A 51,625-nucleotide genomic window follows, 5' to 3' on the forward strand; every position below is an offset into this window, starting at 1 on the left:
GTAAAGCACTCGATTCGGTACGCTAGCCGCACCCATCGGCCGCTGTCCATAGAACGGCCGAGATCCTCTCCGAAGGGGTGCGTTTCGCGTGATCCGGTGTGGTGTGTATCTGCGGCAGTCCGACGATCCCAACGACGACACGCTGGCCATCAGCCGCCAGTGGAAAGAGATCGTCAGGGACATCTGCACCCCTCGCGGGTGGGAGCCCGTGCGCTACTGCGACAACGACCTCACCGCCGTCGGCCCGAAGCGCAACCTCCCGGACCGGGACCGCATGCTCGCCGACATCGAGGCCGGCGAGCTTCAGGCGATCGCATCCTGGGACCTTGACCGCCTGTATCGGGAGCCGGTCGACCTCGAGCGCATCATCGACGTCGCGGACCGGCACAGCACCCTGCTCGCCACCCTGACCGGGGACGTGGACCTGGGCACCGACAACGGCCGGCTGTTCGCCAGGATCAAGGGTGCGGTCGCCAAGGCGGAGACCGAGCGCCGGTCTGCCCGGCAGAAGTCGAAGTACCGGGAGCTGGCCGAGGCCGGCAAGAACCTGAACCACCGGCGCAGCTTCGGGCGCAACCACGACGGGTCGCTACACCCGCTGGAATCTGCGGCGCTTGCCGACGCCTACGAGAAGGTCCTCCAGGGCCACTCGCTGAACGGCATCTGCCAGGAATGGAACGCGCTCGGGATCACCACCACCCTCGGCAACAAGTGGAACTCACCCACCCAGCTCGCGCATGTGCTGAAGAACCCGCGCAACGCGGGCTGGAAAAGCTACTACCGCGTGGTCCTCGATGAGGCCGAGGTCGGCTGGGACCGGATCGTCTCGCCGGATGTGTGGCGGGCGGTCAACGACATCCTGGCCGAGCCGTCGCGCCGACCGGTCGACGTGGCGCGCAAGTACCAGCTGTCCGGGATCGCGCTGTGCGGAGATCGGTGCGCCGAGGAGGGGCAGGAGGTCACTGTGAAGGCGGCGATGACCACGAGCCGGCGCGAGCCGATATACCGGTGCCGGCGATGTCACCGTGTCGTGCAGCGGATCGAGCTGGTCGACGACCACATCAACGATCTGATCGTCGGGCGCCTGTCGAAGTCGGACGCGGCCGACCTCCTGGTCGACCAGAAACACCCGGACTTGGAGGAGAAGCGGGTCGAGGCAGCCGCTCTGCGGAGCCGATTGAAAACTCTCGCAATGAGTTTCGCTGACGGCGATATCGACAAGGATCAATTGCGGGCGGGTACCGAACGGGCGAAATCGAAACTGAAGGCGATCGAGCAGAGTATCGAGGATGCGAACCGCAGCCGCATATTCAAAGGCGTTGTCGGTAAAGAGAACGCGCCCAAATTCCGGGGTCTGCATCTGGATCGGCGGCGCGCGATTACCGCGAGCCTGATGTCTGTAACTCTGCTTCGCAGAAGCTTGCGTGATCCGTTTGATCCGGGCTTGGCGATGGTGGTCGACTGGAAGTCGCCGGCCGAAACTCAAACCTGAGCCCTTGTAACGTTTCTTATTTCAAGGAACGATTTCCGAGCAAATGTCCTGTGCGCCCGTTTTGTCGCGGCTAGGCTCTGCTCTGCCGGACGGGGGTCAGGTGATGCGTTCTCAGGTAATCGTGGGCTTGTTGTGTTTCGAAGGGTTTGGCTATGGCTGGAGTTCCTTTGGGCGGTATCGCGGAGCTATTCCGCAGTTGTGACGCAAGAGAATTGGGTCGTGCGTTGCTCGTCGACGGCGAGGAGGTCGGTGAGTTCCTCGCCGGTCGCCGCCCGATGGGGTCAGGGCAGATCGTCGCTGCTGCCTGTGCGGCGGGGGTGAATGCCTCCGGCCTCTTTCAGTTCACGTTGGACGTGGTCGAGGAACTCGCCGGCGTTCACGCCTAACGCTTGACATAGGGCGAGTAGGACGACGGCGGGGGCATCTCGCTTGCCGTCCTCGATGCGGCGGATGGTGATGGCCGGTATCCCGGTCAGTTCGTGCATGGCGGCGCGGCTGAGCTTTCGCTTCGCGCGTAAGGCTCGCAGGTTTGCGCCGATGATCGCATTGGCTGCGTCGGCGTCGATGAGGCGGTCGGCGTCCATGCGAGAAGTATCCGGGCCGCTCCAATGTCAATCAACCATACGGATCAAAAAGTGATCCGAGCGATGGTTGCTGCACGGTTGCGATTTGATCCAAATGGATCCTATAGTGATCCACATGGATCAAACGAGTGTCGCGGTGGGGGAGTCTGTCGGTCGAGCCCTTGACGCGGCCGATCTGAGCTTGCGTAAGGCTGCCGCACAGACCGGCATCCCGTACACGACGTTGCACCGCAAGATCAAAGGCCACGGCAAAACCGGCTTCACCATCAACGAACTTCTCAACATCGCCGAAGCGCTCGATATGAGCCTTTCGCAGCTCCTGCCGGAAGAGATTCGGCAGTGAGCGGCCCTGGTGACACGGCGTACGAACAGGCCAAAGCCGCCTGGGTCGCGAAGCAGCTCGAGGCGGCGCCTCCTCTGACCGAATGGCAGAAGCAGGTCATCCGGACTGCCTTCCGTACCCAGCCTCGGCCCGCCAAGCGGAAGCGGGGTGCTGCCGCATGAGCCGATGCCGGACCGCGCCCCTCGTGCTGCTCGCGACCGCCTGGTGTGCGTACGCCACCGGCCGGATCGGTCTAGACATTTTTCTGGCCGGTCTCGTCGCCGGGTTGTCGATGCTGGCGGTGTGCTGGCTGCCCGCCCTCCTTTACGCCGTCAACGCGCGGCGCCGCACACGGAGGGGAGGTGATTGATGTGCACGCCATCGAGGCATGGGTGCGCGGGCTGCTGACCCCCGCCCCGCTCCCCACCACGACCTACCAGATTCCGGCCCTGACCTGGCCGCTGTAGACCCCCTCGCCGCAGGTGCGGGGATGCCCTGCGGCGAGGTGCGCCGCGGCACCCGGACATCACACCGGTCCGCTGCAGACGGACCCGGGTCCGGGGCCGCGGCTTCCAAACCCCGCCCACAAAGAGTCCGGCCGCCGATGACAGCGGCGGCCGGACGGGAACGAGACGAAGGAGATCCTACCGTGATCGGAAGCAAGGAACTTCACGATTTGGCCGCCAGGAAACGCGCGGACGATCCGGAGTTCGCCGACCTGGTGCAAACGCTGGCCGACCGCCGCGAGCGCGAGTTCGACGCGAACATCTTGGCGCCGCTCATCTTCCGCCGGCATCCCGATATCCCCGACGGCGAGAGCTGGGACGAGCAGGACCAGCAGGTCCGCGACCGCGTCACCGAACTCGCCACCATCATCCGCGTCCGCCTGGAGGAACTCGGCTGGGCGCGGCCCGCTCGCCCCGGCCGCACATGGGACGACGCCAACGAGATCCCCGAGGGCGTGCCGTTCGAGGACACCGAGTACGACGGCGTCTGGATCCGCAGGGGCGATGAGGTCACCGACTACAGCGTCCCGGATGGCCCGGTGTACCGGGTCGCCAGCATCGGCAAGGGCCCGTACCGGGAGGTGCTGCCCGCATGAGCAACTCCCTCGCACAGCTGATCTGGTCCGGCCTGCACTGCGACCCCGAGGACCCGGGCACCGGCGAGGTGTGGGAGCAGCTGCCCGCCTCCGCCCGTGAACGCTTCGAGATCGTCGCCACCGAGGTGACCGCCTACCTGGCGCAGCAGCCGCCGCAGTGGACCCCGCGGGGGTGGAGCTGCGCCGCCGATATCCCGGCCGGCGCCCGGTTCCGGCCCGTCGGCAGCACCCAGGAGTTCACCCGTGGCGGCCGTCCCGAGGAGGCCGACGCCTTCGACCGCCGCTTCGCCCGCGGATACGTGGAGGTCCGCTGATGCTGCTGGCCCTCGGCCTCATCGTCCAGATCACTTTCTCCGCCGCCCTGCTGTTCATCGTCGGCGGCCTCATCGTCCAGCGCTTCACCCGACCCACGGAGTACGTCATGACCGACACCCACGACACCATCACTCTCCCGCAGATTCCCACCGCCCGGGCGGTAGTGATCACCGGCGACGCCGGCGGTGATGTCGAGGTCGACTACCACCCGCCGAACCCGCGGCGCGACTATGCCGGCGCCGCGGCCGTTGTCATCGGGGAGCACACCAAGCTGGTCCTCGAATCGGTCGACGATTTGCGTGCCCTGATGGCCGACCTCGCCCGGGTCGAGGACCAGTGGACCCGCGACCTCGGCCTCGACGGCGAGGGTGCCGGGCGGCACGCCCGCGGGGCGAGCAACGGCTACCCCGACGCCGACGCCCTGCACATTGAAGCAGTCGCCGCGGGCGCGGGCGCGTGACCGCACCGACCCCGCGGCCGCGGCCCGAGTGGGAGCAGGACGCCGCGTGCGGTGGCCACGCCCACCCGGAGTGGTGGTTTCCCGCGAGCCCGAACGATCCGGCCATCGACGCCACCATCGTGTGCATCGGCTGCAAGGTGCGCCGGGACTGCGGCCTGGACGCGGTACTCAGCGACAAGCGGTTCGGTGTGCGCGCCGGCTACCGCACCGACAAGACCAGGAGTCGGCGCGAACTGCGGCGGTACCTCAACCTGCCCGAGCCGGAGGGGAAGTCGTGACCGCCCCGACCGAGCCCGGCATCTACCGAGGCGTACCCGACGAGGTGTACCACGCGGACCGGGCAAGCCTGTCCAGCAGCGGCGCCCGCCGCCTGTCGGAGATCTCGCCCTGGCACTGGAAATACGAGCAGGACCATCCGACCACCAAATCGAAGGACCACTTCGATCTGGGCAAGGCGGTCCACACCCTGGTCCTCGGCACCGGTGCGCCGCTCGTCGACCTCGGCGTGGACGAGATCCGCACCAAGGAGGCGAAAACCCAGCGGCAGGCGGAATGGGATGCGGGCCGGGTGCCGCTGCGGAGCAAGGACTACCAGCGGGCCCGGGACATGGCCGACGCCGTGATGGCCAACCGTCACGCGCAGCAGCTGCTCGCCTCCGGCGAGCCGGAGCTGTCGGCCTGGTACCGGGATCCGGTGTCTCGCGTGATGTTGCGGGCTCGGCCGGACTGGACGCACTGGGTCGACCGGAACACCGCGATCCTCGTCGACGTCAAGAAATCCACGGCGCCAACGCCGGAGGTGTTCCGGTCCTCGGTGCTCGACTTCGGCTACTTCCGGCAGCAGCCCTGGTATCAGGCGGCCTGGGACTGGTTCGGGATCGACACCGAGTTCGTGTTCATCGTCGTCTGCGACGCCCCGCCGCACCCGGTCTACGCGGTCCGGCTCAAACAGTCCGCGGTCGAACTCGGCGCCCGCCTGAACCGGCGCGACATCTCGCTCTACGCCGAATGCCGGCGGTCCGGGATCTGGCCGCATGACGGCGATCCCCTCCACGAAATCGATTTGCCCTCACGGGCCTACTACACCCAGGAGAAAACCACCGATGACCGATACGGCCAGCTCGCTGCAGTTGCAGCGTGACCCGACCAAGTTCCTCGCCCGGCACCGGGAAGCCTTGAGCATTGCGATCGACTACGCCGACCAGGTGTGTAGGAGTTCCGGGGTGCCCGACCGGTTCCGCGGGCGGCCCACCGATTCCGCGGTCGCGATCCTGTACGGCGCGGACCTCGGGCTGTCGCCGCTGCAGTCGCTGCAGCAGATCTACAACAAGTTCGGGCAGCCCGCGGTCTACGCCCGCACGATGCAGGCGATCCTCGAGGCGAACGGCTACCGGTTCGAAACGGTCCTCGACACCGACGAGGCAGTCACGGTCCGGCTCACGACGCCCGACGGTCGCACGGAGGAGAACACCTGGGACTGGGAGCGCGCCGAGAAGGCCGGCTACACCCCGCGCCCGGACCCCGACACGGGCGACTGGGCGCGCACCGAGGACGGCGAAATCCTCGGCAACGAAAAATATGTGACCGACCCGCGAGCCATGTACTGGGCCAAGGCCGTATCTGTCCTCGCCCGGCACCTCGCCCCGCACCTGCTGCTCGGTCTGCCCTACACCTGGGAGGACCTCGAGTCCGAAACACGGTCCGTCGCCACCGAGCAGCGCCGCGCCGCGCAGCCGGTGACCTCGGAAGCCGCGCAGGCCGGGGCAGCGGTCGTGCAGGACTGGACGCCCACCCCCGATCCCTTTGCCGACGAGGAAGAGGCCGCGCCCGCCCCGACGCCCGCGACGCCCGCACAGCAGGAGCGGCTGGACGCGCTCCTGGTCGACAACGGGCACCGGACCGCGGCCCGCAAACGCAACTACCTGTCCAAGGCATTCGGCCGTGAGGTCGCCTCGGTGGCGGACCTCACCGCCGCCGAGGCCGACACCCTCCTCGCCCCGCTGGAAGGGCCGGACGAACCCGCTGTCGAGGACACCGGCCCCCCTGCGGACGAGACCGAGGGCAGCGGTCCCGACGCCGGAGAGGACGGCGCACAGTGACCGCACCGCATCGGCACAGGTTCGACGTCCTCGAGTTCGATATCGATCCGGAGCGCCGCCATATCGACCACACCGTCATCGCCGAGTGCCTCGGCGCCGGCCTCGACGGCTGCCCGGTCTGCGGCCAGCAGGCGCTCGAGGCACTGATCACCAACGCCGCGGCGACCGCTCGCCTGGTTGAAATCGCCTGCGTTGCCATCGGCGAAATGTTCGGCGGGATACCGGCGTACTTGTACGACGACAACGTGGGCGGCCCGGCCAGTGCCACATTTCGGCGGCTGGCCCGGCTCGGTGTCGACGGCAAAATCGACCAGATGTTCTCCACGGTCGAGGACATGACGCTCGACGAGCGCCGCCAGGCCGCGGACACAGCGATGGACATCACGATTGGTCGCCTCGTCCTGGCCGGTCTGGGGATGCGGTGAGCGCCGGCGGTGCACCGCGGTGAGCGGTGTGAGGCGTAGAGGCAGGGCGGTAGCCGGGCAGGTGCCCGGCTACCGGCCCGGCCGGGCGCGCCGGCGTATGCCGTCCTCGGATGCGGTGGTGCCGCGCCGGGTGTGGGTCGACCGGTTCGGGCCGCGGGTGCTCATGTACTGCGCGGACTGCAAAACGCCGTGGGCGCCCGGTGTGGAGATCCCGCGCGACCGGCTCTGCGAGGAGTGCCGGGAGGTGCGGGAGATCGATACGCCGGGGTTGTGGCGCCTCGACGAGCTGCCGGGTGGTGGCGATGGCTGAGCAGCTCGACGGGCAGCTGGAGGACGGGACACCGACGCGTACGGCGGTGCCGTGCAAGCGGTGTGGTGGCTGGCTGGTGTCCGAGGTGTCGCGGGCGCGGCGGATGGGTCCGGCGTGCGCGCGGCACGAACGCGCGGAAGCGCGCCGGGTGGACGAGCCGACGCTGTTCGAGCTGGAGGCCAGGGGCGAGTGATGGGGGTGTGGGTGTGGAGAGGCGGTGGCCATGGAGCGCGCACGCGCGCCGATCGATCGCAACGATTGGGAGCGAATCATTTTCAGGTTGCCGAAATCCATACTTCCACCGGGCGTGAAGCATTGCGCTCACGCGCTGGCCAGGTTCGGGAACCCGGACGGTACCCGGATATTTCCGGGTGTGGTGAAGATGGCGCTGGTGATGGGCGTGACGGAGCGCACTGTAATCCGGTCGCTGAAAACGTTGCGGGAATTGGGATTGATAACTCGTGTGCGGCGCGGAAATACGAAAGACGAGTCCGACACATATCGACTAACGGTCCCCGGAAACATTCTCGAATTGCTCGATCATCCCGAGGCGCTGACACCGGAACTGGAACCCCGCGAGCCGGACCTCTATGTGACACCAGAGTCACTTAGCGGCCCTGTGGATAACTCCCCGCTAGGTGACTCTGGTGTCACATAGCCCGGGGCCCGCCGGTGGGGAGCTAAGTGACATTTGAAGCAGGGCTAAGTGACATCTGCGACATCGCTAAGTGACACCAGTGTCACCCCACCAAACTACTTACCCCCCCACGACCAAACACGTACCCCCGTACGTACGTAACTCACGACCGCGCGCGAGCCAACGCGCCGGCCAATCCGATCGAGGTCTGAAAAATGCTCGACCGATTTGGAGAACCCATCGAAGAACCACCCGAACCGGGGCCGCCGAAGAAATGCAGCAACCCGAATTGCGACGGCCGGTGGATCGGCTACGACGACGAACTCCGCCCCATACCATGCCCCGTCTGCAAAGAGGACATCTATCTCCACGGCACCGCGAAAGTAAACGACCACTCGAAACGCACTCCCAGCGAACTTGCACAGCAGGCAATTCGGAAACAGGAAGAGAGAGAACGATATGGATACAACTAGCCAGCCCGCCGCCGAGGCAGACGCGGTACGCGACGGATTCATTGCGCTGTCCCGGCCCAAGGGCGGGAAGACTTTGGTCAGCGCGGACCAGATCACCATCGTCGAGCCGTGCGACCCGGGCCGCGGCCAGGCTCGCGCCAGGGTCGCGGTTACCGGCGGCCATCAGCGCTACTGCCTCGAAACCGTCGACGAAGTCATGTCGCTCATCGCCCGCGCCTACCAGTTCTGAGGTACCCAATGTCCGCACCGATCGTTTTCATCGACACCGAGACGACCCACCTGCACCCGGACTTGCGCCGGCCGTGGGAGATCGCCATGATCCGCCGGCCCGCCCTGCGCGCCGAGGACCGCATCACGATCCTCATCGACGACGTCGACCTCTCCGACGCCGATCCCGAAAGCCTGGCCATCGGCAGGTTCGACGAACGCCACATCAGCTCGAGCCAGCTCGGCGCCGGCGCACGGCCGCCCCGCGAGACCATAGTCATGCCCGAGAACGTGGCCGCCGAGTACGTCTACGAATGGACCCGCGGCGCGCACCTTGTCGGCATCGTGCCCGACTTCGACGCGCTCACCCTCGACCGGATGCTGCGCCGCCACGGGCTCCTGCCGCGCTGGTACTACCACCTCATCGACGCTGAAACGCTGGCTGCCGGTTGGCTGCTCGGTCGTGGCCACCTTCCCCAGGAACTGCCCTGGCAGTCGGAAGCGGTGTCCCGGGCCTGCGGTGTGGAGCCGCCCAGCGAGGACGAGCGGCACACCGCCATGGGCGACGCTCTGTGGGCCCAGCGCCTCTACGACCGCATCGCCCACGGCGGTGACCAGTGACCACACAGGACTGGCAACCGGGCCGGGTAGCGGCCGAGAAGGCGCTACAGGAAGCCTCGATCTACTCGAGCGAAATCGGCGGCGACGACGGTGACCTCACACACGCCGACTTCGGCGTCTTCCACAAGACGATCACCACCATGCTGAGCGGCGCTCAGACGCACGCACTGCTCGCCATCGAGACCCGGCTCGGTGAGCTGGTCGAGCAGCAGCGCATCAGCAACGCCATCGCCGGCGTGCAGCTCCTCCGGGGCTACAACCACGCCGAACTCAACGAGGGCCGCGAGAAGGTACGCGAGATCGTCCGCGACCTCCTCGACCTCGCCCCGAAAACCGAGACCACACCCGCTACGGAGGCACCGTGATATCCGACGTCACGCGCGCGGAAATCACGCGCATCACCGGCAACCCCCTCGCCATCGAGCATTGGACCGCCGACCACCTGCCTGACGGCGCCCAGCTCGAGGACTACACCCGGAAAGTGGCCGATACCTACACCGTATGGGACAGCCCTCACCAGTTGTTCGCGCTCAGCTGGGACGGCGAGAAGGTCGAGGCCCCCGCGCTGTTCGGCCTCGACACCGCCATCGACCCGGCTCGATATCCTGCCGTGCTGCCCGGGTTGATCGCTCGGTACCTGCTGGAGCACGCCCTCGCGCCGGTGGCGCGGCCGCCGATCGTCGCACTCTGCCTGCAGATCGAAGCCCACACGGTCGAGCGGGACAGCCTCACCTACCAGCAGCGGCGGGCGGTTGCGAACCGGCAGATGCACACCCTGCCGCAGGCGCAGGAGAAGTGCCTGTGCCTCACCGCCGATATCGCCGGCCGCGTCTGGTGGGCGAGCAAAACACGCGGCACCGAAGAGAGCGACCACGGCGACTTGGCAACCGGAAAGCCGTATGTCGGCGGCTTCGCCGACCTGCTCGTCAAGCTCGCCGAAGGTTTGCCGGTGTTTTTCACGATCAACGAGCACGGCGGCCGCGCCCCCGATGCGTTCGGCGGGAGCGGATCGTGATCGACGTCTTGCTGCTACCCGGCACCGGCTATCCACGCGGCGGCGACGGCGTGTGCGAAGGGTTCGCCGCGGCGCTCGACCGCCGCCGGTTCCGGCCCCAGATCGTCTCCTACCCGGCGGAGTTCGGGTGGGACGGCGCCCCATACGCCGACAGCCGCGAAGCGGGCCGCGCCGCGCTCGACGGCGCGGTAGCGCGCAGCGAGCGGTGCGTGCTGGCCGGCTACAGCCAAGGCGCGGTGATCGCGGGCGACTACGCCCGCGACTACGAACTGCACCTACAGCGAGGGATCGCCGGCGGCCGGATCGCCGGCGTCGCGCTCATCGCCGACGGCCGCCGCCCCCGCGGCGCCGGGACACCGGGCATGCCCGTCGCCACCGGATACGGGATCGTCGACCAACGCCCGATCGAAGGCCACAGCTTCCCAGTGTTCTGGGCCGCGGCCGAAGGCGACGGCATCACCTCCCTGCCCGCCGGCAACCCACTGCGCACCGTGGCGGATCTCGCCGAATGGTTCTCCATCCGGTCCCTGGCCGACAGCGCGAAATGGGTGGCCAAGGGTTTCGACCGGATCCGCCGCGGCCAGATGCAGCCCTGGTGGAAGTTGGAGCACCACCGCGATTGGGACGGCGCCGCCGCCTACCTCCGCGGCTACCTCTGGGACGGCCGCCACACCACCGACTACACGCGGCACGGCCACGTCCAGGCCCTCGCCAACGCCATCAACCGGGAGGTCCGATGACCCAACCCCTGCACGAGGCCGGCCTCAAAAAACTCGAGGCCGCGGAACTGATCCCACTACTGAGCCACGACCTCGGCATCGTGGTCCGCCGCCAACTCGACCACCACCCGGCCAACGCCGACCTCATCGTGTGGCTACTCAACAATGCCCGCGAACTCCTCAACACGTACGCAGCTGTCGCCGAGTGCATCGGCGAACTCTCACAGTGGTCCAAGGCGCGCGATGTCATCGACCCCGTCAACCTGCCGCTGCCCCACGCCTACGCCCACGGTCACGTCGAGGCCCGTGAGATCCTCGCCTGCAGGCTCGGCTGGCTGCGGCCGACAGCGCCCGGACCGGAGGCGCCCAATGCCTGACCACACATTCGACCAGCGCACCATCGCGGGGATGCGGTCCGCCGTCAACGTCCTCGAGGCCATCCACCGCAACGAAGCCGCCCGCGCCACGGACCTGATCAACGCGTGCGACGGACCACCCGAGATCTACGCACTCGCCACAGCGTGGCTGTCCATCGTCGCAATGCAGGGCCTCGACGCCGTCGAACTCATGGGGCAGATGCGATCGACCATCGACCGGCTGCAGGCCGAGCGGCTCGGGGAGGTGCCGAATGTCTGAGCAACTTCCCGACGAGCTACTCCACCGGTGGATCGCACACGAGCGCTACCCCGATCTCGCCGACGCCCGCGCGATGGCGAACGAACTACTGATCTTGCGGGATCGCATCGCCGAACTGCAGAGCACGCGGACTCCCGTGCCTGAGCTGTCGCCCCGCGACCAGCTCGACGCCCTGATCGAATCGCGCATCAACTGGGGGTGCCAAGAGCAGGACGCGACTGACGCGGTGATCGCCGCAGGCTGGCGTCCACCCGCTCGTGTCATCACTGACCCCGCCGAACTGGACGCACTGCCCGGCCGGTCCATCGTCATCGGCCTCAACGTCCCGTTCCCTGAGGCGTGGCAACTCACCTCCCATCACGGTAGCGGGATGCGCACTGCGAACTGGGGCAGCCCGTATCTGCTCAACGAGCGTCGGACCTCCCAACAACTTCTCGACCGTGTTGACCGCGTGGCCGTCCTGCACACCCCCGAGAACGGAGACGCCCGTGCCTGAACCAAAGTCGCACCTGTGGTGGCTGTCGTTCGTCGACCCCGCCAAGGCGCCCCCGCTGGAAGAGCAGGTACCCGGCGGCGCGAGTTTCCTCGGTGTCTGCATCGTCCCCGGCGAAAACCTGACACAGGCAGTGAGCACCTCATGGTTCCTGGGCTGCAATCCAGGCGGCGAGCTGCTGGGAATTCCCATTCGCCCTGAGGTGGCGATCGACCCGTCGTGGATAGGGCGGCTGCTTTCCCGGGACGAGCTCGAGCAGCTCGAGCGAGAGGCCCAATCATGATCTCCCTGTGGTGGTCCTTCGCTCTCACCACGATCGGGGTCATCGGTCTCGTGCTGGTGTACCGATCCCAATCACTCATCGGGCCCAGCATCGGCTTGGCCGTACAGGCCTTGTGGATCGCGTACGCCATCGCGACCAGGCAGTGGTGGTTCCTGCTCTCGGCCATCACCTACGGCGCGGCCAACGTCTACGGCATCACCAAACGAATGGAGCAGCAATGAAGTTGCACGGAATTCTCTTGGACGACGACGAGCAGGTCGACGGCGCAACGGTCACCTTGACGAGGGCCGAACTGCAGATCATCGCTGTGCTGATCGGGAGGCGTAGCGACACCAAGATCGAGGAGGTGTTGCCCGGCCACGGCCACGCTGCCGACGAGCTGTACAACGGCCTGATCGGTGGCATATTCAACCGGTTCTGGGAGGACGGCCTGGACGACGCACTCCGGGACACGAACCGGTGAGCAGCGGTCAGGTGCGCCGGAATCCGTTCTTTTTCCCGCGCATGAAATACCGGGCCGGGAAGCGGCACGTTCGCACACTGCACGCACCGGGCCACGTGCACACCCAGGGCCCCGTCGACCCGCTGACTCTCGCCGTCGACGAGTGCGTGATCGCGCGCCGGCGCGACGGCTGGCGTTGCGTGCGCACCGATCCCGAGCACACCGCGTGCGAACGGCACAGCATGTACCGCCACCCGAACTACTGGACCGACCCGACAGTTGTCGCAGCCCTCCTCTCTCGGGTGGCCGAGATCATGGCCGGCCTGGAGGCGATCTTCGGCGGCGTTCAAACCGCCGCCCAGCGCTTCGCCGCGAGCGTGAACGGACAGCCCTACGCCCGCACCACACCGAACCGAACGGAAGGGGATACCGACCCATCATGAGCAGCCACGCAATCCGGATCCGGATCGGCGGTGCCTTGTGCATCGCAGCGCTCGCCGGACTCAGCCTCACCGCGTGCGTCGACCGCGAGTGGTGCGAGCACGACGCCACCGACACCCAGGTCGACGACACATATTGCGAGCAGGCCGTTCCCGGCTACGAATGGGAAACCGCCGGCGACGACGACCACCACCACACGCGGCCGCAGCCCGTCGTGGTCAAGGCGACACCGAAACAGCCGGCGCCCACCCAGGCCGCGCAGCGTAAACCCTCGTCGCGGGTTCCGTCCAGGTCGGGCCGATGAGCCAGACGCCCGGCGTGAACTACGCCGAATCGGAAATCATCAGCACCGGCAATCCCTGGGTCGACCTCATCGGCCTGCTCGCGTTCCTCGCCGTCGTGGCGTTCATCGCGTGGCTGTGGTTCCGGGACTGAACACCCAACGCCCCCAAATCAATCGCACTGATAGAAAGGCACTACCCATGAAATTGTTCGGTCGTACATCCGGTACCGCGACACAGCAGCAGCCGACCCGCTCCGTCACTCTGACCAAGAGCGCCGGCCCCGCAGTGAGCCGCGATATCGTCGCCGGCGCGGGCGTCGACCTGGCCAAGAAGTTCGACAAGGCCGGGGTCTCTCTGTCGAAGGCGGGCATGGACGGGATCCGCGCGGAAGCGGTACTGGTGTTGGATCATTCGGGGTCGATGTTCTCGGACTACCGGACCGGGTCCGTGCAGGTAGTCGTCGATCGGGCCTTGGCGTTCGCCCTGCAGATCGACGTGGACGGCAAGATCCCCGTCATCCCGTTCGATTCGCAGGTGTGGCCGACCATCGAGGTCTCTCTTACCAACTACAGCGGGGTCGTCGACCGCGACATCTTCCGGCCGAGCCGGATGGGCGCCACCTATCTCGGGCGTGCGCTGGAGCAGGTGCTGGAGATGGCGAAAACGACGCGCTCACCGCTGTACGTGGTGATCGTCACCGACGACGACCCCACCGACGCGGACAGGGTGGTGCGGATCCTCAACGAACTCCGCGGCTACCCCGTGTTCGTCAAGGTCCTCACCCTGGTCCGGGCACCGTTCTGGGACCAGCAGGACAACCTCCGCGCTCCCGGCCTCATCGACAACATCGACGCCAAACGCATCACCAAGATCACCGGCATGTCCGATCTGGCGTTCGCCGACGTGATGGTCGACGAATGGCCGTCGTGGGTCCAGGCCGCCACCGCCGCGGGGATCCTCGTATGAGCGACCGCTACCGCCGGATCCCAATCGAGGTCGAGGCAATGCAGCTCACCCGAGACAACATCGCGGCAATATCGGAATGGTTGCCGTGCCGCATCACCCCGGCCCGGCTTTCCGGACCAGGCCGCGGGACGCATGATGGCGCGGTGATCCGGACGCTGGACATGGAGGAGCGCGCCGAATGGGGCGACTACGTCATCCTCATCGACCACTCCAAGTTCAAGCTCAGCCCTCGCGCCGAGTTCGAAACTGAGTTCCAGGCGATCGGCGCAACGATCACCGAGTACGGGGTGGCTGCCCGCGGCATGCTGCACATCGTTGTCGGTGCACGGACAGCACACCAGCAGGCCCGCTACCTCGAGGGCGTGGCTGTCACCCGCACGTACGCGCTCGACCGGGACGGTGCACCGGCCGCCCCGTCCGTGCCGTGGACCCTGCTCACCGAGGGCGACAAGGGGGCCGGCGATGGCGAGTAACCGCCCGCGCGACGATATCGACCGGTTGGTGGACTGGCAGCTGAAACAGGGGCGCCAGCGGGGCGACGGGCCGCGCAGCGCGTCGGCCGGCGGCGCAGTGCCGCCGCCGGTCCGGGGTGGTGATTCGGTCCCGGTCCGGCTGGCTCCGGGGTATGTCAGCGCTGACGGTGGCCGGACCTGGCGTGAGGTACCGGACGAGCCGCGGGAGCATCGGCCCGGTCTCGTACGCCTGTACGGGGAACTGCTCGCCGTCGCCGGCCGGGCGATCGTGCAGGGGATCCGGGCAGTCTGGAGAATGAAACGATGAGTGGTGATCGGGAGATCGTGATCAAGGTGCGCATTCCGGAGGACGCGGTCGCGGAGATCGCTCCCGTCCTGGACCAGTACATCGCCGCCGGCCAGCCGCTACTACACGCCGCGGCGGACCGCGGCTGCGACATATCGGTGGTCGTCGACGGGCAGCTCGTCGAAAGCACCAGCACGGTGGAGCTACCCGAGCAGGAGGACGATTCCGACGCCCTGAGCTGGTTCTCGCAGCCGAAACGCCGGACGTATCAGCCGCTGCCCGATGGCCGGATCCCGTTCTATGTGATGCTCGGTGTCGGGGACCAGGCGCACGCGGTCACCCCGTGGCATACCCCCAAGGATCCGATGATCCTTTCCACGGCCGCGATCGCCGCGGACTGCAATATGCCGGCCAACGAGGTCGTCGGCCGCGAGTACACCGCGACCGGTGACGAGCACGGCCTCCGTGATTTCGCGCTCGTCAACGACCCTCGGGTGTAGAACTCCGCCGGCGGTACGCCCGCCGGCCTTTCACGGCAGCATCGACCGTGCGCCGGCGCCAGCGTTTGGCGCCGGCGCTGTCGTCTGGTTCGCCGAGCTGCAGCCGGCGCCTCGAGATGTCGGCGCGGACGGTGGCGGGGGCGACGCCGAGGTGTTCGGCGATCTGGGCGATGGTGAGCAGGTCGTCGGGGTCGCCGGGCTCGTCCGCCTGGTCGCGCAGGAAGTGAGCGCGCACGGCCTGGTCTACCTCTGCTGCGTCGTACTCGTTCCAGCGGCCCCGCTTCCCGGCCGGGGCGGGCCATTCCGGGCGCGGCATCCAGAGCTTCTGGACGGTGGTCAGGGCACGGTCGTAGCGGGCGGCGATCTCGGGGGCGATCAGTTTCTCGCCCGGGGTCTGGGTCATTCGTTCCTCCTGGGTGTGCGGCCCGGTCGTGGGCCAGGACGAGGCCGGGGCCCGGCGGTTGCCGGGCCCCGGTTTCTGCTCGTTACTCCTTGTCCTCGTCGTCGTCGAGGATCTCGATGGCTACTTTGCCGTCGAGGATCCCCTTCGCGATCCGGAGCTCCTCGTCGGCCCGGCCGAACTGGAGCCCGGCCGAGGCCAGCGCCCAGGTCCGGTTGTCCTCGTCCTCGCCGGAGATCGCGATCATCGCCATGGCCGAGAGCCAGTCGGTGATCGCGGTGGTCAGGAGACCGGAGGCAACCTCGTGCATGGGCAGGTCGCGCAGGGCCGTGCGGGCCCGGATGGCGCTTTCAACCATGTCGCCGGGGGCGGTGTCCCCGTCGATCGAGGCCAAGGTGATCGGCAGCTCCAGGCCGCCGAGGATCTTGGCCATCAGGTTGTACACCGCGATGGCGCGGACCTTGAGGTTGAGCAGCTGCATCATGTAGTCGTCCATGTGGACTCCCTTCGTGTTGTAGGCGATTTGCCTGTCGGTCCGGGTCCGACCCCGTTCCGACAAGTAATACTTTACAACACTCGGGTAGTGATTTGCAACCCTTGGGCGGGTTGATTTTCCGACCGATTTCGACCGGCCGCCTCTCGCTCCCGATGGCCTCGGACGATATCCTGGTGGGCGCATCCCTTCACGGGGTGATTTGCCCGGCCGATGGGTTCCGACTTTGAGGGCTCGCCCTCGCTCGTCGGCCGACCATGCAGAGAGGGCGAGGCCCCGGCGTTGCGCCGGGGCCTCGTCTGTTTCTGCTACTCCTCGTTCCGGTGGAGCAGGATCACCGCCTGGTCCAGTTCCTCGCCTGCTCGGTCGAACGCGAGCATCGCGGCGGGGTACGCCCAGCGGGCATCTTCCTCGTCCCGGGTGCCGGTGGCCATCAGGACCGTTCCGGTCAGCCAGTCCGTGACCCCCGTCTTGAGGGCTGCCCGCGCCTCCCGGTGCATCAGCATTCCGCTCAGGGTGTCACGCGCCCGGGCGGCGCTCTCGATCATCTCCGAGGGGGTCAGCTCGTCGTGCGGCGAGGCCAGCAGGACCGGCGTCGGCAGGCTGCCGAGCACCTTGTGCATCTGGGTGTAGCGGGCCAGCATTCGGATGGTGAGCCGGGTCCACATTGCGTTGTTCATAGTGGAGATTCACTCCCTTTCGTGTTGGTGATTTGCCTGTCGGTCCGGGTCCGACCCCGGTCCGACAAGTAATACTTTACAACACTAGGGTAGTGAATTGCAACATCAGTTGCCGAACAAACGAGAACGCATCGCCCGCGTCCCGGACCGGGCCGCGTTGACGATGTGCACCGCCTCACGCCCGGTCAACCCATACTCTTCCGCCAGCTCGAGCGGCACCGGCTCGGCATCCCCCACGGCCTCGACGAACCGGCGATTACGTTCCTGCTCAGCGGCGCGGGCCTCGGCCCTGGCCTGCTCCACGCGGGCCGCCGCTTCAGCACCTGGCTGCCTCGACTTCACACCAACACCATATCCCGGCGCGCCAGCTCCCCATCCAGAGCGCGGACCGCGGTCGAACCGGCCCATGGCGACAACGCGCGCCGGCCATCGAGGATCGCCGACGCGAGACGAGGCGACCGGTTCTGGTCGGTGATCTGTACCGCATCGGCCACCACCGCGGCGGCCTCGTCGACATCACCGACCCCGATCAGTGCGCGTTCCAGCTCGAGCATCACCATCGCCCGGTCCCGGGTGCGGGTGGGATCGATCGCCTCCACCGCGGCCCGGGACGCCTCCACCGCCTCAGCGTGCCGCCCCAGCATCGACAGGCACCCGCCGCGGAACGAGATCATCAGGGCCCGGTCGGCGAAGTACGCACGCGAATCGGCCGGCCCCATCGCGGCCGGTACCTTCTCGAGGTCGCGTTCGGCCGCATCGAGCGCGGCCATCGCCGCCGCCTCCTGCTCGGACGCGGCGTACGCGTCGGCGGCGCGCATGGAGATGTAGGCGCGCAACGCGATATCGGCCGACCGGGCAACCCATGATTGGGCGGCGACCGCATGGTCCACCGCGACCCGCGGACGTTTCTGCCACAGCGCCAGCTGCGACAGGTGCGCGAGCATATAGGCGGCGCCGTCGCTGTCCTCCGCATCGTGGGCTAGATCGCGGCCCCGATGGTAGAGCCGGGCCGCGGTCGAATGGTCGCCCTGATCCCACGCCAGACACCCGGCGAACCCGAGCCACTCGCCGTGCAACGCAACGAGGTCGGTGCGCAACGGTTCCGGGCACGACTCCAGCAGGGCCTCGGTCAGCTGCTGTTGTGCGATCACCATCCCCTGCGCGGCCGGAGATCCCAGCGCGTCGTCGATGAGCATCGACTCATACAGAGTGCTGCGCACCCGCTCCACCGCCCAGGTGTCGGGGCGGCCGGCGCCGGACATCAGCCACTCGACGCGCGCCGGGTTGTCGGCGACACCGAGTGTCGATAGTCCGCCGGCGCCGAGCGCGGCTGAGATCAGAAACTTCCGGCGGTCCACATCGTCCTCCTGGGTGTCGGTCCGCAACCGCTGGAACGCATGCCGCACCTCGGCGGATGCCCTGTGCAGCATGGTGTCCAACGCGGCTTGGTGGTCGGGCCTGATGTTGCCGCCGGATTCCCATCGGCGCACCGTGCGTTCACCGATGCCGAGGGAGGCGGCGAATTGTGGCTGGCTCATTCGGTAAGCGGCGCGCAGTGCGCGTGCGCTGTCACCAGTCCATGCAGTGAAGCTAGCCATCCGGACCCCTCAGGAGTAGTGGTCGCGCCGACTGCAGTTGTCCGTGGCCGGTTTTGGCCGGGTAGAGGCCGGTGTTGACCGCATCAGGCACGACATCCTCGACACGTCACCCGGTACCTGTGTTCCTTTCAGCAACTACAACCAGCTGTAAAGCCACTGTCGCATACACCGGGTGACTCCAAAACCTGAAACCAAAACGCGAGGTAACCCCGATGCGCCAGGAGCTACCCACACTGCCCGTGAGACCGGCCCGCGACCCGTCGATAGCCGCGTCCTTACGGGTGTGGCACAGCCGCAACCGGATCCGTCTCGCCCGCGTCGCCTCCGCACTCCGCGCGTTCGATCACCCCACCGCCTGCAGATCCACCGAACCGGTCCGCGGATACGTCCACGCACTGAACGTGCGCTCCGACCACGCCAAACACCGGTGCCCGCGGTACCGGGTGGCCGCGCAATATTGCGAGGACCACCAGTGACCACGGCCGTACTGCCCAGCATCAACGCCGACGCAGACTGGGCGGACGTCGACCTCCCCATGCTGCAGCACATCGCCGCAGCACTGCGGGCCCCCGACCTACCCGGCCACTCCCTGCTGCAGCAGATCGCCACGGCGCTGCGCGCCCCGGAGCTGCCCCGTGAACGGGCGCCGGAGCTGCCCGGTGAATGCCTGTACCGAGATCCGATCCGCAGCTACCCGCACGCGCAGCACGTCATGCACCTGCACCGCGGCCACCAGTGCCCACGCCACCGGCTGGCCGCCCGATACGAGGAGGCGAAGCATTGAGCGAAGCCGTCCGAACCCCCGCCACACGCCGGCCAGCCGTCGCCGTGGACGTGACGCGGCCCAGCATCCCCCGCGTCTACAACTACAGCCTCCGCGGGAAAGACAACTACAGCGTCGACATTCTGGCGTGGAGAGCGATCACCGATATCGCACCGAATTTCGGTTACGTCCACCTCCGTAACCAGGCATGGCTCGCGAGAGCGACCCGGTTCCTCGCCCAGAACGCCGAGATCCACCAGTTCATACACCTCGGCGCCGGGCTCCCGGCATTCCGGAACACCCACCAGTACGCGCAGGAGTGGGACCGCACCGACGTCCACGTCCTCTACATCGACAGCGACCCCGTATGCGTGGCCCACGGCCAAGTCCTTTTGGCGGCCGAAAATGTCCGCTACCTGCCCGGAGATCTCACCAACCCGGAGGAGATCCTGAAATCCAGCTGCCGCGGCTACTTCGACCTCGACCGGCCGATCGCGCTGCTGCTCACCGGGATACTGCCCCACATCGGTGACGACCAGCAGCCCGCCGAGATCATGACCCGGTACGCCAACCTGCTGCCCGCCGGCTCCTATATCGCGATCACCCACTACCTCGATCCCGGGCCCGCGGATCCCGAACGGCACTCGCTCGCACGCGAACTGGAGAAGGCGTTCCTCGGCGGCCTGGGGTCCGGCTGGTTCCGCACCCGCGAACAGATCCTCGACCTGTTCGCCGGCCTCAAGCTGGTCCACCCGGGCCTGGTCGAACTCGACGACTGGTGGCCCGAAGGACCGTCGGGCCATGAGCGGACCGCGCCCGAAACACTGATGGTCGGCGGCATCGCCTACAAGCGGCGCGGCGGCACCGCCCTGCGGAGCGTCGGATGAACCGCAGAGATATAGAGCAGCCGATGGCGATCGGCCTGATCGACACGCGCCGCGTCCCCGATGTCGACCAGTGCGAGCGCGACATCCGCTCACTCGCAGCCCGGTACGGGTTCGCAATGGTCCCGACGATGATCCACATCGTCGAGTCCGTCGACTTCCTCACCGTGTCCTACGACATCCGGGAAGCCGGCGCCACCGCGGTGATCATGCCGAACCCCGACCACGTCGGCGGCCCGCCCGGTGTCCTGCGGATCATGCTCGCCGTCCTGGACACCGAAACCGACAAGGTCCTCAACCGTGGCGTGTTCTTCACAGAGGACGGCGGCCAATAGATGTGGGCGCTCCTCGGCGACGCGGTCGCGGCTCTGGCCGCGGCCGCGCCGGTCCTGCTGTGCGCCGCATGCATCGGAGCGCCGACCGTGATCAAGCCGGCCCCGATATCGCAACCGGGTCCGAAACGCCTGCAGTCGCCGTATTTTGGATCGGCCGATATCGACACCACGACACAGATCCAGGAGATCTCCCCTTGCCCAGACTCAGACCCATGGTCGCCGCCGCCCTCGCGGCCGCGGCGATCCTCACCCTCGCCGGCTGCTCATCCGACGACACCGACACCGCTACGGCAGCCTTGGCCACCACCCCCGTCACCGCCGACACCGGCGCCAGCGCCCCGATCGATGTCGCTGTCGGGACGCCGTTCGAGATCAGCAACCAGAACGGTCCCACCGCTACCGTGACGGTGGTGTCGATCGAGGTCGACCCGCAGTGCGCCACCCAGTTCGGGACCGTCGAACCGGCGGCCGGCACGCGCGTCGCGCTGGAACTCGACGTCGCGACCACCGGTAATCCGCCGCTGAAATACATCTCCGACCAGTGGTTCCAGGAACTCGCGCCCGACGGCTACACCAAGGACATGCCGGCCGCGAACGATCTGTGCATCGCCGACCGCGAGACCTTCGACAAGAACTGGACCGCGAACGCGAAGTACCGCGGCTGGGTCCTGGTCGACGTGTCCGATCCCGCGTCGTCGCTGCTGATGTCCGATATCTGGGACACCCGCACACCACGGGAAACACACCGCATCCCGATCACGGGATAACCCTGTAGCTCGAGGGCCGCCGCCAGCAGCAACGCTGGCGGCGGCCTTTTGCGTGCACCCCCGGCTCGTACGGTCCGGCCACATGACCAGTCCCGTCGGGTCCATCCGAGTCGAAGTCGAAGCCGAGTTCGACGACGACTCCTTCGAGCGGGCCCTACGGGCCGCGGTCGCCGACACCATGCGCGAAGTGCAGCGCGACCTCGCCCGCACCGCGCTGCAGGTCACCGCCGAACTCGCTGGCGATCTGCAGGCCGAAGTCGCCCGCGGGATCGACGAAGCCCAGCGCTACGCCAACAGCCACCGGATCCAAGTCGGGTTCGACGTCGACGGCGCTGGCGCGGTCAACCAGGTGCGGGCCGTGCACGACCTGATGCAGGCGGCCGCCGCCCCGATCCGCCAACAGGTCGACATCGACGTAAACCGTGACGCGCAGCAAGCGTCCGCGGCGCCGGGTCGCCAGCAGATCACCTGGGACGTCGATCTCAACATCGCCGCCGCGCTCGCGGAATTCCAGGCCGCCCAGGCGACGATGCGGGCGCAGGCGACGCCGATCGTGATCCCGATCGACGTCGACGGTGCCGGCGCCATCGCGCAAATGGCGCTCGTCCGCCAGGACCTCGAAACGCTGACCGAACCGGATCTCCGGCAGCGGGTCACCCTCGACGTGGACCAGGCGCTCAACGGCCCGCTCGCCGTCGATGCCACACCGGATTTCACCGGGTTCGCGCAACGGGTGGACGCGGAGCTGGCGGCGCTACAGCAAGGCAACGACTGGCGGATCACCATCCCCGTCGACGTCGACGGCGGCGCATCTATCGCCGACATGGTGGTGCTGCGCCAGCAGCTCGAGGCGCTCACACAGCCACCGATCACCCAGCACGTCAACGTCGATATCGACCGCAGCATCCTCGACCGGGCCGCCGCATCGAGTGGCAGCCTGCTCGGATCGCTACGCGGCGTTGCCGGCACCGCCGGCGGGATCGCCGCGGTCGGAGCCGGCCTCGCCGCGATCGTCGGCGCGGCGGGCCTGGCCGCGGGCGCGATAGGCGGCCTGGTCCTCGGGGCCGCGGCGCTCGCGCCCGCGTTCGGCGCGGCCATCGGCGTGATCACGGTCGGGCTGCAGGGCGTCAAGGACGCATTCGATGCCGTCGCTACCGCATCGGAGAACGCGCCACGGGAGGCCGAAGCGCAGGCGAAGGCGGTAGCCGCCGCCACCCAGCAGGTCACCATGGCCGAGCGCGCGGTCCGGGACGCCAAGCGTGACGCGCTGTCCATCGAGGAGGACCTCACCCGGGCCCGGAAAGACGCGACCGAGCAGCTCGAGGACTACCACCGCAGCGCGCGCCGCGGCGTCCTCGACGAGCGGCAGGCCGCCCGCGACCTGGCCGATGCTCAGCGAGAACTCGCCGAGACAAACCCGTTCGATGCCCGGGCACGTGAGGAAGCGGTCGACCGGGTGATCGGCGCGCAGATCCGTCTCGAGGAGGTCCAGGACCGCAACGCCGACAACGCCGAGAAGCTGGCCGATGCCGAGAAGAAGGGGATCGAAGGCAGCGACCAGGTCGTCGCGGTGCGGGAGCGGCAGGCGCAGGCCGACGAGCGCTTGGCCGACGCGGAAGCTCAGCTGACGCAGGCGCAGGCCGCGCTCACCGACGCGCAGACCAAGGCGTTGCCGAGCGCGCAGAAGGCGAGCCAGGCGCTGGCGGAGCTGAGCCCGAACGCGGCAGCGTTCGTGCTAGCGGCGCAAGCCGCGAAACCCGCGTGGGAAGCGTTCAGCGACGCCGTCCAGGACAACCTGTTCGCCAACCTCGGCGAGGAACTCACCCAGACCGCGAACGTCACGCTGCCCGGAATCCAGGACTCGATGAACGGTGTCGCCGGCGCGTTCAACGCAGCCGCGATCCAGGCCGCGAACTTCCTGCAGTCCGAGCGCGGAATCGCCCTGATCAACAACTCCCTCGCCGCCTCCGAGGGATTGATCAAGGGCCTCACCTCGGGCACCGGCGGACTGACGCAGGGCTGGCTCGACTTCACCACCGCGGTCGCGCCGCACATGGAGAACGTCGGCTCGGCCATCGCCAGCATCGGCGAATCGATCGGCGGCGTCTTCACGCAAATGGCGAACAGCGGGATGCTCGACCAGATCATGGTCGGGTTCGCCGACGCCCTCCGCGGCGTCGGGCCGCTCCTCGGCAGCCTCATCGCCTCACTCGGGACCATGGCCACCCAGGTGCTCCCCACCCTCCGGCCCTTGTTCGAGTCCCTCGGGCAGGCCCTTGTGGCTGTGGCTCCGGCCCTCGGTGAAATCGGCGCCGTATTCGCGAACAGCCTGACCGCGATCATGCCCGGTCTGTCCACTCTCATTTCCGCGCTGGCCGATGCGCTCGTCCCAATCCTGCCCGTGGTCCAGGTCCTGCTCCAAACCCTGGGCGACGCCCTGTCGCCGCTGATGCCGATCCTCGCTCAGATCGCGATCACCGTCGGGCAGGCCCTGATTCACGCGGTCGAGGCCCTGGCCCCAGCGCTCGGCCCGCTGCTGACCGCCTTCAATGCGCTGCTCGAAGCCATCGCGCCGATCCTGCCCTACGTCGCGGAAGTCATCTCACTGCTGGTCCAGTCCCTGGCGCCTGCCCTCACGGTGATCTTCCAGGCGTTCGCGCCCGTCATTTCGCAGCTCGTGGACGCCCTGCTGCCGGTGTTCCGGATGGTCGCGCCGGTCATCGCCGAAGTGGCAATGATCATCGGGCAGGCCCTGGCGGATGCCATCACGCAGCTCGCGCCGGTGCTGCCCCAGCTCATTACCGCCTTCATGGGCATCGTGCAGGCGGCGCTGCCGCTGCTGCCGGTCATCGCGCAGCTGGCTGCGGACCTCCTCCCGCCGCTGGTCCAGGTCATCCTCGCGCTCGTCCCGGTCATCATGAAACTGTCCGAGGCCCTGATCTGGTTCGTGGACTTCGCGGTCAACACCATCCTCGTCCCGGCGCTGAACTTCCTCGCCCCCTTCGTCACCGGCATTTTCAACACCATCGGCGATGTCGTCACCTGGGTGATCGAGACCGTGATCGGCGGCGCCATCAACTGGCTGGTCGATACCGCGTTCCCCGCCCTCGGCCGCGGCCTCGACACCGTCAAGGGCTGGTTCTCCACCGGGATCGAAGCCATCGGCAAAGCCTGGGACGGACTGAAAGAAGCCGCCGCGGTACCGGTCCGGTTCGTCGTCAACACGGTCTGGAACGACGGGTTGCGGAAGGCATGGAACACCGTCGCCGACTTCCTGCCCGGCCTTGAACCGATGGATCCGGTTGTGCTCGGGTTCCGGCGCGGCGGCGCGGTCTGGGGTGCGGGCTCCGGGACCAGCGACAGCATTGACGCTCGCCTGTCTCGCGGCGAGCACGTTGTCACTGCCGCCGAGGTCCTGCGCGCCGGCGGGCAGAACATTCTGTATGCGATCCGCGACATGATCGCGAGGGGCGTGCCGTTCACCTGGGACAACGGGCGGATCATCACGCAGCTCGGCCGCGACAATCTCTCCGCCTACGGCGCCGCCGTCCGGACCCAAGGCATCGGGAACGTCAGCCCCGAAGGCTTGTTCGACCCGTTGCTTGCGTTCCGGAGCGGCGGTGCGGTCATGCCGTGGATGCACCAGCTCAAGCGTGGCCACGACTTCGCGCGGGCCCAGGACGGGCGCCCGTACCAGTGGGCCGGCCCTCGCTGGGTCGGCGACAGCTTCGACTGCTCCGGCCTGATCGGCTCGACCATCGCCGCGATCCTGGGCATGAACCCGTGGCAGCGGTACTGGGCCACCTCGAGTTTCGCTGGGTATCCGTCGAAGGGTGCGCAAGGCCTGGTCAAGAATCTGCGCGAGGGCGTCGGGATGCTGGTCGGTATCACCGACGACCCCGGCGGTCCGGGCGGCGGGCACACCGCGGGCGAGCTGCGCGGCATCCCCGAACTCGGGATCCCCGCCGCCAGGGTGGAGTCCGGCGGCGCGCTCGGCGATGTGCACTACGGGCGCGGTACCCCGGTCACCGATTTCGCCTCCCTCTACGGGCTGCCCATCGGTGCCAACGGATTTTTCCAGCCGTCGACGGGCGGGTCGGTGGGCCCGTCTCCGGAGCACCAGGCCGGGTTCGTCGCGGACCGGATCCGCGAGGTGTTCGCCACGATCACCAACCCGATCCGGGACGGCATCGTCGCGGCGATCGGTGCGCCGCCGCCGCGGTGGCGCGAGATCCCGCCGCAGGTCCTCGACACCCTCGAAGGCAAGGCGGTCGAGGTCCTCTCCACCATGGTCGGCGGCCTGGGCGATCTGCTGCCCGCGGCGTGGGAGGGCGCGCAGAACGCGCTCAGCGGTATCGGCTCGATGGTCGACACCTTGAACCCGTTCCGCCGGCAGACCGGTGGCCCGATCCCGGGCGCCGGCACCGGCGATATCGTGCCGGCGCTGCTGGAGCCGGGCGAGTTCGTGATGAACCGGCGCGCGGTCGGCGTATTCGGACCGATCCTGCGGGCGATGAACAGTGCTGTGCCGCGGTTCCAAACCGGTGGCGATGTCGGGGGCCTGCTGGGTGCGATCGGTGTCGGCCCGGTCCCGGTGCACGTGACCAACTTCGCGGAGCTGGCCGACGCTACCGGCGGCGGGTCGCTGCCCGCGGCGGTGCAGACCGGGATGGAGAACGCCGCACCGGCGTTCGCCGATGCCACGCTCGGTGCGGCCTCACAGGTCGGGCAGCAAGTCGCCGGCGATGTCGGCACCGCCGTCACCGACGCGATCACCAACCCACCACCCGGCGCCGGGCAGCCGGTGGATCCGGCGCAGCCGGCCGAGCAGCCGTCGGTCGCCGACGAGCAGACGCACATGATGCTCGACGAGCAGGGCCGGATCCTGTCCGACACCAGGGATCTGATCGAACGCACCACGTCCTCGGCCGAGGCGGTGATGGTGCAGCAGATGCAGGCCGTGCGCGACGAAGTGATGCGGGTCGCCGGGTTGCTCGGCGCGGATGTGCTCGTGCCGACGGTGCAATCCGCGATGGATGCGGCGATCGGTGTGCTGCAGGGCTGGCTCGATGCCGGGTTCGCCGAGGTGCGGGCGGGCACCGATCAGACGACGCGGGCGGTGTACGAGTCCGCGGGCAACGACCCGGCGGCCGCGGCCGTCCCGTTCGGTGCACCCGGCTCGGCGTTCGACGCTGCCGCGGCGATATCGGAAGCCGTGGTCTCCGTCGCGGACTCAGCCACCCAGGCGTTCCAGCAGGTCGCCCAGGACGTCGCCAACGCCGCCCTTCAGCAGCGGCCGTCGCGAGTCGGGGAAGGACGCAGCCGCGGCGTGCTCGGGCAGGACATCGACGGCGGCACCTTGGTCAACACCATCGTGAACCTGACCGGTGTGGTGATCGAGATCGAGGACACTCTCATCAACACCCTCGACGAGATCCGCGAGTTCCGCGGTGATCTCACCGGCTCGTTCGACGAGTCCGGGCGGTTGGTGTCGGATACCGCGGTGCTGATGCAGCGCAACCAATCGAGCTTCGAAAAGGTGATGCACGAGCAGAACCGCATCAACCGCGAGCTGATCAAGGCGGTGTTGCGGTATTTGATGACCGCGGTGGTGATCCCGATCATGACCGCGATCCTCGGGGCGATGATCCAGCTCGCGGTCACCGCCATCGGTGCGGCTATCGGGTCGATCATCCCGGGTATCGGCACCGTGATCGGTGCGGCGATCGGCGCCGTGGTCGGTGCTGCACTCGCCGGGGCTGCGGCGATCTTCACCTCGACTCTGGCGATCGGTGCCGGCGCCGCGATCGACAGCTTCGACTCCGGCGGTGTCGCTATCGGTAAGGGCCTGATGGTCAAGGACACGAACCTGCCGGAGCGGGTACTGGATCCGCGGGAGACCTCGAGCTACGACCGGCTCGGGGTGATCGCTGACCACCTCGAGTCCAGCAATATCCGCCGCACCACGATCCACGCACCGATCCACATGCACGGCCAGCGAACAGATCCGGACCGGGTGCAGGACCGCCTGCTGTCCCTGATGCCGAAGTAGGAGCGCGATGAGCAGCATCTTCCGAGGGTGGCTGGAACTGGGCGAACTCGAGCTGGCCAACAGCAGCCGCGTGGTCGCCTTGGCCGGGCCGCCCGCCGCACCGACCCAGGACGCGGTCGCCTTCGCCGGCGCATCGTGTGTGCCGTGCCGGAATCTGTCGGTCGGTTACGACGATTCCTGGCCCGGGCTGGCCGACTACCTCAGCGACCCGGACTACACCGACATCACCACCGCCCCCTGGTACGACCCGGCGAACCCGGCGTCCGGTGAGTTCTACGGGGTGTGGGTCATGTCGGCGGACGGGTTCGGTGCGGTGCCGGTGGCCCGCGATATCGCCGACGCTGTGTGCGCCGGCGGTGTGGCCGGCCGCCACCGGGACACCTACCGCACGCTGAGCTTCTCGGCGCTGGTGTGGGCGTGCACCCACCGCGGCGCCAGCTTCGGGTTGCGATGGTTGAACTGCCAGCTCCGCGCCGCGCGTAACCCGCAGGTCCTGCGGTACCTCGTCGCCCACCCGGAGGACGGCACCGCGGCCGGCCTCGAGCGCTCCCTGCGCCGCGTCGTACTCACCAGCAGCGCGGTCGAACGCGAGGTCGCCGGCCGACCCACCAAGAGCAATCAGCAGGCGAGTCTGATGCGCGTGGAGTGGGAAATGGCCGCGCTGGATCCGTACGAGTGGACGGCATCCACCACGCACGCTGTGGTGTGGAATACCGATGAGGTCGCCCAGATCGAATGGGCCCACGCCCCCGACTGCACCGACGCCACCTGCGAGCTGCCGGAGCTGTGGTCGACGGTGTGCCCACCGCAGAGGATCGATCTCAGCCCCGCGCCCACCCCCGAGTGCGGCGGCTGTCTGCCGGTGTGCGCGATCGAAACCCGTACTTGGATTCTGGATCTCAGCGATATCGGCGACTGCACCGATATCGCCGTATCGCTGTCGGTCACCGCCGGCGCAACCGACACCACCGTCCAGTTCTGGTGGCGGCCCTGCGGCACCGACAGCGTCTGCGACATCACCGGGGAAATGTCGGTCACCGGTCTACCGGCGGGGTCGACGGTGATCGCCGACTCCCTGACCGGGCGCGGGGTCGCGGTGATCGGCGGGCAGCGGGTGCGGCAGCACGGGATCATCGGCACCCCGTCGGGTGCACCCTGGCGCGGCACGATGCTGGGGCCGGGCTGCTGGGAGCTGGTGGCGCAATCCGCGCCCGGCGCCGACTACACCGTCTCAGTGACCACGACCGGGAGGACCGCATGAGCGACACCACCCAGACACCGACCGTAGGGCTCGGTCTGACCGTGCAGGCCGCGGTCGCCCACACCCGCGCCGAAACCACCACGGGCGACACCGACACCACGGAGGGCGAGGAATAGCGATGGTAGGAGTCAGCGTCCCCAACGTTGCCAACCCCACCCTGGACTGGTTGCGGGGTGTGGCCCCGCCGCCCGTGGCCGGGATCTGGGCGAAGCTGCATATCGGTGACCCCGGCGCCAACGGGACCGCGCAAGCCTCCGCGGTCACCACCCGGGTACAGGTCACTCTCAACGCCGCCAGCGGTGGCTCGATGACCCTGTCATCGGTGTCCGGGTCGTGGTCGATGACCGCCACCGAGAACATCACCCACATCTCCCTGCACGACGACCCGACCGCGGGCAACTTCTTGGCCTCCGGAGTGCTGGACAATCCGCGGCCCGTCGCTTCCGGGGACACGCTCACCTTGATCAAGTGCACGGTCGCCACCACCACCCCCGCAACGTAAGCGCCGGCCGGTCAGGGAGGAGGTAGCGCATGTCGTCCATGGGCATGAACAAGTCCGGCACCGAGGCCATCACCGCGAACCAATGGACGACCTTGACGTCCTTCGTGATCCGCGCCGGATTCCCCGCCACCGTGATCTCCGGCGGAAACACACTGGTGATGGACGCCAACGCCCTGGGGACAATTCGATTCCGCGGCAACTTCACCAGCATCGGTGGGACACAACAGTTCCGGGTCCGGCTCAACGGCACCCAGTTGTTGACCGTGAACACCGCCACCATCGGCACGGTCGATGTCACGGTGAGCGCAGGCGACACCATCGACCTACAGGGCTTCGCGTCCTCGTTCCTGCAGCGCACCGTCGCCGCTGGCGCGACCGAAACGTGGGTCGAGTTCATCCCGAAGATCGAGGCCGGCACGACTGTCGGGGTCGGGTGGGAGGTTGAGGCGGCCGCGGCCGCGGACCGACCCACCGGAACCGATATCGGGATCGGATACAGCATCGACGCCGATGTGCATGTGGCGGCAGACGCCGATGCCGAGGTCACTGTCGGGTGGGGATGGTCGGTCGAGGCCGCGGTCGCGTGGACCCCTGGCGCGGGGATCCCGCTGGCCGGTGGCCCGACCGATATCTCCATCGGTGTCCGCACCGTCGACGGGCGCCCGGTCGGACGGGTCGCATGCGACGAGACCACCGACATCGTGTGGTCCCGTGACCGCAGCCAGGTCACGCGCGCTGAGATCCAAACGTTCGATATCGACGCCGGCGATCTCATTCCGTGGCTGCACTGGATCGACCTCTACGAGGACGGCGAGAAGGTGTGGTCCGGGTCGATCCATGAGGTGAGCACCGAACTGGTGACCGGCGCTACCCGTATCGACGCCCGCGATGTCGGGGGCTTCCAGTGGTACACCCGGGTGCCGACGACCCGGTCCTGGCAGCGGCTCGACCTCGCCCCGATCGCTGCCGATCTGTGGCAGGCGATGCTGGACCTGCACGGTATCGACGCCCGCCCCATCGTGCTGCCGGCTCTGTCGGAGGAGCGCTACGACTACTCCACCACCACCGATTCCAAGATGCTGCACCAGGCGATGGACGAGCTGGTGCAACGCGGCCTGGACTGGACCGTGGTCGCCGGCCGACCGATCCTCGGCACCCCGCCGGATGTCGTGGTCGCCGAACTTGACGAGTGCGATTTCATGGTCGGGCTGCGGCGCGTGCGGTCCGGGAAACGCACAGCCAACGACGTCCGCGTCCAAGGCCAGAACTGGGCGCACACCGAGCGGATCGAGATGGCCGGCCTGCACCTGCAGGCGATGTGGAGCCTGGACAACATGCGCGGCGCGAGCAACGTCACCGCGGCCGCCCGCCAATACCTGCGCGATATCGGCGCCATACGCGACATGCTCGAGGTTCCGTCCGGCGCGAGCCTGCACCCCGAGGCACCCATCAAAACGTCGGACCTGGTGCCCGGCAACGTGTTCGTTGTGCACGCGTCCTCGGCGGGACTGTCCACGCGGATGCGGCTGAAAACCGTTGAGGTCGCGTGGTCCGCCGGCGCTCGTGATGTGCGGGTCACGCTGGATGCGATCGCGCGGCCGATCGAGTTGGGAGGGGCGGCGGGATGACCGGCACCACCGAACGCAAGGATCCGCCGCGGACCGACGCCGAGTGGTCGCGCGACACCGAGCGCCGCCTGGACCTGGCCGAGCACCCGGACTCCGTGCGCTGCGGGGAATGGGTGCTGTGGACCGACCAGGACGGCAACCTGGCCGGCTCCCACCGCGACGGCGGCTCACGCATTCTCGCTACGCGGCCGCCGAGCGGAGTCGATCCGGAAGCGGTCACGGTGCAAGCGTTGCCGTCGATCACCGCGGTACGGACCGGGCTGCAGTCGATCCCTGCGTCCGGCGGCCCGGTCATCTTCGACGGCATCAGCAACCAGATCGGGGACTGGGGCACCGGCGGCGGTCTCGCGCCCGCGGTCGTGGCACCCGAAACCGGGCCCTACGACGTCAGCGCGACCGTCTGGTTCGAACTCGGTGGCGCGTACCTGATGGCGGCCGTGACCGTCGAGGGTGTCACCCGCCTCGGCGGCCGCGTCTACGAGGGTGCCGGCGCAGGCTGGATCCCGGTCACCGTGGTCGGGCAGCTGTACCTCGCCGCCGGCCAGGGCGTGGCGCTCACCGCTGTTGGCGTCGGTGGTGCCCGCAATATCGGTGCGGCTTCCGTTTTCAGCACAGCGGTTCCCACGGCGCTGTCCCTATCGATGACCTCGAGAGGCTGACCATGGCAAACGACGTATGCGTTTCCCGCAATCTGACGATCGTTGGAGGCCAGCTCGGTATCGCGCCCTGGAGCGTGTTCCGGCTCGTCGCCGATGTCACCGGCACCTCCACCGGCGACGGCGCGCTCACCGCGCAGACCCGGCTGCCCGGCAAACTGATGATCGACCAAACGGTTTCCTGGGTGTCGGATTCGCCGCTGCCGTCGCTGATGCTGCTGCGCGTCACCCGCGCATACCGGTCGATCATCACCAGCACACCGAACGCGGTCCAGTTCCGGGAAGCCTGGGAAACAGCGGTCGATGCCACACCACGGACACCGGACCCGTCGCGGTTGGTGAACAGCCAGATGGGGACCAGCTTCGATACCGGCACCGATAACGCGGGCCAGCCGGACTACGGGCGCCTTTATCTGCACCACGACATGAGCAGTTCGGACAACTGGCTGCCCGACCCGCTCCCGGCAGGGGCGACGCTCAATGCGCACTATCGCTGCTACGTGTGGACCCCGCCGCCGTGGTCTCCCAACGCATCCGAGGGGCAGCCGCTGCACGAGGCCCACGCCCGCAGCGTCCGTCTCCAATTGTTCGCGGCGCCCACGCTCGACCCATCGATCCAGTAGGAGCCCCGAGGTGAGCCTGAAAATCTGCACCACCGAATACATGCTGTCCACCCAGCGCGGCACCGACCTCGCCCAAGCATGGCTGCCCTACATCCCCGCCGAACGGTTCGCGACCTCCTCCGCGGACGGCCAAGTCGGGCAGGCACCCGACCCGGTACCGGTAATCGACACGGACCTGATCTGGACCAACACCAGCGGTGCATGGCAGTCCCTGCACCTGATCACCCACCGTGCGCCGCGGAGCATCGTCTCCGGAAACGCGAACACGGTCGTCCTCTCCGATGCGGTGTCCTGGGATATCGGGCTCAGCCCGAACGCGCCGGTACCGCCGGTGACCACCGACGGCATCGCGGGTCGGCTGAAAACCACACCCACCCTGCTCGGCTCCCGGTTCCACTGGTACGCGCGCCTGTTCAACGACTGGGACGACTGGCAAACCATCGACGCCCTCGGCGCGATCGCCGCCGGCGAAACCGTGCAGGTGCGCTACCAATGCGTCGTCACGACACCGGGGGAGTGGCGCACCGGCGGCAACGCCATGCAGGAAGTGAACGCCCGTTGGGTGCGGCTGCAACTGCTGGCCGCCCCGCTGCTGGAGGTGATCTGACCATGACCGAACCCTGCATCGACCCCGATAGCTTCGACACCACCGACGGGGTAATCGGCCCGCACCCGTGGCTGCAATGGCGCCACGTCGAAACCGGCATCGTCGCCGGCAATCTCATCGACCCCCTCACCGACACCGCCGAGATCCTCGTCCACGACCTCACACTCGCCTGGACCAACACCACCCCGATCCCGCAGCACGCCTACGGCATGTGCACCCGCGACGCCAGCCAGGTCATCACCACCGCGAATAAGAGATTCGTCGTCGAACAACGCCGCGGCTGGGCATCCGGTGTCGCCCCGGCCGACCCCGCGACGAACATGGCGACCAGCAGGCACGGTGGCGGCATGGACCGCGGCCTGGACCCGGCGGTGGTGTTCGGTATCTGGGAGCACCGGCAAGGCCGCACCACGACCCCGATCGGCCCCGACGTCACCCTCGCGGCCGGCGAAACCCTCAAGGTCCGGGTCGCGCTGTACATCGTGCGGCTCGCCTGGTCGGCTGACCCGCTACCCGAGTACGTGCCCGAGATCGAGAACCTCATCGACACCGGCGACACCGAGCTCGACATATTCGCCTACCCCGCGCTCACCTGACCGGTGCACGCCTCGTTCGTACCGTGCCGGGGACACCAACGAAAAGGGGAAACACATGTTCGAGCCACCGGAAGGGTCCGCCGATTTCGCCGCCGACGCCGACAAGGCCGAAGCCGCAGACACCCCCAGGCCGCAGGACACCTTGAGCCCGGAGGAGGAGGCCGCCGCCCTCGAGGAGCAGGTTGCCCGGCTGCAGGAGCGCTTGGATGAACGTAAGGCGGCCCTGGCTCGCCGCGACGACCAGCCGCAGGTCATCGACAGCAGCGGCGCGGCCGTCGACCTCACCACCGAGGAAGAGCCGGAGTGGCCGCACCTGGTGATCGAGCTGCACGGCAAACGCGTCGAGGTCAAAGCACCCCCCGCGGCCGCGGTTCGCTACCTGGGCGTGTTCGGGTTCGGTGAGGCCGGTGTCGGCCGCGGCGACTTCCAGGACTTCATGAACCGCCACGTCTCACCGCGCTCGGTGCAGCAGATCAAGGAGTGGACCTACGCCGGGGAGATCGACGAGAACTTCTACGACGATCTGATGAAACGGATCATGACGCTGGGCACGAACCGCCCTACCGGGCCGCGGCGATCCTCGCCGCGGTCACGATAAAGAACTGGCGGCAGCTCCGCGCCCGCCTTGCCCTGGCCGGCATTACTGATCCGCTACGCCAGCTCGGGATGCACCAGCTGCTCGATATCGTCGAGGGCATCCTTGAGGAGGGCAAGGACTCCAAGGAACTCGCGCGTCTGCGCCGCGACCTCTACAAACCGGACCCGACAGAAACCGGGCCGGTCGCGGGCTTCACCCCCGACGAGGAGATGTCCTCGTTCAGGTCGATGCAGGCACAGTTCGCCGCGTTTGGGAAGTGAACAGCAGTGCGCCCCGGCCCCGTTCAGGGGCCGGGGCGCTGGGCGCTCAGCGGCGGTCGAGGGCGACCCGACACCGGCCGATCCGCCACTCCTGGTCCTCGACATCCAGCCCGTTGTCGATCCGGTGGTTGCGCTCCCGATAGGTGGCGGCGAGTTCGGCGCGGATCTGGTCGGTGGTGAGGTGGTCGAGATCGTTCTCGCCGAAGAATTCGATGATCCGGTCGGCGGAGGCTGTGGTGGCGGTGATGGTTCGCATTGGATTCACTTCCTGTCGTGGTGATTTGCCTGTCGATCTGGGTCCGACCCCGGCCCGACGGGTAATACGTTACAACACTAGGGTAGTGAATTGCAACAATGGTTTTGTGTGGTGCCCTCTGCACCGAGGCGACCAGGCCCGTGCATGCCCGGTTCGTACGGTGCCGGGCATGCAGAAACCGTCGATCTCCCGCGATGTCCACTACCAGACCTACGGCACCCCAGGCGGCGAGTTCCTGCCCGCCCCGACCGCCGCGAAGATCACGCACGTACACGAGGACGGATCCACAGTGGACCTGTTCGTCATGTACCGCGACGGCACCAGCAACAAGGCCAAGATCCCGTTCGCTGAGGTGCCGACGCCGGGCCACTGGAACTGGCCGCCCCGCGTCTAACACATCGAGCCCGGGGCGCCGGTGCACGTGCACCCCGGGCTCGTAGCGTGCGCGGCATGGTCTCGTGCTGCGCGCCCTCGGTCACTGGCGGCGGGAACGTGCCCGGTGAGCTACGTGTCTACTTCGTGTGCGGTGACCCTCTCAACCTGTCCTTCCGCAACTGCGATGGGTGGCCGGCCGATCTCGTGGCCACGCTCGAACTCTCGCACCCCTGGGGCTGGTCGCTCTCCGTCGTGGGCAACGTGAACGGTGAGTGGCTGTCGTTCCATGTGCCGGCCGAGCAGGCTCGGATCCCGCGTGATTCCAGCGCCCGGATCCGGTTCGCCATGGAGGGCGTCGAGCCGTACACCTGGCGCGCCGGCTGCGTCTACCACCAGGGCGGCTGCTGATGGCCTGCAGCTGCACCAACTACCTCCCGATCCCCGGACCGCCGGGCCCGCCCGGGCCGCCCGGAGGCGGCGGATACGAGCACATCCAATCGACGCCGGCCGCGACCTGGACCATCGCGCATCCGTTCGCCCGGTATCCGCTGTCGCTGCTCGTGCTCGTCGACGGCCAGATGGTGATCCCCGACGCCGAGTTTCCCGATCTGAACAGCGTCGTCCTGACCTTCGCGGCACCGGTGGCGGGCCGCGCCGAACTCGCCTAGGAGGCATGCCGATATGGCCACGAAGATCATGAACGGGCTGGACCTGCAGGGCCAGCGCATCGTGAGCGTCGGCGACCCCACGCAACCGCAGGACGCGGTCACGCTGTCCTATCTCGAGAACTTCCTGCACGGTCTGCGCTGGAAGGATCCAGCGATAGTTGCCACCACCGGGAACCTGAACCTGGCGGCGCCGGGCGCCTCCATCGATGGCGTCGCGCTCGGCCCCGGGGACCGGGTGCTGGTGAAGAACCAGACCGCGGGCGCGGAGAACGGCATCTACGTGTGGAACGGTGCGGCGGTCGCGATGACCCGCGCCTCCGACGCCGACACCGGCGAGGAGCTCGCGGACGGCACCGCGATATGGGTGGGCCAGGGGTCGACGCAGGAGAACACCCAGTGGGTGCAGACGGCCAACGATCCGATCGTGGTCGGCACCACCGCGCTCGTGTGGACTCAGTTCGGGTCCGGCGGTGGCCCGTCCTACAACGCGGGCAACGGTATCGCGATCACCGGCGAAACCATCAGTGTCGACCTGGACACGAGTTCCGGGTTGTCGCTGTCGGCGTCCGGGCTGCGGGTCGATACCTCGGTGGTGGTGCGCAAGTACGCGGCCAACATCGGCAACGGCTCCTCGACCAGCATCGCTGTCACCCACAACCTGGGTACCCGGGACGTGACCGTGGAGGTGTTCGACAACGCCACCTTCGAGAAGGTGCTCCCCGATATCGAGCACACCGACGCCAACACCGTCACAGCAACATTCGCTGTCGCCCCGGCGACCGGCGCCTACCGGATCGTGGTCCACGGATGACAGTGCGCCTCCTCGGGCCCGAACCGGCCGGCGAGGACGAGGCCGTGCGGCTGCGGGACCTCACCGACGGCTGGCAGATCTACCAAACGTTCACCGTCCACGCGGTCGGCGCCGGCCAGCTGGACCTGGGGTTGTGGATCCCGTACGACTGCACACTCCTCGCACTCCGCTACCGGTGCGCGATCGTCGGTAGCGGCGGCACGGTCGCGGTGGAGCTGCGCCGCAACGGCATCGATCCCGCGGACGCTATCCCAGGGACATCGTTCGCGCCGGCCATCACACCGGCGTGGAACGCGATCAGCATCGACCTCGACGAGGACGACTTGGTGTGGCCGTGGATGACCGCGGCCAACACCGACCCGGGTGCGCAGGTGCGTATGGAGGCCAAGGTGGTGCGCCGGTGATCGTCCAGCCGCCCGCCCTGATGGATCACTGGGACGATTTCGACCGGGCGAACTCGACGGACCTCGGGCCGAACTGGCGCCCGGATTTCGACTCGTGCCAGATTTTCAACCAGCAGGTGCAGATCAGTACCCCGGCTCAGCTCTCCGCCCGGCAAGGCGCCTGGGAAACCTACGTCGCACCGGACAGCCACAACGGCGGCAGACTGATCACCGACAACTGGGAAGTCGCCGCCGAGATCGGCACACCGGCAGGCGGTATCGCAACGGATAACGCCACCGCAATCGGGTGCGGAATGCTCGACAACGGGCCGGCCGCAGGAATGTGCCTCGTGTACGCGATCTTCTTCCAGGGCACCCAGAACGCCACGAACGCGATGGCGATCTACACCTACATCAACGCCTCGATCGTCTCGCCGGGCGGCAGCTGGGGCGTCACACCGGCCACGAGCCGGGCCGCGGTGACCAACCGGGTCGCCGCCGGGGACATCATCCGGTTCCGCCGGCGCATGTACAGCCCGACACAGAGCGTGTTCCAGCTGATCCAGAACGGCATCCTCCGGGTGTCCTGGAACGACTCGGTGGGCATCGTCCCGGCGGGGCAGGCGAATCGGCGGCGCTGGTTCCTGTCGTGCGAGGGCAACGCCGCCGGCGCGTTCTCCGGTCAGTACTACTCGCCGGCGATCGCGAACATCCGCGCCCACGATCGCCCGTACTGACCGTGCACCCTCGGCTCGTACCGTCCGGGCCATGGGCTTCCGCACCGTGTACGGGTACAGCGTCAGCGAGAACGGGTGGCGCATGGTCGACCGCGACATGTGCGTGGTCGGCGGTCCGTCGATCGGGCTACCGAACACCAACACCGCACCACTCCGGGCCGGTGACGCCAGCACGATCCTCGTCGCATGGCTGGCCTGGTACCACCGCAACGTCGAGCCGCTGCGCTCTCCGGTGTGGGGCTGGTCGGCCACCAACGACGTCGCGAACTCGAACCATCTGTCGGGCACGGCGGTGGATATCAACGCCCCGCAGTACCCGTGGGGTTACCGCACGATGCCGCGGGACCGGATCGCCAAAGTGCGCGTCGGCCTGGCGCTGTTCGAGAGCACCGTGTTCTGGGGCGCGGACTGGTCGCGTGCGGACGAGATGCACTACCAGCTCGGATTCCGCGAAGGCGACCCGCGCATCGCCGCTTTCGCTCACCGGCTCAACGCCGGCCATCTCGGCATCTACGGCACACCATCCAAGGAGGACGACGACATGACCCCCGAACAGGACGCGATGCTGCGGCGCGTGCACAAGGAACTGACACAGCCCTACCCGTCGCGGTCCGCACACCGCCAGAGCGACCAACCGGTCGACACGTTGGCCGGCATGCTCCTCAACGCCGACGCCCGCGTGCACGAGGCGTCGATCGAGATCCCGAAGGCGCTGGCCGAACTCCGGGCCAGCATCGACGCGCTGCCGGAGAAGATCGCCGACGCCATCGCACGCAAGGCCGCCGGCTGAACCATGAGCTGCCAGTGGCCAATCGATCCGTCGTGCTGGCCGAAGCTGTGCGAGGACATCGACAAGCAGCGGATGCAGTACGCCGCGGACAGCGCGGTGGCTGTGCTGTGGGCGCTCACCGGCCGCCAGTTCGGGGTGTGCCCGGCGATCGTCCGCCCGTGTCCGACCCGCTGCGACACCGGCCTGTACCCGTACGACCCGTACCTCTATCCGGGGGCGAACCTGCCCGCACCGATGCCGGTGATCCCGATCTGGGAAGACGGCGCCTGGCGCAACATCTCGTGCGGCTGCCGCGGCCGCTGCTCCCGGTCCGGGCCGACCGTGGTGCACCTGCCTGGACCGGTACAGGCCGTGGACGCCGTCGAGATCGCCGGCGAACCACTGGACCCGGGCGAGTACCAGCTCGAGGGCGACTACCTCTACCGGCTGGACGGGCAATGGCCCTCGCAGGACCTGGGTGCTGCGATCGGGAAGCCGGGCACCTGGGCAGTGCGTTACCAGCGCGGCGTGCCGCCGCCGGCGGGAGCGGCCACCCACGTCGGGCAGCTCGCGATGGAGTTCTTCAACGCGTGTTCCGGCGGGAAGTGCCGGCTTCCGCGGCGGGTGCAGACCGTCACCCGGCAGGGCATGAGCATGCAGATGATCGACCCGACAGACCTGTTTGGTGCGGGCCTCACCGGTATCGACACCATCGACCTGTGGATCCGCGCCCACAACCCGGCTCGGTTGGCCACCGGACCGAAGGTGAGGTGAACGGTGGCGGATACGGCGATCGTCGTGGTCGGGCTCATGGCCGAGGCCATGAAACGGGCATTCACCAACGGCCAGACCACACCACCATTCGGCGGCGGCACCGACACCGTACGGTTTTTCGCCGGCGACACGATGCCCCTGGCGGTGTGGAACGGGTACGCCTCCGGCGGCAACTGCGGTGACCCGTTGGCGTGGGTGCGGGTCGTGCGCCGATTCCGCACCACGCAGCTGCCGGAGGAACGGCGCGATCAGAAATCGGAATGCACTGAGACGAAGGCACTCACCGTCGAGGCCGGGATCATGCGCTGCGCTGTGACCGAGCCCGAACCGGACTGGGACGCACTCGAGAAGGAAGCCTTGGCCGCCCTGGACGACAGTGTCCGGATCGATCAGGCGCTGGTGTGGGCGATGGCCGACATCGAGGAGAAGGTGGCACTGTCGACCATGATCGCGGCCGGTGAGCCGTATGGTCCAGAGGGCGGCGTTATCGCCTGGACCCAGTGGGCGCACATCCAACTCCGACAGAAATGAGTGACCTCATGTCTGACTGCACGCGCGTCGCGCGGATCGTCATCGAGCGGCACATCAACGCTCACGGCCAGCACATGACTTCCAGCGCGGTCGACGAGGCCGGCGAACCACTCGATCCGGTCACCTTCGCCGGAATGATGGAACTGGCGAAAAACCATCACCTCGGACTGGGCTGCCGTGGCTAACCAGCGGCCGGTGTACCGGATCGACCGCAACCAGCTGGCCACCCAGCTCACCGGCCCGCAGGGGATCCTGGTCCGCACGGTCGCGATGGTCGACCGGCGCGTCGAGTCCAACGCCAGCAACAAAGCACCGGTCGACACCGGCAACCTGCGCCGGATGATCCGCCAGGACCCGATCACCGTGACCGATCTCAAGGCCAGCGGCGGTGTCACCGCCCACGCCAACTACTCCGCCGCCGTCCACAACGGCTCCGGACCGTACGTGATCCGGCCACGCCGCGCGAAGGCGCTTCGGTTCCAGATCGGTCCGCGGACAGTGTTCGCCGCCAAGGTCAATCACCCCGGCACCCGCGGCCGCCCGTTCCTGGCGAACGCCGCCCGGGAGGAAGCCGCCCGGATCGGCGCCACCTACACCCCGGCGTAGCTCAAAGCCGGACGCAGGACCGCGACCACTGCACCCGGGCACCGGCCTGCCACGCCCGCCGAACCTCGTTCCGCGGCTGCCGGTCCGGGTGCTGCACGAGCGTCGCACCGTCGGCGTGGTCGACCAGCGACGGCACCGCATACGCCACCCGCAACCGCCGGGCCCGCAGCCACCGATCCCAGCGCGAGTCCGCGGCCGCCAGCTCCGGAGCGCGCCCGGTGAACGCGAGCATGTCCCCGATATGGCGGGCACGGAGGCAGATACCGACCGCGTGCAGCATCCGGTCCGCGGTCACCCAGCACGCCCCCTGGGCGTCGGCGCGGTCGAGCGCGGTCCGGATCCGCGACTGCACCCCGGGCGGGCGCCCGGTCCCGAGGTACAGCGACACCACCGGGTGCGGTGCCTCGGCGAGCGCCGCGCGCAGCTGCTCGCCGAACCCGTCCACGGGCAGCGCGTCGTCCTCCAACACGCACACCCACCCCGCGGCCGTGCCGGCGAAGTGCTGCCAGACGGCGCGGTGGTTGGCGACCGGGCCACGGCCGTCGTCGACGGACAGGTGCCCGTCGAGTCGGCCGGCCAAGGCCTGCGCCGCGGTGAGCCGGGCCGGGTGAGCGACTACCCCGAACGCGATGTCAGGCGCCATTGTGCAGCCGCCAGAACGTGTCGAGGTAGGTCGGTTTCAGCGCGTTCCACGACAGTTGCTCCGCGGTCGCGCGGGCGATGCTCTGCGCCTGGCGGAAGAACGCGGGGTCGCTGGCGAATCGGTCGATCGTTGCGGCCAGCGCCTGGTGGTCGACGGTGTGGAGGTCGATATCGGTGCGGGCCCGGAACGAACCGGTCCGGCGTGCCGGCACCAGCCAGTCGGGCTGCAGCAGCAGATTGTTCGGCGAGATATCGGGCATCACCACCGGCAGCCCGGAGGCGAGTGCCTCCTGCGCGGGCAGGCAGAGACCCCCGAACCGGCGCGGCAGCACCAGCACATCGTTCGCGTGGTAAGGCTGCCAGTAGTAGTCAATGTCGTCGTGCTCGAGGTCGACGTGGACATGGTCGGGGAGACGGCGCCCGGCCATCAGCCGCGGCACATACTTCGGGTCCTGGCAGCGGATCGTCACCGAGATCTCCGACCGCACATATTGCAGGGCCTCGATCAGATCTGCGGTGCCGTTGCGGTCGTGGATAGCGGGCCGGCCGACGATGTGCAGGAAGTCGATCGCCCGGCTGCTGTAGTGGGTAGGCGGGCGGACCCGGTCGGCGACGGGCACCGGCAGCAGCATCGTGCGCTGTCCGGGCATCGTCGCGGTGACCTCGTCGTACCGCCACGGGCTGGGTGCGGCGAGCAGGTCCGGGCGCGGAAGGTCGCGGCGGGCGAGGTAGTCGAGGAACTCGAAGTTGTACTGCAGCACCGTCTTGACGCCCGCGGCGCGGGCCACGGTGAAGAGGTCGTAGTTGTATGGGGTCTCCGCCGTGAACACGACGTCCAGGCCGTCGACGAACTCTTCTAAGTGCCGGCGGTCCGGAATTCCCTGAATAATTTTCGCGCCGGGGAACCGCTCCGGGTACAGCCGGCGGGTGGTGCCCGCGGTGAGGTCGACAACCAGCGTTTTCGCGGGGTGCATGTGGCGGGCGAATTCCCAGGTCTGGATGCCCAACCCGGTGTTTTCGGCGCGGCCGATCAGGCCGATCCGCATGTCAGTACCTCCGGCCGTAGATGTAGCCGCCCCGCTCGGGTGAGCCGATGATGTGGGTGTTGAACACCTTGGCGATCTTGGTGACCATCGCCCCGAATTCGTCGTCGGGTGCGGCGTCGAATTCCATGGTCAGATACCGGATCCGCGCCAGGGTCTCCGGAGCGGCGGCGGCGATGAGTTCGCGTTCGCTGCCCTCGATATCGATCTTGAGGACGTCGCAGCCATCGGGGAGGTCGGCGAACACATCGTCGAGGGTGATGGAGGGCACGGTGATCCCGCTGCCGTAGTCGACGATGCGGGAGTTGCCGTGCGCCGGTTCGAGTTGCGCGGTGCCGTGCCAGTCGGTGACCGCGGCCGCGTGGACGACGACCCGTTCGGCCATACCGTTGCCGGCGATGTTCTGCTGCAACAACGCCAGGTTGTCCGGTTCGGGTTCGTAGGCGATCACGGTGGCGCCGAGGGAAGCCGCGTAGATCGAGACGGCGCCGATGTTGGCGCCGATGTCGATCAGGATCCCGGTGTCGCGGAGATCGCCCCGGTGGATCTGGTACACGTTTTCGACCCAGCACTCGCGGATCACGGCTTCGTCGGAGGGGGAGCCGTCGCGGCCGAGGAACCGGTGCGCAGGGTTCGGGGTGAGCACGATCATCGGCCGAGGACCTCCAGGATCGTCGCCCACCGGTCGAGGTAGGTGTGCTCGGTGCGCACCAGCTGGTGGCCGGCCGCCCGGATCTGTTCGCGTTCGTCGTCTCGGTCGAGGTAGTAGTCGATCAGCTCGCGCAGCTGGTCGAACCGCCCGTACTCGTAGAACGCGAGGTGCTTGCGGTCGGTGAACGTGGCATCCATGCCGGGCACCTGCGGGTGGATGAGGAACCCGCCGCGGCCGAGGGTCTCGTACACCCGGTCGGACCAGTAGTCGGGGTATTGGTAGCGCAGGCACAGGGAGTCGCCGACCACGACCCGGGCGTCGGCGTACACCTGGTTGAGTGCTGTGCCGCGTACGACGCCCAGGCCGTCGCCGCCGTAGTGCCGGAACCGGTCCCCGTAGGTGGTGGTCAGCCAGTCCAGCAGCCGCCCCCGGTACGGCCACTCCGGGTGGTAGCGGCGCGATCCGACGAACGCGATATCGAACTGCTCGCCGGGGGTGGCTGGTGCGCACTCGGCGTGGTAGACGCCGGCGGGCAGGTAGTAGCCGCGGATGCGGGTGTTGTCGCTGAGCCATTCGGCCATGAGCCGGTCGGCGGTGAAGAAGTGATCGACCTGCCAGTACGGGTCGCGGCGCATATCGCGCTGCCGCTGCAGCCCGAACCACAAATCGAGGTGGTAGGTGAGGGTGGGGATGCCGCGGCGTTTCAGATCGCGCAGGACGCGGTCGATGCCGGGTGTACGCCAGCCGTGGGTGTGGACCCACACGAACGCGTCCGCCTGCAGGGCGGTGTCGAGGATATCGGCGGCGTGCGTTTCCGACTCCTGGAGGCGGTCGACGGTGTGGCCGAGTGCTTCCAGGCTGAGTGCGTGGTGGGTCTCCGACGTGTAGTCGGTGCGGAAGTTTCCGAGGAACGCTATGCGCATGCCCGGGACGGTAGGAACGCAGGGTGCACGACTACCGCGCCCGACCGTAGCCGGGCGCGGTAGTCGAAGCCCGGGTTAGCTGCCGGGCAGTACCGCGTCGCAGGCCGGCTGTGCCGGTGCGACATCGGCGGCCGGCTCGTTGGACGGGCCGCCGTAGTAGTAGTTCGGAGCGGTGAAGATCGACTGCACCGCGAGGGTGCAGCAGCCGTCGGTGGGATCCGGCGGCGCGATCGGGGTGGTTTCGAAGTGGATATCGGAGACCCCGTCCACCAAGCTCCCGACCGGGGCGAGCAGCCGGCCCGGGGTGAGCTGGGCGTCGATCGGCACCACGTTGTACGGGCCGCGGCCCCACCCCGTGATGTCCATGGTGATCCCGGACATGGTGAAGGTCGACACCTGGCGGCCGATCTCGAGGCCACCGCTCAGCTGCCATTCCTTGACGCCGAAAACGAAGTAGCCGAACTCCTCGCCGGTGACCGCGTCGGACTGGCCGAACACGTCATCGTTGGCCGGCAGAGCGCAGGTGTTTTCGGAACTGGTACCGGACCAGAGTTCCATTACGACACCGGAGTCGGTGACGACCTTGCGGGACGTTTCGAAGCCGACCGGGTTGCCGGCGTAGTCGACGACCGGCGCCCACCCACCGAGCATGGTCCACAGGCAGGTGTCGACACCGCAGAACTCGACCGACACTTCGAACCATTTGATCTCGGGGGCGGTGCGGTCCTGGCCGCAGATCTCGCCGTCGGCGTTCTGCTGCTCCAGTTCCTCCGCGTCCTTCAACACCGGGGTGAGCGACACGGTCACATACCCCTTGGTGACGGCGTAGTTGCCCTCACCCTCCAGTGGCATACCGCATCGGTTCGCCTTGGTCGCCCGGATGCTCTTGCCCCGGACGATCGAAACCCTCTTTCCAGCCATGCTGTTGTTGCCTCCTGCTACTCGTGCGCACGAGCGCCGGCAGGCCGTTTCCCTGGCTGGGACGCTATGAACTGGGGGTGCACGGGAGCTGCCGGCCGGCCGCGGCAGGGGGGAAACGACCCACCAGCAGGGGTGGACCGCGGCCGACCGGACAGCGCTTATTCGAGCGCCGGCGGTGGCCCGACCGGCTGCCCGAGGTCCTGAAGCCGCTGGGCCACATCGCGATCCCAGTCGGCGTGCAGCTCCGCGCGGGCCCGGCGCCGCTCGTCCTGCTGCAGCGCGTCACGCTGGTGCTCGTCGAGCTTCGCCTCGACCTGGCGCACCCGGTGCTCGGCCTGGGCGATGCGTTCGTCGGCTTGGGCCAGGGCGCGTTCGGTGATCCGCGCCGAGAGGTCCTCCAGCGTGACGAGGAGGTCGGCGCGGTTGCGGCGTCGCAGGAATATGCGATCCATGAGGGTGCCGGCTACGCCGCCGACACCGAGGGTGCCGAGGGCGGTGGCGATCTCAACCAGGGTCATGTCGTCGCGTTCTTCCGTCGTCGCAGTCACGGTGGGTCATTCCTCGCCGGTGAGGCTGGGGGACTCGGGGTCTCCGACACCGCTGGAAAGGATGGAGGTGAGTAGCGCGACCGCGGCCGCGGTGGCGGCGATGGATGCCGCGGTGGCCCAGTCGATATCGGTGATCGCGGAGCCCACCGTGATCGACGCGAGTAGCGCCTGGGCGAACGTCTTGACCACCCGCTCGCCGGTGGCCTTCCAGAACCGTGCGGTCGTCACTGTGCACCTCGCTGGTCCCAGCGCGCGATCAGCTCCGCGCGCTTGTCGTCGGGGTCGAACGGGATCCGGTGTGCGCGCAGATGGGTGCGCCACACCTGCACGCCGGAGCCGGGCCCTGTCCGCGGAGGCTCCGCCGGCAGCGCGGCCGCGGAGAGCAGCTCCTGGCCGTTGCCGTCGTTCTTGATGAGCACCGGCCCGTCGCCGGGCTCGTAGGCGGGCATGTCGATCAGGCCCGCGGCGATCACGATCTCCAGCGGCGCCCGGTACGCCGGGCCGCCCGGGCGCACAATCTTGTCGATACGCCACGCGTCCGGCCGGGCCGCGGCGACCAGCCGATTGATCGCGTCCTGACGCAGCACCGGGTCCGGGACCTCGACCTCGGCTGTCTTGCCCTCGACGAGGACGAACACCCCCGCCGGCATCAGCCCGTCACCTCGACCGCGTAGACGGTGGTCGGGCATTCCCACCCGAACCCGAACATCCGTTCGGCCACGGCCTGGCGCTCGTTGGTGGTCGGCTCGACCGCGACCCGGGGAATGATCGGGCCGCGCCAGACGGTCACCGGGCCCGTGGCGTAAACGGTGTTGCCGAGGGCGGTGTAGCCGCCGCCGAACGCCACCCGGTTGCCGAGCTGGGTGACCAGGGTGCTGCCTTGTGCCGAGGTGAGCCGCCGCTCGGCCGCGGCCGCGGACAGGCCGCGGCGGGCGTGCAGGACACCGCCGAACCCGGTCTCGCCGAGTGCTTCCTCCAGCGCGCCGAAGGCCTCGGTCAAGTCGCCGGCGTCCGGGAGTGGTGTGGCTCGTGCGGCGAGTTCGGTGGCAAACGCCTGTTCGACCCATAGCGGGGCGTGCAACATCAGCAGCTGCGCGGCGCGGGCCTGGTTCTCGCTGGTGTCGGTGGCGTACAGGCTGCACTCGTCGGTCGCCCACACGACGAGCGTGGGGAATGTGTCATCGTCCGGGCGGGCACCGGTTTTCGTCTGCGCCGGCGGAATCTCGGGGTCTGGGCACGGCTCGTGCTGCCAGATGCCCGAGGGCCCGCAGTTGGTCGGGGTCCAGTGCACGCCGCCGAGCAGTCGGGCCGGCGGGTCGAGGTCGATCGGCGGCGCAACCGACCACAGCCCGAACGGCTGCGGTGTTTGGGGGAGGCCGGTGTGCTGCACACCGGGCGGCATGAGCGGGGTGGTCATCGAGGTCTCCTCGGGGTGGGTGATGCGCTACCGCCGAGGCCAGCCACGATTGGGCTGGCCCCGGCGGTGCGCGGGATCAGGACCCGCTGGCGCAGAGCACGTCCAGCCGCTGCCCGATAGCACCGTCCGGGCAGACCGGGATGGTGACCACGACGGAATCACCGCAGCGCTTGCCGACGTTGAGGCCGTCCTCGGTGAACATGCGGGTGTAGCGGTTGATCTGCAGCAGTTCCCGCGGGTACATGACGCCGAGGTCGATGATCGGCTTGACCAGCGCGAAGTAGGCGCCGGCTTCCCACAGGGCGATATCGACGGTGGCGGGGAACTGGGTCCAGTTCGGATTCCACTTCTGCCATTCGCCGACGAACTGCAGCTGGATCCGACGCTGGTTCAGCCAGCCGAGGACCTGGGCGTCGGACACGTCGAAGGTGCTGATGCCTTCCTGGTTGGCGATGTCGTTGCGCATCAGCTCGAACACCCAGGTCGGTGCCGCGCCGGCCACGATCGCGTCCCGGGCCAGGTTGCGGGAGGCCCGCACACCCATCGCCGCGATCGCCAGGCTGTTCAGAACGCTGGACGCCGCCGCGATTTGCGAGCCGGCCGGGATCACCAGGTCGCGGGTCGTGGGATCGGTGAGGATCTTGGTCAGCATCCACATCGACCGCTGCCGCTGCTGGGCAGCCAGCAACTTCTGCGTGAAGGTGTCGACGACCTCCGGCCAGACCTGGTCGCTGATGATGTCGGACTCGATGCACAGCGGCAGGTAGCACAGGGACAACTGGGCGAAGTCCTCCGGGCAGGGCACCGTGTGGCAGCGCTTCACCGTGGGCGGGTCGGCGTCGAGCTCGGCGGCGCACAGCACCTGCCAGTCCAGGGTGATGTCGAATTCCTCCGGCCAGGAGATCGAGCACCGTTCGGCGGTGATCTCCGGCAGCACGAACAGGTCGCGTGCCGGTTCGACCGGGCAGAAATCGTAGGACACCTGCGGCGGCGGGCAGCACGCCGCGGTCAGCGAACCGTCCGGCTGGATGGACGCGGCCACCGCGGCGTCGAGGACCTCGTTGAGGGTCTCGTGGTCCTCGACCGCCGGCACGTCACGTACGTACTGGCCGAGGTATTGCGGGGTGTGCCCGGACGGCTCGCTGGCGCCGTTCGGGCGCGCCATCGCCGACCCCGACCCTTTCGCCGCGGCGGCGAGTCCGGCGGTGATCGCGTTGAGCTTCACCATGCCGGGCACGTAACCGGGTGCGTCCGGGCGCATCTGCCACCCGGCGGTGGGGTTCGGTGCCGGGTCGGCCGGGATCTGGGGTGCGCGGCCGCGGTTGGCGCCGGCGAAACTGGTGCGGCGCCGCGGCTTGCTGGCGGCGGTGACCGTTTCGGTGGCGGCTTCCCGGGTGGCCTGCTCGGCTTCGGCGACCACCTGGTCCGCGTCGGCCTGGTCCTCGGTGCCGTCCGTGTCGTCGGCGTCGGTGGTGTCGTCCGCTTCCTCGGTGGTGGCCTCGGCCTGTTCGCGTTGGCGGCGGTCGGCGACCAGCCGGGCGGCTTCGGCGCGGCGGGCGTCGGCGTCGTCGAGGCCGGCGACCGCGGTCTCGAGGGTGTCGAGCGCCTCGGTCACTACGCGCAGCGCTTCGACGTCGGCATCGGACAGGTCGGCGGTGTCGGCTTCCACCGACTCGGCGATCCGGTTGAATTCGGCGGTGGCGGCCTCGTGCAGGGCGGCGAGTTCCTCGCGGCTGGTGGGCAGCGGGTTCGGCAGTTCGAATGGCATCGGAGTTCCTTCGGGGGTGCAGGAATACGACAGGTCGTCGGCTCCTCCGGCCCGCAGCCAGCAAGGTCACCGGGTACAGCTGTGGCGTCCTCCGGCCCGCAGCCAGCAAGGGTCACCAGGTCCAACCAGGGAGTCGCTCCGGCCCGCAGCCAGCAAGGTCGTCCCGCGTGATGTCACGCTATGAATCGGGGGTGCACGGCTACCCCGGCTTCGGTCCGGCGACGGGCCGGATGGTGCCGCCGCCGGCCAAACTCCGCTGCATCCGCGCCTCCACCTGCGAGGTGTAGGTGGCTGTCGAACCGTCCGGTTTGGTCAGCTCGTAATGGATCTGCTTCGGCTTCTTCTGGCCGCCGCACCCGCATCCCATGACTCACGCCTTCCTGTTTCGAACCGCGGCGATGAGCGCGCGGGCGGTGGTGCGCCGGCGTTTGCGGATGAGGCCGAGCGCGGCCGCGCGGCGTGCCTCACCCTGCCGGTACTCGTGGACCGCGGTCCGGGCCACGAACCGCAGCCGGGTTTCGTCGGGGTCGGTGCGCCGATACCGCGGGGCCAGGGACGCGACGAGGACCTTGACGCGGCCCTCTTCCTCCCGGGCGCGCAGGACCGGGAACCCGGGTGTGTTCACGCTCAGGGCGGCGACGAGTTCGAGGTGGCCGCCGACGCTGCGCCAGTCCCCGGACAGCGGCGCCGACAACCCGTCCCGCACCTGCTCGTCCGTCGCGGCGGGGTGGGGGACACCGGACACCCAGATGCCGTGGGCGTCCTCGCCGGCGCGCACGTAGGCCCAGGAGGTGCAGAGCGTGTCGTAGTGCTCCGATGCGGCGCGGGCGTCCAGGCCGTGCCCGGCGTGGCCGCCGCCGACGGTGAGCCGGCCGACCGGCAGCCGCACACCATCGGAGGTTTCCACCGAGGACACATGGAAATGCGCGTAGGCCGTGGCCGACCGCGGCGCGGTGACGCACCGGTCGGAGATCCCGACGTGGCAGATACCCCACACGGCGAGGTGTCCCTGGATCCGGCCGTCGTCGGTCATGTGCAGCGGCGTCGGTTCGGTGAACCCGGGGTCGGCGAACATCGTTCCGGACGGCCGGAACCAGGGCCGCACAGCTGCAGCGGCGAGCAGCTGCTTGTCGACATCGGCTGTGTCGGCCGGGGTGTCGATGACATCGTCGTCGAGGGTGATGGTGGTGGCGCCGAACCGCGGTGTCGTCGCGGCCGCGGCGACGAGTTCCTCGTCGGACTCCTGGTCGAGGGTGATCGAGGTGTTGCCGAACGCCGGGATCGCGACCAGGGTGGCGGCGGTGACGATCGCGCTGGTGGTGACCGCCAGCAGCTTCGCGTCCTCCTCGACGTCGTCGAAATCGAGGATCGGGTTGCCCTTGTCGTCGCGGATCTCCCACTCGACATCGGCCAGGTCCACGCTCGGCGCGGTCACTCCCTCGCGGATCTGCAGCGCCGCCTCGGCGGCTTCGGCGGTGTCGATCAGATGGCCGGCGCCGATGACCTCGCTGCCCTGGACGCTGATGCTGTCGATCGCGCCGACGGTGAATGCTTCACCGTGCATGGGGATGTCCTGGCGTTGCCACCGCAGCGGCAGCGGGGTGTCGCGGAACCGCAACGCGATATCGGCGGCGAGCATGCGGCCGTCGTCGGTCGGCACGCCGAGGTGGGCGAGCACCGCGGTGAACGTCTGCATGGGTCGGATCCTCTCGGGTGGGGGTGCAGCGGAGGTGATGTCGCCGATCCCGTTCGGGTCGTCGCGGGCGCGGATGACGCCGTCGGCGGCGCGGCGGTCGATCTCGTCCTGCCGGGTGCCCTCGCGGTTTCGGACGGTGGCGTTTCCGGGGCCGCGTTCGGTGTGCCGGTCGCTCTCGTCGGGGAGGTCCTCGTCGGCGCCGACGACGATCAGGGCGCACCGGCAGTTACACACCTCGCTGGCGGGGGCGCCGGGTTCCCCAGGCCACCGCATCTTCACGCCGCCGGGTAGCTCGAATTCGCCGTCGAGGGGCTGGCGTTGCCCGTCGACGGCGAAATGCGTGTCGCGGGTGCGGCCATCGATGGTGGCCAACCAGACTTTGTGGAGGTCCTCGCCGGTGATCTCGGCCATCACGCGGGCAGCTTCGAGGCGGGCGCCGTTGAGTGCACCGCAGGTTTCGGTCCGGGCCACGAGCGCCGGGCGGCGCCCGCCGAACGTGTCGAGGTTCTCGGCCGACAGGATGCGGGCGACGCGGGCGGCTTGCTGGTCGGGGGACTCGCCCTCGCGGGTCGCGACCGCCAGCTCGTCGGCGATCAGCCGGAACGCGGTTTCGGGGGTGCGGACCATCCGGTTGTTCACCGCGGCGAGGTAACCGTCGACCCACTCCTGCACGGACGGGACCGCCATCACCAGATCCGGAGTCAGCGGCTCATCCTCGTCACGATCCCGGTCCCGGGGCCGCTCATCCTCGGGCTCGGGCTCGTCGGGGAGGTCGTCGTCGCGGTCCGGCGCATCCGGCGGCGCGGGGCGGTCAGGGCCCGGTTCGGGTTCGCCCGGCTGTGATGGCGTACCCGGTGCCGGCGTGTCCTCGTCGCCGCCCGGGGTGGTGCCCGGCAACCCGGATCGCGCTGCGGCGGCCGCGCCCAGCGCGATCACTTCCGCCGCGGTGATGCCGAGGCCGGCCATCTCCGCGGTGAGCTGTGCCCACATGATCTCGGCCAGCCCGGCGAGGAAGACACTGGCCAGGATCTCCTCCCAATCCGCTTGCGACAGCGCGATCGCGTCCGGGTCCGGCGGGATCGGTTCCGCGGCGGCGGCGGTCAGCTCCTGGTGGAACACCGCGGCGCGGGCCTTCGGCAGCCATTGGGCGTAGGCGTCGGCGGCGAGCACCCGGATCCGGCGCTCCATATCGAGGATCGACAGCAACGCGGTCCGGCGAAGGCCTGCACGGCTGCTCATCGCAGGGCCGCCCGGATTTCGTCACCCACGGCCACCGGGCGGCCGGTGGTGAGCGCCACCCGTGCCCGGTCGGTGACCAGTGCGCGCAGCCGGTGCGGGTCGGCACCGATGCCGTGGGCGATGTCGTCGGTGAGGCCGGCGTCGTAGCCGGCGATCAGCCGCGGCACATCGCCCGGTTCCGCCGGCGGGATCCTCGTGTACACCTGCCAGGTCGGGAGATCCCCGAGGGCGGCGAGGTCGGTGCGGGTCGCGCGGCGTTTCCCGGCGAGTTCCAGCGCGCGGGTGAGTAACAGCGTGGCCACGGCGCGGGCAGGTTCGGCGGACGCGGCGATATCGTCCTCGTCGCCCGGCTCCGGTGGTTCCTGTTCGCGGGCCGGCTCGATCTCCCGCGGCGGTGCCGGCGTAGCCGGGCCCGGCTGATTGAGTTCCGGCAGCCGCACGCCGAGCAGCGGCGCGAGGACGGTGATCAGTTCGGGGTTTTGGGCGGCCTTGTCGCGGGCCAGCTGCCGCCACCCGTCCGGCGTTTCGAGGTCGTAGCCGTCCTCGTCCGGATTGAAACCGAGGTGGGTGAGCAGCGC

The 51,625-nt window shown here is 68.5% G+C and carries 76 protein-coding genes (1 of these 76 cut by a window edge); 56 read left to right on the top strand and 20 right to left on the bottom strand.

The features are described 5' to 3' along the window. Positions 1 to 103: 103 nt before the first annotated feature. Positions 104 to 1,492, top strand: coding sequence for a recombinase family protein (locus ACQEVO_RS36190; protein WP_432922120.1), 1,389 nt, complete (start codon positions 104 to 106; stop codon positions 1,490 to 1,492). A 281-nt stretch (positions 1,493 to 1,773) separates the two neighbouring features. On the opposite strand, the gene ACQEVO_RS36195 is transcribed toward ACQEVO_RS36190, so the two are convergent. Then, positions 1,774 to 2,076, bottom strand: a complete 303-nt coding sequence (locus ACQEVO_RS36195; RefSeq protein ID WP_432922123.1) for a helix-turn-helix domain-containing protein — start codon at positions 2,074 to 2,076, stop codon at positions 1,774 to 1,776. Positions 2,077 to 2,191: 115 nt separating this feature from the next. On the opposite strand from ACQEVO_RS36195, the gene ACQEVO_RS36200 reads away from it, so the two are divergent. The 30 genes from ACQEVO_RS36200 (at position 2,192) to ACQEVO_RS36345 (ending at position 15,585) form a co-directional block, all read left to right on the top strand. Then, complete coding sequence (locus tag ACQEVO_RS36200) at positions 2,192 to 2,419, top strand: helix-turn-helix domain-containing protein (protein ID WP_432922126.1); 228 nt, start codon at positions 2,192 to 2,194, stop codon at positions 2,417 to 2,419. 157 nt (positions 2,420 to 2,576) lie between these two features. Then, the gene (locus tag ACQEVO_RS36205) at positions 2,577 to 2,768 is read left to right on the top strand and encodes a hypothetical protein (RefSeq protein WP_432922129.1); all 192 of its coding nucleotides are present in this window, start codon (positions 2,577 to 2,579) and stop codon (positions 2,766 to 2,768) included. 279 nt (positions 2,769 to 3,047) lie between these two features. Continuing rightward, positions 3,048 to 3,500, top strand: a complete 453-nt coding sequence (locus ACQEVO_RS36210) for a hypothetical protein (RefSeq protein WP_432922131.1) — start codon at positions 3,048 to 3,050, stop codon at positions 3,498 to 3,500. Next, positions 3,497 to 3,814 (top strand): hypothetical protein, encoded by a 318-nt coding sequence (locus tag ACQEVO_RS36215; RefSeq protein WP_432922134.1) that lies wholly within the window; start codon positions 3,497 to 3,499, stop codon positions 3,812 to 3,814. The genes ACQEVO_RS36210 and ACQEVO_RS36215 overlap by 4 nt, the downstream gene beginning before the upstream one ends. Next, the gene (locus ACQEVO_RS36220; RefSeq protein ID WP_432922137.1) at positions 3,814 to 4,275 is read left to right on the top strand and encodes a hypothetical protein; all 462 of its coding nucleotides are present in this window, start codon (positions 3,814 to 3,816) and stop codon (positions 4,273 to 4,275) included. The genes ACQEVO_RS36215 and ACQEVO_RS36220 overlap by 1 nt, the downstream gene beginning before the upstream one ends. Next, on the top strand, positions 4,272 to 4,553 hold the full coding sequence (locus ACQEVO_RS36225; protein WP_432922140.1) for a WhiB family transcriptional regulator: 282 nt from the start codon (positions 4,272 to 4,274) through the stop codon (positions 4,551 to 4,553). The genes ACQEVO_RS36220 and ACQEVO_RS36225 overlap by 4 nt, the downstream gene beginning before the upstream one ends. Beyond that, a complete protein-coding gene (locus tag ACQEVO_RS36230) occupies positions 4,550 to 5,416 on the top strand; it encodes a PD-(D/E)XK nuclease-like domain-containing protein (protein ID WP_432922143.1) in 867 nt (288 codons plus the stop codon). The genes ACQEVO_RS36225 and ACQEVO_RS36230 overlap by 4 nt, the downstream gene beginning before the upstream one ends. Next, on the top strand, positions 5,379 to 6,374 hold the full coding sequence (locus ACQEVO_RS36235) for a hypothetical protein (RefSeq protein ID WP_432922146.1): 996 nt from the start codon (positions 5,379 to 5,381) through the stop codon (positions 6,372 to 6,374). Before ACQEVO_RS36230 ends, ACQEVO_RS36235 begins: the two co-directional genes overlap by 38 nt. Then, positions 6,371 to 6,799 carry a hypothetical protein gene (locus tag ACQEVO_RS36240; RefSeq protein ID WP_432922148.1) on the top strand — a complete coding sequence of 143 codons (429 nt, stop codon included), beginning with the start codon at positions 6,371 to 6,373 and terminating at the stop codon, positions 6,797 to 6,799. The genes ACQEVO_RS36235 and ACQEVO_RS36240 overlap by 4 nt, the downstream gene beginning before the upstream one ends. Positions 6,800 to 6,827: 28 nt before the next feature. After that, entirely contained in the window at positions 6,828 to 7,109 is a 282-nt protein-coding gene (locus ACQEVO_RS36245; protein WP_432922151.1) for a hypothetical protein, read from the top strand. Beyond that, entirely contained in the window at positions 7,102 to 7,302 is a 201-nt protein-coding gene (locus ACQEVO_RS36250; RefSeq protein ID WP_432922154.1) for a DUF6011 domain-containing protein, read from the top strand. Before ACQEVO_RS36245 ends, ACQEVO_RS36250 begins: the two co-directional genes overlap by 8 nt. Positions 7,303 to 7,332: 30 nt before the next feature. Then, entirely contained in the window at positions 7,333 to 7,767 is a 435-nt protein-coding gene (locus tag ACQEVO_RS36255; protein WP_432923379.1) for a helix-turn-helix domain-containing protein, read from the top strand. A gap of 438 nt (positions 7,768 to 8,205) precedes the next feature. Next, positions 8,206 to 8,448 (top strand): hypothetical protein, encoded by a 243-nt coding sequence (locus ACQEVO_RS36260; RefSeq protein ID WP_432922156.1) that lies wholly within the window; start codon positions 8,206 to 8,208, stop codon positions 8,446 to 8,448. Positions 8,449 to 8,456: 8 nt separating this feature from the next. Next, positions 8,457 to 9,047, top strand: coding sequence for a 3'-5' exonuclease (locus tag ACQEVO_RS36265; RefSeq protein ID WP_432922159.1), 591 nt, complete (start codon positions 8,457 to 8,459; stop codon positions 9,045 to 9,047). Continuing rightward, entirely contained in the window at positions 9,044 to 9,412 is a 369-nt protein-coding gene (locus ACQEVO_RS36270) for a hypothetical protein (RefSeq protein ID WP_432922162.1), read from the top strand. The genes ACQEVO_RS36265 and ACQEVO_RS36270 overlap by 4 nt, the downstream gene beginning before the upstream one ends. Continuing rightward, on the top strand, positions 9,409 to 10,062 hold the full coding sequence (locus ACQEVO_RS36275; protein WP_432922165.1) for a hypothetical protein: 654 nt from the start codon (positions 9,409 to 9,411) through the stop codon (positions 10,060 to 10,062). The genes ACQEVO_RS36270 and ACQEVO_RS36275 overlap by 4 nt, the downstream gene beginning before the upstream one ends. Then, positions 10,059 to 10,802, top strand: coding sequence for a hypothetical protein (locus ACQEVO_RS36280; protein WP_432922168.1), 744 nt, complete (start codon positions 10,059 to 10,061; stop codon positions 10,800 to 10,802). Before ACQEVO_RS36275 ends, ACQEVO_RS36280 begins: the two co-directional genes overlap by 4 nt. Next, positions 10,799 to 11,158 (top strand): hypothetical protein, encoded by a 360-nt coding sequence (locus ACQEVO_RS36285; RefSeq protein ID WP_432922171.1) that lies wholly within the window; start codon positions 10,799 to 10,801, stop codon positions 11,156 to 11,158. The genes ACQEVO_RS36280 and ACQEVO_RS36285 overlap by 4 nt, the downstream gene beginning before the upstream one ends. Beyond that, complete coding sequence (locus ACQEVO_RS36290; protein ID WP_432922174.1) at positions 11,151 to 11,417, top strand: hypothetical protein; 267 nt, start codon at positions 11,151 to 11,153, stop codon at positions 11,415 to 11,417. The genes ACQEVO_RS36285 and ACQEVO_RS36290 overlap by 8 nt, the downstream gene beginning before the upstream one ends. Next, complete coding sequence (locus ACQEVO_RS36295; RefSeq protein WP_432922177.1) at positions 11,410 to 11,913, top strand: hypothetical protein; 504 nt, start codon at positions 11,410 to 11,412, stop codon at positions 11,911 to 11,913. Before ACQEVO_RS36290 ends, ACQEVO_RS36295 begins: the two co-directional genes overlap by 8 nt. Further along, a complete protein-coding gene (locus ACQEVO_RS36300; protein ID WP_432907272.1) occupies positions 11,906 to 12,193 on the top strand; it encodes a hypothetical protein in 288 nt (95 codons plus the stop codon). The genes ACQEVO_RS36295 and ACQEVO_RS36300 overlap by 8 nt, the downstream gene beginning before the upstream one ends. After that, positions 12,190 to 12,414: a hypothetical protein gene (locus ACQEVO_RS36305; protein ID WP_432907275.1), complete on the top strand. Its 225-nt coding sequence runs from the start codon at positions 12,190 to 12,192 to the stop codon at positions 12,412 to 12,414. The genes ACQEVO_RS36300 and ACQEVO_RS36305 overlap by 4 nt, the downstream gene beginning before the upstream one ends. Then, entirely contained in the window at positions 12,411 to 12,656 is a 246-nt protein-coding gene (locus ACQEVO_RS36310) for a hypothetical protein (RefSeq protein ID WP_432907278.1), read from the top strand. The genes ACQEVO_RS36305 and ACQEVO_RS36310 overlap by 4 nt, the downstream gene beginning before the upstream one ends. Before the next feature lie 41 nt (positions 12,657 to 12,697). Continuing rightward, positions 12,698 to 13,078, top strand: coding sequence for a hypothetical protein (locus ACQEVO_RS36315; RefSeq protein ID WP_432907281.1), 381 nt, complete (start codon positions 12,698 to 12,700; stop codon positions 13,076 to 13,078). Beyond that, positions 13,075 to 13,380 (top strand): hypothetical protein, encoded by a 306-nt coding sequence (locus ACQEVO_RS36320; RefSeq protein ID WP_432907284.1) that lies wholly within the window; start codon positions 13,075 to 13,077, stop codon positions 13,378 to 13,380. The genes ACQEVO_RS36315 and ACQEVO_RS36320 overlap by 4 nt, the downstream gene beginning before the upstream one ends. Then, positions 13,377 to 13,511 carry a hypothetical protein gene (locus ACQEVO_RS36325; RefSeq protein ID WP_432907286.1) on the top strand — a complete coding sequence of 45 codons (135 nt, stop codon included), beginning with the start codon at positions 13,377 to 13,379 and terminating at the stop codon, positions 13,509 to 13,511. Before ACQEVO_RS36320 ends, ACQEVO_RS36325 begins: the two co-directional genes overlap by 4 nt. Before the next feature lie 47 nt (positions 13,512 to 13,558). Further along, positions 13,559 to 14,326 (top strand): VWA domain-containing protein, encoded by a 768-nt coding sequence (locus ACQEVO_RS36330; RefSeq protein ID WP_432907289.1) that lies wholly within the window; start codon positions 13,559 to 13,561, stop codon positions 14,324 to 14,326. Continuing rightward, complete coding sequence (locus tag ACQEVO_RS36335; RefSeq protein ID WP_432907292.1) at positions 14,323 to 14,799, top strand: hypothetical protein; 477 nt, start codon at positions 14,323 to 14,325, stop codon at positions 14,797 to 14,799. Before ACQEVO_RS36330 ends, ACQEVO_RS36335 begins: the two co-directional genes overlap by 4 nt. Further along, entirely contained in the window at positions 14,789 to 15,106 is a 318-nt protein-coding gene (locus tag ACQEVO_RS36340; RefSeq protein ID WP_432907295.1) for a hypothetical protein, read from the top strand. The genes ACQEVO_RS36335 and ACQEVO_RS36340 overlap by 11 nt, the downstream gene beginning before the upstream one ends. After that, positions 15,103 to 15,585: a hypothetical protein gene (locus ACQEVO_RS36345; RefSeq protein ID WP_432907298.1), complete on the top strand. Its 483-nt coding sequence runs from the start codon at positions 15,103 to 15,105 to the stop codon at positions 15,583 to 15,585. Before ACQEVO_RS36340 ends, ACQEVO_RS36345 begins: the two co-directional genes overlap by 4 nt. On the opposite strand, the gene ACQEVO_RS36350 is transcribed toward ACQEVO_RS36345, so the two are convergent. From ACQEVO_RS36350 to ACQEVO_RS36370, 5 genes are all read right to left on the bottom strand, one after another. Further along, positions 15,566 to 15,988 (bottom strand): helix-turn-helix transcriptional regulator, encoded by a 423-nt coding sequence (locus ACQEVO_RS36350; protein ID WP_432907300.1) that lies wholly within the window; start codon positions 15,986 to 15,988, stop codon positions 15,566 to 15,568. The genes ACQEVO_RS36345 and ACQEVO_RS36350 overlap by 20 nt on opposite strands. Positions 15,989 to 16,070: 82 nt before the next feature. Next, entirely contained in the window at positions 16,071 to 16,481 is a 411-nt protein-coding gene (locus tag ACQEVO_RS36355) for a hypothetical protein (RefSeq protein ID WP_432907303.1), read from the bottom strand. A gap of 305 nt (positions 16,482 to 16,786) precedes the next feature. Next, complete coding sequence (locus tag ACQEVO_RS36360) at positions 16,787 to 17,158, bottom strand: hypothetical protein (RefSeq protein WP_432907306.1); 372 nt, start codon at positions 17,156 to 17,158, stop codon at positions 16,787 to 16,789. A gap of 105 nt (positions 17,159 to 17,263) precedes the next feature. Next, the gene (locus tag ACQEVO_RS36365; RefSeq protein WP_432907308.1) at positions 17,264 to 17,500 is read right to left on the bottom strand and encodes a hypothetical protein; all 237 of its coding nucleotides are present in this window, start codon (positions 17,498 to 17,500) and stop codon (positions 17,264 to 17,266) included. Then, a complete protein-coding gene (locus tag ACQEVO_RS36370; RefSeq protein WP_432907311.1) occupies positions 17,497 to 18,696 on the bottom strand; it encodes a helix-turn-helix domain-containing protein in 1,200 nt (399 codons plus the stop codon). The genes ACQEVO_RS36365 and ACQEVO_RS36370 overlap by 4 nt, the downstream gene beginning before the upstream one ends. 532 nt (positions 18,697 to 19,228) lie before the next feature. Here ACQEVO_RS36370 and ACQEVO_RS36375 point away from each other — a divergent pair. From ACQEVO_RS36375 to ACQEVO_RS36440, 14 genes are all read left to right on the top strand, one after another. Then, entirely contained in the window at positions 19,229 to 19,540 is a 312-nt protein-coding gene (locus tag ACQEVO_RS36375) for a hypothetical protein (protein WP_432907314.1), read from the top strand. After that, positions 19,537 to 20,406: an SAM-dependent methyltransferase gene (locus ACQEVO_RS36380; RefSeq protein ID WP_432907317.1), complete on the top strand. Its 870-nt coding sequence runs from the start codon at positions 19,537 to 19,539 to the stop codon at positions 20,404 to 20,406. The genes ACQEVO_RS36375 and ACQEVO_RS36380 overlap by 4 nt, the downstream gene beginning before the upstream one ends. Beyond that, positions 20,403 to 20,738, top strand: a complete 336-nt coding sequence (locus ACQEVO_RS36385; protein ID WP_432907320.1) for a hypothetical protein — start codon at positions 20,403 to 20,405, stop codon at positions 20,736 to 20,738. Before ACQEVO_RS36380 ends, ACQEVO_RS36385 begins: the two co-directional genes overlap by 4 nt. Positions 20,739 to 20,932: 194 nt before the next feature. Beyond that, positions 20,933 to 21,505: a hypothetical protein gene (locus ACQEVO_RS36390; RefSeq protein ID WP_432907323.1), complete on the top strand. Its 573-nt coding sequence runs from the start codon at positions 20,933 to 20,935 to the stop codon at positions 21,503 to 21,505. Positions 21,506 to 21,587: 82 nt separating this feature from the next. Further along, positions 21,588 to 27,557 carry a hypothetical protein gene (locus tag ACQEVO_RS36395; protein ID WP_432907325.1) on the top strand — a complete coding sequence of 1,990 codons (5,970 nt, stop codon included), beginning with the start codon at positions 21,588 to 21,590 and terminating at the stop codon, positions 27,555 to 27,557. Between the two features lie 7 nt (positions 27,558 to 27,564). Further along, positions 27,565 to 28,818 carry a sugar transferase gene (locus ACQEVO_RS36400; protein ID WP_432907328.1) on the top strand — a complete coding sequence of 418 codons (1,254 nt, stop codon included), beginning with the start codon at positions 27,565 to 27,567 and terminating at the stop codon, positions 28,816 to 28,818. Between the two features lie 118 nt (positions 28,819 to 28,936). Continuing rightward, entirely contained in the window at positions 28,937 to 29,320 is a 384-nt protein-coding gene (locus ACQEVO_RS36405; RefSeq protein WP_432907330.1) for a phage tail fiber protein, read from the top strand. Positions 29,321 to 29,349: 29 nt separating this feature from the next. After that, complete coding sequence (locus tag ACQEVO_RS36410) at positions 29,350 to 30,948, top strand: hypothetical protein (RefSeq protein WP_432907332.1); 1,599 nt, start codon at positions 29,350 to 29,352, stop codon at positions 30,946 to 30,948. Then, positions 30,945 to 31,607, top strand: a complete 663-nt coding sequence (locus tag ACQEVO_RS36415) for a hypothetical protein (protein WP_432907335.1) — start codon at positions 30,945 to 30,947, stop codon at positions 31,605 to 31,607. Before ACQEVO_RS36410 ends, ACQEVO_RS36415 begins: the two co-directional genes overlap by 4 nt. Before the next feature lie 2 nt (positions 31,608 to 31,609). Then, on the top strand, positions 31,610 to 32,227 hold the full coding sequence (locus ACQEVO_RS36420) for a DUF7172 family protein (RefSeq protein WP_432907338.1): 618 nt from the start codon (positions 31,610 to 31,612) through the stop codon (positions 32,225 to 32,227). Positions 32,228 to 32,237: 10 nt separating this feature from the next. Further along, a complete protein-coding gene (locus tag ACQEVO_RS36425; RefSeq protein WP_432907341.1) occupies positions 32,238 to 32,834 on the top strand; it encodes a DUF7172 family protein in 597 nt (198 codons plus the stop codon). 2 nt (positions 32,835 to 32,836) lie between these two features. Next, complete coding sequence (locus ACQEVO_RS36430) at positions 32,837 to 33,430, top strand: DUF7172 family protein (RefSeq protein ID WP_432907343.1); 594 nt, start codon at positions 32,837 to 32,839, stop codon at positions 33,428 to 33,430. Positions 33,431 to 33,485: 55 nt separating this feature from the next. Then, positions 33,486 to 34,028, top strand: coding sequence for a hypothetical protein (locus ACQEVO_RS36435; protein ID WP_432907345.1), 543 nt, complete (start codon positions 33,486 to 33,488; stop codon positions 34,026 to 34,028). Beyond that, positions 33,911 to 34,288: a DUF7240 domain-containing protein gene (locus tag ACQEVO_RS36440; RefSeq protein ID WP_432907348.1), complete on the top strand. Its 378-nt coding sequence runs from the start codon at positions 33,911 to 33,913 to the stop codon at positions 34,286 to 34,288. The genes ACQEVO_RS36435 and ACQEVO_RS36440 overlap by 118 nt, the downstream gene beginning before the upstream one ends. A gap of 46 nt (positions 34,289 to 34,334) precedes the next feature. Here ACQEVO_RS36440 and ACQEVO_RS36445 read toward each other — a convergent pair whose 3' ends face one another. Then, positions 34,335 to 34,544 (bottom strand): hypothetical protein, encoded by a 210-nt coding sequence (locus ACQEVO_RS36445; RefSeq protein WP_432907351.1) that lies wholly within the window; start codon positions 34,542 to 34,544, stop codon positions 34,335 to 34,337. A gap of 169 nt (positions 34,545 to 34,713) precedes the next feature. Here ACQEVO_RS36445 and ACQEVO_RS36450 point away from each other — a divergent pair, with 169 nt between their 5' ends. The 11 genes from ACQEVO_RS36450 to ACQEVO_RS36500 are packed head-to-tail and all read left to right on the top strand — an operon-like array spanning position 34,714 to position 40,198. Beyond that, positions 34,714 to 34,938, top strand: coding sequence for a hypothetical protein (locus tag ACQEVO_RS36450; RefSeq protein WP_432907353.1), 225 nt, complete (start codon positions 34,714 to 34,716; stop codon positions 34,936 to 34,938). A gap of 56 nt (positions 34,939 to 34,994) precedes the next feature. Then, on the top strand, positions 34,995 to 35,327 hold the full coding sequence (locus ACQEVO_RS36455; protein ID WP_432907355.1) for a hypothetical protein: 333 nt from the start codon (positions 34,995 to 34,997) through the stop codon (positions 35,325 to 35,327). Continuing rightward, on the top strand, positions 35,327 to 35,587 hold the full coding sequence (locus tag ACQEVO_RS36460; RefSeq protein WP_432907358.1) for a hypothetical protein: 261 nt from the start codon (positions 35,327 to 35,329) through the stop codon (positions 35,585 to 35,587). Before ACQEVO_RS36455 ends, ACQEVO_RS36460 begins: the two co-directional genes overlap by 1 nt. A gap of 13 nt (positions 35,588 to 35,600) precedes the next feature. Next, positions 35,601 to 36,398, top strand: a complete 798-nt coding sequence (locus ACQEVO_RS36465) for a hypothetical protein (protein WP_432907361.1) — start codon at positions 35,601 to 35,603, stop codon at positions 36,396 to 36,398. Then, positions 36,395 to 36,802 (top strand): hypothetical protein, encoded by a 408-nt coding sequence (locus tag ACQEVO_RS36470; protein ID WP_432907363.1) that lies wholly within the window; start codon positions 36,395 to 36,397, stop codon positions 36,800 to 36,802. Before ACQEVO_RS36465 ends, ACQEVO_RS36470 begins: the two co-directional genes overlap by 4 nt. Then, complete coding sequence (locus ACQEVO_RS36475; protein ID WP_432907366.1) at positions 36,799 to 37,518, top strand: hypothetical protein; 720 nt, start codon at positions 36,799 to 36,801, stop codon at positions 37,516 to 37,518. The genes ACQEVO_RS36470 and ACQEVO_RS36475 overlap by 4 nt, the downstream gene beginning before the upstream one ends. Before the next feature lie 31 nt (positions 37,519 to 37,549). Then, positions 37,550 to 38,308 carry a M15 family metallopeptidase gene (locus ACQEVO_RS36480; RefSeq protein WP_432907369.1) on the top strand — a complete coding sequence of 253 codons (759 nt, stop codon included), beginning with the start codon at positions 37,550 to 37,552 and terminating at the stop codon, positions 38,306 to 38,308. Between the two features lie 3 nt (positions 38,309 to 38,311). Continuing rightward, entirely contained in the window at positions 38,312 to 39,061 is a 750-nt protein-coding gene (locus ACQEVO_RS36485) for a hypothetical protein (protein WP_432907372.1), read from the top strand. A gap of 3 nt (positions 39,062 to 39,064) precedes the next feature. Continuing rightward, a complete protein-coding gene (locus tag ACQEVO_RS36490) occupies positions 39,065 to 39,592 on the top strand; it encodes a hypothetical protein (RefSeq protein WP_432907374.1) in 528 nt (175 codons plus the stop codon). Between the two features lie 8 nt (positions 39,593 to 39,600). Continuing rightward, positions 39,601 to 39,777, top strand: a complete 177-nt coding sequence (locus ACQEVO_RS36495; protein WP_432907376.1) for a hypothetical protein — start codon at positions 39,601 to 39,603, stop codon at positions 39,775 to 39,777. After that, positions 39,770 to 40,198, top strand: a complete 429-nt coding sequence (locus ACQEVO_RS36500) for a hypothetical protein (protein WP_432907379.1) — start codon at positions 39,770 to 39,772, stop codon at positions 40,196 to 40,198. Before ACQEVO_RS36495 ends, ACQEVO_RS36500 begins: the two co-directional genes overlap by 8 nt. A 1-nt stretch (position 40,199) precedes the next feature. On the opposite strand, the gene ACQEVO_RS36505 is transcribed toward ACQEVO_RS36500, so the two are convergent. The 13 genes from ACQEVO_RS36505 to ACQEVO_RS36565 form a co-directional block, all read right to left on the bottom strand. Then, positions 40,200 to 40,841, bottom strand: a complete 642-nt coding sequence (locus ACQEVO_RS36505; protein WP_432907382.1) for a hypothetical protein — start codon at positions 40,839 to 40,841, stop codon at positions 40,200 to 40,202. After that, positions 40,831 to 41,886, bottom strand: coding sequence for a glycosyltransferase (locus ACQEVO_RS36510; protein WP_432907385.1), 1,056 nt, complete (start codon positions 41,884 to 41,886; stop codon positions 40,831 to 40,833). Before ACQEVO_RS36510 ends, ACQEVO_RS36505 begins: the two co-directional genes overlap by 11 nt. Before the next feature lies 1 nt (position 41,887). After that, a complete protein-coding gene (locus tag ACQEVO_RS36515; protein ID WP_432907388.1) occupies positions 41,888 to 42,535 on the bottom strand; it encodes an FkbM family methyltransferase in 648 nt (215 codons plus the stop codon). Then, positions 42,532 to 43,458: a glycosyltransferase family protein gene (locus ACQEVO_RS36520; RefSeq protein WP_432907391.1), complete on the bottom strand. Its 927-nt coding sequence runs from the start codon at positions 43,456 to 43,458 to the stop codon at positions 42,532 to 42,534. Before ACQEVO_RS36520 ends, ACQEVO_RS36515 begins: the two co-directional genes overlap by 4 nt. Positions 43,459 to 43,533: 75 nt before the next feature. Further along, positions 43,534 to 44,379 carry a hypothetical protein gene (locus tag ACQEVO_RS36525; RefSeq protein ID WP_432907394.1) on the bottom strand — a complete coding sequence of 282 codons (846 nt, stop codon included), beginning with the start codon at positions 44,377 to 44,379 and terminating at the stop codon, positions 43,534 to 43,536. Positions 44,380 to 44,537: 158 nt separating this feature from the next. Then, positions 44,538 to 44,927: a hypothetical protein gene (locus tag ACQEVO_RS36530; protein ID WP_432907397.1), complete on the bottom strand. Its 390-nt coding sequence runs from the start codon at positions 44,925 to 44,927 to the stop codon at positions 44,538 to 44,540. Between the two features lie 6 nt (positions 44,928 to 44,933). After that, positions 44,934 to 45,155, bottom strand: a complete 222-nt coding sequence (locus tag ACQEVO_RS36535) for a holin (RefSeq protein WP_432907399.1) — start codon at positions 45,153 to 45,155, stop codon at positions 44,934 to 44,936. Further along, positions 45,152 to 45,577: a hypothetical protein gene (locus ACQEVO_RS36540; RefSeq protein WP_432907402.1), complete on the bottom strand. Its 426-nt coding sequence runs from the start codon at positions 45,575 to 45,577 to the stop codon at positions 45,152 to 45,154. The genes ACQEVO_RS36535 and ACQEVO_RS36540 overlap by 4 nt, the downstream gene beginning before the upstream one ends. Further along, positions 45,577 to 46,344 carry a hypothetical protein gene (locus tag ACQEVO_RS36545; RefSeq protein ID WP_432923487.1) on the bottom strand — a complete coding sequence of 256 codons (768 nt, stop codon included), beginning with the start codon at positions 46,342 to 46,344 and terminating at the stop codon, positions 45,577 to 45,579. The genes ACQEVO_RS36540 and ACQEVO_RS36545 overlap by 1 nt, the downstream gene beginning before the upstream one ends. 76 nt (positions 46,345 to 46,420) lie before the next feature. Then, complete coding sequence (locus ACQEVO_RS36550; protein WP_432907407.1) at positions 46,421 to 48,112, bottom strand: major capsid protein; 1,692 nt, start codon at positions 48,110 to 48,112, stop codon at positions 46,421 to 46,423. A gap of 199 nt (positions 48,113 to 48,311) precedes the next feature. After that, positions 48,312 to 48,479, bottom strand: coding sequence for a DUF7196 family protein (locus ACQEVO_RS36555; RefSeq protein ID WP_432907410.1), 168 nt, complete (start codon positions 48,477 to 48,479; stop codon positions 48,312 to 48,314). Between the two features lie 3 nt (positions 48,480 to 48,482). Beyond that, a complete protein-coding gene (locus ACQEVO_RS36560) occupies positions 48,483 to 51,047 on the bottom strand; it encodes a phage minor head protein (protein WP_432907412.1) in 2,565 nt (854 codons plus the stop codon). After that, on the bottom strand, positions 51,044 to 51,625 hold the 3' portion of the coding sequence (locus tag ACQEVO_RS36565; protein WP_432907415.1) for a hypothetical protein. Its footprint extends 1,281 nt past the window's final position; 582 of the gene's 1,863 nt are visible here — the last part of the coding sequence; the start codon falls outside the window, past its right edge; it ends in the stop codon at positions 51,044 to 51,046. Before ACQEVO_RS36565 ends, ACQEVO_RS36560 begins: the two co-directional genes overlap by 4 nt.

It is taken from the genome of Nocardia sp. CA-290969, from assembly GCF_050936135.1.
Lineage (GTDB): Bacteria > Actinomycetota > Actinomycetes > Mycobacteriales > Mycobacteriaceae > Nocardia.

What these genes read in the sequence shown, in the direction of transcription:
- ACQEVO_RS36195 (WP_432922123.1), bottom strand. Translation starts at nt 2,076, where the DNA reads ATGGACGCCGACCGCCTCATCGACGCCGACGCAGCCAATGCGATCATC.
- ACQEVO_RS36200 (WP_432922126.1), top strand. Translation starts at nt 2,192, where the DNA reads ATGGATCAAACGAGTGTCGCGGTGGGGGAGTCTGTCGGTCGAGCCCTT.
- ACQEVO_RS36205 (WP_432922129.1), top strand. Translation starts at nt 2,577, where the DNA reads ATGAGCCGATGCCGGACCGCGCCCCTCGTGCTGCTCGCGACCGCCTGG.
- ACQEVO_RS36215 (WP_432922134.1), top strand. Translation starts at nt 3,497, where the DNA reads ATGAGCAACTCCCTCGCACAGCTGATCTGGTCCGGCCTGCACTGCGAC.
- ACQEVO_RS36220 (WP_432922137.1), top strand. Translation starts at nt 3,814, where the DNA reads ATGCTGCTGGCCCTCGGCCTCATCGTCCAGATCACTTTCTCCGCCGCC.
- ACQEVO_RS36235 (WP_432922146.1), top strand. Translation starts at nt 5,379, where the DNA reads ATGACCGATACGGCCAGCTCGCTGCAGTTGCAGCGTGACCCGACCAAG.
- ACQEVO_RS36250 (WP_432922154.1), top strand. Translation starts at nt 7,102, where the DNA reads ATGGCTGAGCAGCTCGACGGGCAGCTGGAGGACGGGACACCGACGCGT.
- ACQEVO_RS36255 (WP_432923379.1), top strand. Translation starts at nt 7,333, where the DNA reads ATGGAGCGCGCACGCGCGCCGATCGATCGCAACGATTGGGAGCGAATC.
- ACQEVO_RS36260 (WP_432922156.1), top strand. Translation starts at nt 8,206, where the DNA reads ATGGATACAACTAGCCAGCCCGCCGCCGAGGCAGACGCGGTACGCGAC.
- ACQEVO_RS36265 (WP_432922159.1), top strand. Translation starts at nt 8,457, where the DNA reads ATGTCCGCACCGATCGTTTTCATCGACACCGAGACGACCCACCTGCAC.
- ACQEVO_RS36285 (WP_432922171.1), top strand. Translation starts at nt 10,799, where the DNA reads ATGACCCAACCCCTGCACGAGGCCGGCCTCAAAAAACTCGAGGCCGCG.
- ACQEVO_RS36290 (WP_432922174.1), top strand. Translation starts at nt 11,151, where the DNA reads ATGCCTGACCACACATTCGACCAGCGCACCATCGCGGGGATGCGGTCC.
- ACQEVO_RS36295 (WP_432922177.1), top strand. Translation starts at nt 11,410, where the DNA reads ATGTCTGAGCAACTTCCCGACGAGCTACTCCACCGGTGGATCGCACAC.
- ACQEVO_RS36305 (WP_432907275.1), top strand. Translation starts at nt 12,190, where the DNA reads ATGATCTCCCTGTGGTGGTCCTTCGCTCTCACCACGATCGGGGTCATC.
- ACQEVO_RS36310 (WP_432907278.1), top strand. Translation starts at nt 12,411, where the DNA reads ATGAAGTTGCACGGAATTCTCTTGGACGACGACGAGCAGGTCGACGGC.
- ACQEVO_RS36315 (WP_432907281.1), top strand. Translation starts at nt 12,698, where the DNA reads ATGAAATACCGGGCCGGGAAGCGGCACGTTCGCACACTGCACGCACCG.
- ACQEVO_RS36320 (WP_432907284.1), top strand. Translation starts at nt 13,075, where the DNA reads ATGAGCAGCCACGCAATCCGGATCCGGATCGGCGGTGCCTTGTGCATC.
- ACQEVO_RS36325 (WP_432907286.1), top strand. Translation starts at nt 13,377, where the DNA reads ATGAGCCAGACGCCCGGCGTGAACTACGCCGAATCGGAAATCATCAGC.
- ACQEVO_RS36330 (WP_432907289.1), top strand. Translation starts at nt 13,559, where the DNA reads ATGAAATTGTTCGGTCGTACATCCGGTACCGCGACACAGCAGCAGCCG.
- ACQEVO_RS36335 (WP_432907292.1), top strand. Translation starts at nt 14,323, where the DNA reads ATGAGCGACCGCTACCGCCGGATCCCAATCGAGGTCGAGGCAATGCAG.
- ACQEVO_RS36340 (WP_432907295.1), top strand. Translation starts at nt 14,789, where the DNA reads ATGGCGAGTAACCGCCCGCGCGACGATATCGACCGGTTGGTGGACTGG.
- ACQEVO_RS36345 (WP_432907298.1), top strand. Translation starts at nt 15,103, where the DNA reads ATGAGTGGTGATCGGGAGATCGTGATCAAGGTGCGCATTCCGGAGGAC.
- ACQEVO_RS36350 (WP_432907300.1), bottom strand. Translation starts at nt 15,988, where the DNA reads ATGACCCAGACCCCGGGCGAGAAACTGATCGCCCCCGAGATCGCCGCC.
- ACQEVO_RS36355 (WP_432907303.1), bottom strand. Translation starts at nt 16,481, where the DNA reads ATGGACGACTACATGATGCAGCTGCTCAACCTCAAGGTCCGCGCCATC.
- ACQEVO_RS36360 (WP_432907306.1), bottom strand. Translation starts at nt 17,158, where the DNA reads ATGAACAACGCAATGTGGACCCGGCTCACCATCCGAATGCTGGCCCGC.
- ACQEVO_RS36370 (WP_432907311.1), bottom strand. Translation starts at nt 18,696, where the DNA reads ATGAGCCAGCCACAATTCGCCGCCTCCCTCGGCATCGGTGAACGCACG.
- ACQEVO_RS36385 (WP_432907320.1), top strand. Translation starts at nt 20,403, where the DNA reads ATGAACCGCAGAGATATAGAGCAGCCGATGGCGATCGGCCTGATCGAC.
- ACQEVO_RS36395 (WP_432907325.1), top strand. Translation starts at nt 21,588, where the DNA reads ATGACCAGTCCCGTCGGGTCCATCCGAGTCGAAGTCGAAGCCGAGTTC.
- ACQEVO_RS36400 (WP_432907328.1), top strand. Translation starts at nt 27,565, where the DNA reads ATGAGCAGCATCTTCCGAGGGTGGCTGGAACTGGGCGAACTCGAGCTG.
- ACQEVO_RS36405 (WP_432907330.1), top strand. Translation starts at nt 28,937, where the DNA reads ATGGTAGGAGTCAGCGTCCCCAACGTTGCCAACCCCACCCTGGACTGG.
- ACQEVO_RS36410 (WP_432907332.1), top strand. Translation starts at nt 29,350, where the DNA reads ATGTCGTCCATGGGCATGAACAAGTCCGGCACCGAGGCCATCACCGCG.
- ACQEVO_RS36415 (WP_432907335.1), top strand. Translation starts at nt 30,945, where the DNA reads ATGACCGGCACCACCGAACGCAAGGATCCGCCGCGGACCGACGCCGAG.
- ACQEVO_RS36420 (WP_432907338.1), top strand. Translation starts at nt 31,610, where the DNA reads ATGGCAAACGACGTATGCGTTTCCCGCAATCTGACGATCGTTGGAGGC.
- ACQEVO_RS36430 (WP_432907343.1), top strand. Translation starts at nt 32,837, where the DNA reads ATGACCGAACCCTGCATCGACCCCGATAGCTTCGACACCACCGACGGG.
- ACQEVO_RS36435 (WP_432907345.1), top strand. Translation starts at nt 33,486, where the DNA reads ATGTTCGAGCCACCGGAAGGGTCCGCCGATTTCGCCGCCGACGCCGAC.
- ACQEVO_RS36445 (WP_432907351.1), bottom strand. Translation starts at nt 34,544, where the DNA reads ATGCGAACCATCACCGCCACCACAGCCTCCGCCGACCGGATCATCGAA.
- ACQEVO_RS36450 (WP_432907353.1), top strand. Translation starts at nt 34,714, where the DNA reads ATGCAGAAACCGTCGATCTCCCGCGATGTCCACTACCAGACCTACGGC.
- ACQEVO_RS36455 (WP_432907355.1), top strand. Translation starts at nt 34,995, where the DNA reads ATGGTCTCGTGCTGCGCGCCCTCGGTCACTGGCGGCGGGAACGTGCCC.
- ACQEVO_RS36460 (WP_432907358.1), top strand. Translation starts at nt 35,327, where the DNA reads ATGGCCTGCAGCTGCACCAACTACCTCCCGATCCCCGGACCGCCGGGC.
- ACQEVO_RS36465 (WP_432907361.1), top strand. Translation starts at nt 35,601, where the DNA reads ATGGCCACGAAGATCATGAACGGGCTGGACCTGCAGGGCCAGCGCATC.
- ACQEVO_RS36470 (WP_432907363.1), top strand. Translation starts at nt 36,395, where the DNA reads ATGACAGTGCGCCTCCTCGGGCCCGAACCGGCCGGCGAGGACGAGGCC.
- ACQEVO_RS36480 (WP_432907369.1), top strand. Translation starts at nt 37,550, where the DNA reads ATGGGCTTCCGCACCGTGTACGGGTACAGCGTCAGCGAGAACGGGTGG.
- ACQEVO_RS36485 (WP_432907372.1), top strand. Translation starts at nt 38,312, where the DNA reads ATGAGCTGCCAGTGGCCAATCGATCCGTCGTGCTGGCCGAAGCTGTGC.
- ACQEVO_RS36495 (WP_432907376.1), top strand. Translation starts at nt 39,601, where the DNA reads ATGTCTGACTGCACGCGCGTCGCGCGGATCGTCATCGAGCGGCACATC.
- ACQEVO_RS36505 (WP_432907382.1), bottom strand. Translation starts at nt 40,841, where the DNA reads ATGGCGCCTGACATCGCGTTCGGGGTAGTCGCTCACCCGGCCCGGCTC.
- ACQEVO_RS36510 (WP_432907385.1), bottom strand. Translation starts at nt 41,886, where the DNA reads ATGCGGATCGGCCTGATCGGCCGCGCCGAAAACACCGGGTTGGGCATC.
- ACQEVO_RS36515 (WP_432907388.1), bottom strand. Translation starts at nt 42,535, where the DNA reads ATGATCGTGCTCACCCCGAACCCTGCGCACCGGTTCCTCGGCCGCGAC.
- ACQEVO_RS36520 (WP_432907391.1), bottom strand. Translation starts at nt 43,458, where the DNA reads ATGCGCATAGCGTTCCTCGGAAACTTCCGCACCGACTACACGTCGGAG.
- ACQEVO_RS36525 (WP_432907394.1), bottom strand. Translation starts at nt 44,379, where the DNA reads ATGGCTGGAAAGAGGGTTTCGATCGTCCGGGGCAAGAGCATCCGGGCG.
- ACQEVO_RS36540 (WP_432907402.1), bottom strand. Translation starts at nt 45,577, where the DNA reads ATGCCGGCGGGGGTGTTCGTCCTCGTCGAGGGCAAGACAGCCGAGGTC.
- ACQEVO_RS36545 (WP_432923487.1), bottom strand. Translation starts at nt 46,344, where the DNA reads ATGACCACCCCGCTCATGCCGCCCGGTGTGCAGCACACCGGCCTCCCC.
- ACQEVO_RS36550 (WP_432907407.1), bottom strand. Translation starts at nt 48,112, where the DNA reads ATGCCATTCGAACTGCCGAACCCGCTGCCCACCAGCCGCGAGGAACTC.
- ACQEVO_RS36555 (WP_432907410.1), bottom strand. Translation starts at nt 48,479, where the DNA reads ATGGGATGCGGGTGCGGCGGCCAGAAGAAGCCGAAGCAGATCCATTAC.
- ACQEVO_RS36560 (WP_432907412.1), bottom strand. Translation starts at nt 51,047, where the DNA reads ATGAGCAGCCGTGCAGGCCTTCGCCGGACCGCGTTGCTGTCGATCCTC.